Source organism: Streptomyces sp. NPDC005761 (assembly GCF_040630635.1).
Lineage (GTDB): Bacteria > Actinomycetota > Actinomycetes > Streptomycetales > Streptomycetaceae > Streptomyces.
On the sequence record NZ_JBEXXX010000005.1, the window covers coordinates 170904 to 227859 of the forward strand.

The following is a 56956-nucleotide window of genomic DNA, read 5'->3' on the forward strand; positions in this document are numbered from 1 at the left end:
CGACATCGAGGGCCGCTCGCGGCAGAGCGGCCGGCTGTTGCGGCCGCTGAAGCTCTTCCAGCCCGACGTCGTCCAGGCGCACACCCAGGGCGTGGTCAACGTCGACCTGGACCTGGGCTGCATGTACGAGCTGGCGGACGGCACCAAGGGCGTGGTGCAGCCGCTCGGCAATCTGATCGGTGATCTCAACGGGCCGCCGTACATCAGGCTCAGCGGCGACGACCGCTTCGGGGCCCCGTCGGGGGAGACCGTCTACGTCAACCTCGACCAGCGTGAACAGATCAAGCGGATGCTGTTCTTCGTCTACATCTACGACCAGACCCCGGCCTTCGACCGTACGCACGCGAAGGTGACGCTCTATCCGGGCAACGGACCGCGGATCGAGATCGAGCTGGACGAACGGGCCCCGGAAGCCCGCTCGTGCGCCGTGTTCACCGTGGAGAACACCAAGGGCGAACTGATCGTGCGGCGCGAGGTGAAGTTCGTGTACGGCTTCCAGTCGGAGCTGGACCGGTTGTACGGGTACGGCATGCAGTGGGGACGCGGTTACAAGACCCGGGCCTGAGGGCGGGACAGCCCTCAGGGCGGCAGGTCAGGGCCGTATGAACTGCGGCCCCTGCGGTGGCAGCACGAAATTCGGGTCGGGTGCGTACGCTGCCGCGGCCGCCGGCTGTGGATAGCCGTAGGCGGGCTGTGCGGACGCCGGCTGCGGGTAGCCGTACGAGGAGCCCGGGGCGGGCACCGGAGGAGCCGCAGCGGGCTGCGGGTAGCCGTACGTGGGCTGCTGGTGCTGGACCGTGGCCTGTGAGTCCGGGCCGGCCGGCGGCGCGGGCGGGAACGCGGGAGCGGGCGGCGGCGTCGGGCCGGGCTCGGCGACGGCCTCGGACTCGTCCACCGAGATGCCGAAGGCGGTCGCGAGGCCGATGAGACCGGTCGGGTACCCCTGCCCCACGGCCCGGAATTTCCAGCCATCGCCGCGCCGGTACAGCTCGCCGCAGATGATCGCGGTCTCCTCGCCCGTCTCCGGCCGCACGTCGAAGACGGCGAGGGGCTCGCCGCCCGACGCCGTGGCGTCGTAGAGCAGGATGCGCAGATCGCGCACGTGCTCGAAGGCGGCCCCGTCGGAGGACGCGGCGATGACTACCTGGTCGACCGAGGGGTCGAGCGCGTTCAGGTCGGCCTCGATGGTGTCCGTCAGGCCCTCGGGCAGGCTTCGCTTCGGCAGCCGTCGTACCAGGCCGGAGGGGTGACGGGGCTGGTTGTAGAAGACGAAGTCCTCGTCGGAGCGCACGCGGCCGCCCGAGCCCAGCAGCAGGGCCGAGGCGTCCACGTCGGGGACGCCGGTGCCCGGGGTCCAGCGCAGCACCGCCCGTACGGCCATGGCGTCGAGGGGGACGTTCGAGCCTTTCACCATCGCGTGCGTCATGCCGGTCATCCTGCCTGCTGGCTGCCCGTGCGGACAACGCGGGGGTCGCAAGCCGTGTCGCGCGGGAATGCCGGAACGTGCCCGTTCGCGCCCTTCGGAACCATCGCTAAATGGACGAGTTACCCGGAATTCATGTGTGCCGGGAACTGCTGACACCTGTCCGTACGTACTATTACCGGCCACACGTTGTCCGGCCGACCAGGTAGTACGGGGGGAATCACATGCGTCATTTCGGGCATATTGCACCGGCCGTGAAGGACGATCTGTTCTTCCGGGAGCCGTGCGACTTCGACGCCGGTTCACCGGCCCCCGTCCTCGCGGCGGCCCTGGGTGCCACGCTCTACAGCCCGGCCACCCGGCCCCGGCTTGCCGACGACGTCGTCAAGCAGGCCCGCCGCGGAGTCGTCTCCATGGTGCTGTGCCTGGAGGATTCGATCGACGACTCCGAGGTTCCGGACGCCGAGGAGAACCTCGTCAGGCAGTTCGCCGACCTCGCGGAACGGGGCGGCGAGCTGCCGCTGCTGTTCATTCGTGTCCGGGAACCACGCCAGATCACCGACCTCGTCCACCGGCTCGGCGAATCCGTCCAGTTGTTGTCCGGTTTTGTACTTCCCAAATTCACGCAAGAGCGTGGCGTGCCGTTCATGGAAGCGCTCACCAAGGCCGAGTCCGCCGCCGGTCGGCGGCTCTTCGCCATGCCCGTGCTCGAATCGCCCGAGCTCCTGCACCTGGAGACCCGCCAGGAGTCCCTCCAGAAGATCGCCCGCACCGTCGACACCTACCGTGACCGCGTGCTCGCGCTGCGGCTCGGGGTCACCGACTTCTGCTCGGCGTACGGACTGCGCCGCGCACCCGACATGACCGCGTACGACGTCAGGATCGTCGGCGATGTCATCGCCGACGTGGTCAACGTGCTGGGCCGTGCCGACGGGACGGGCTTCACCATCACCGGCCCCGTCTGGGAGTACTTCAGGCTCCAGGAGCGCATGTTCAAGCCACAGCTGCGCCGCAGCCCCTTCCTGGAGGGCAGGGCGGAGGAGCTCCGTACGACTCTGATCGAACACGACCTGGACGGCCTGCTGCGGGAGATCGAGCTCGACCGGGCCAACGGCCTCCTCGGCAAGACCTGCATCCACCCGTCGCACGTAGCCCCCGTGCACGCACTGTCCGTGGTCAGTCACGAGGAGTTCAGCGACGCGCGGGACATCCTGCGGCCCGATCGCGACGGCGGCGGGGTGCTGCGCTCGGCGTACACGAACAAGATGAACGAAGTGAAACCGCACCGGGCCTGGGCCGAACGCACTCTGCGGCGGGCCGAGGTCTTCGGTGTGGCGAACGCGGACGTCGGCTTCGTGGACCTGTTGGCGGCGAGCCTCGCGGAATGAGGGATGGCGGCGCGCGGGTTCACCCAAGGTGAGTACACGCGCGACGGACGGCGGGCCCGGTGGACGGGTGCGTGTGACGACGGCGGGCCCGGCGGACGGGTGCGTGTGACGACGGCGGGCCCGGTGGACGGGTGCGGGTGACGACGGCGGGCCCGGCGGACGGGTGCGCGTGACAGGCCAACGGAAGGAAACAGCGGACGTGGTGTGGTCGGGTAGCTGGGTCGCGGAGCGACTGGGCGTCGAGCTGGTGGGCGACGGGGACCTGCGTGAGCTGCTGGGCCTCGCCCTGCGGCGCAACCCCAAGCGGGCGCATCTGCTCGTGTCCAACGTGCTCGGCAAGCACGTGCCGCAGCGCCCCTCGGTCGTGTACGGCGCAGGCGTCGAGCTCGGCCGCCGGGTACGCGATCTGCTCGGCGAGGACGGGGCGCGGCACGCGGTCGTGCTGGGCTACGCGGAGACGGCCACCGGCCTCGGCCACGCAGTCGCCGACGGACTCGGAGCGGCGCCCTACCTCCACTCGACGCGACGCCCCGTCGAGGGCGTGGCACGGGCCGGCGGCTTCGAGGAGTCGCACTCGCACGCCACCTCGCACCTGCTGCTGCCGGAGGACCCGGGCCTGCTGGCGGGCGACGCGAGCGGCGAGGAAGGCGCCCCGGACGCGACCCTCGTGCTCGTGGACGACGAGTTCTCCACGGGCAACACCGTGCTCAACACCATCCGAGCCCTGCACGAGCGCTACCCCCGCAAGCGGTACGTCATCGTGGCCCTGGTCGACATGCGCTCCCCGGCCGACCGGGGCCGGCTCGCCGAGTTCGCCGAGGAGATCGGCGCCCGCGTCGACCTCGTGGCGAGGAACACGGGCACGGTCAACCTCCCGGACGGAGTCCTGGAGAAGGGGCAGGCCCTGGTCGCCGAACAGGAGGCGGAGCAGCGGGCTGCACAGCACCCGGCGGGGCGGCCCGGGGAAGCCGCCCAGCCCCTGCGCAACCTTCCCGGCCCCTGCACGCGGATCGACCTCCAATGGCCCGCCGGAGTGCCCGACGGCGGCCGGCACGGCTTCACCCCCGCACACCGCGCCCTCCTGGAACCCGCGCTCCCCGCCATGGCCGACCGCATCGCGCAGGCGCTGGGCGAGCAGCCGCGCCGCGTCCTGGTCCTCGGTTTCGAGGAGCTGATGTACGCGCCCCTGCGCCTGGGCACCGCCCTGGAGGAGCGCATCGGTGCGGAGGTCCGCTACTCCACCACGACCCGCTCCCCGGTCCTCGCCGTGGACGACCCGGGGTACGCGATACGCACCCGGCTGGTCTTCCCGGCGCACGACGCCCCGGCCGACGGCCCGGGCGACCGCTACGCGTACAACGTCGCGGGCGGCGGCTTCGACGCCGTGGTCCTCGTCGTCGACTCCACCGCCGACACCCTCGCGCTGCACGACCACCGCGGTCTGCTTCAGCAGCTCGCCCCGCACACCGCCCATGTCCTGCTGGCAGTCGTCCCCTCGTACGTACCGTCCGGGGCTCCCGCCGCCGGGCCGTCACCCTCGTACACCCCCCACCGGCAGGAAGACCACTCCATGCTGCCCGAGCCCCTCCGCGGCCCCGCCTTCTCCTCCTACGCGCCGGACGAGGTCGGCTGGCTGCTTCAGGACCTGTCGGACGCCGAGCTGGAGGCGCCCACCGAGGAGCGCGAGGAAGCGATACAGAGCGGTGGCGCGCACTACGCCGAGTCGCTGCCGGTCGAGTACCAGCCCTCCGAGCAGTACCAGGACCTGTTCAAGGCCGCCCTGGACCTGTCGGCCGCCCGCATCGCCCGCGCCGTCGGCACGGTCACCGAAACGGTCCTCGCCGAGCGCGGCCCCCGCCCCGTGCTCGTCTCGCTGGCCCGCGCCGGCACCCCCGTCGGCGTACTGATGCGCCGCTGGGCCCGCCTGCGGCACGGCGTCGACGTGCCGCACTACGCGGTCTCGATCGTGCGCGGCCGCGGCATCGACGCCAACGCCCTGCGCTGGCTGGCAGCCCACCACGACCCGGCCGACGTCGTCTTCGTCGACGGCTGGACCGGAAAGGGCGCCATCACCCGCGAACTGGCCGCGGCGATCGACGAGTTCGAGGAGTCCGACGGGACCGGAGGCTTCGATCCGGAGATCGCGGTCCTGGCCGATCCGGGCGGCTGCGTCCGCACGTACGGCACCCGCGAGGACTTCCTCATCCCGTCCGCCTGCCTCAACTCCACGGTGTCCGGACTGATTTCCCGTACCGTCCTGCGCTCCGACCTCGTCGGGCCCCACGACTTCCACGGCGCGAAGTTCTACCGGGAGCTCGCCGGATCCGATGTCTCCGGCCACTTCCTCGACACCGTCACCGATCGTTTCGCGGAGGTCGCCGACGCCGTCGACGCCGAGGTCAAGGAGTTGCTCACCGCGGACCGCGCACCCACCTGGGAGGGCTGGGCCGCGGTGGAGCGGATCAGCGAGGAGTACGGCATCCACGACGTGAACCTGGTGAAGCCGGGTGTCGGCGAGACCACCCGCGTCCTGCTGCGCCGCGTCCCGTGGAAGATCCTCGCCAAGCGCGGCGCGGGAGCGGACCTGGAACACATCAGGCTGCTGGCCCAGCAGCGCGGCGTCCCGGTAGAGGAGGTCGACGAACTCCCTTACACCTGCGTCGGCCTGATCCACCCGAAGTACACACGCGGGGCGACAGGGGCCGACGGCAAGGCGGTGGAGTCCAAGTGACCTCCCCCCTGACGCTGGTCGCCAGCGACCTCGACCGCACCCTCATCTATTCCGCGGCCGCCCTCCAGCTCCCGATGCCGGACGCCGAAGCGCCCCGCCTGCTCTGCGTCGAGGTGTACGACAGGAAGCCCCTCTCGTACGTCACGGAGGCGGCCGCGGCCCTGCTCGACGAACTGACCCGCTGCCCGTCCACGGTCTTCGTACCGACGACGACCCGCACCCGCGAGCAGTACCACCGCATCCATCTCCCGGGCCCCGCAGCCGAGTTCGCGATCTGCGCCAACGGCGGACACATCCTGGTGGACGGCGTCTCCGACCGCGACTGGCAGCGCACCGTGGCCGGCAGACTGGCCGAGGAATGCGCCTCGCTCGACGAGGTCCGCCGCCATCTCGTCTCCGCCGCCGACCCCGCCTGGCTACTCAAGGAACGGGTCGCCGAGGACCTCTTCGCCTACCTCGTCGTCGACCGGGCCCTGCTGCCCGCGGAGTGGACGAAGGAGCTCGCCGCGTGGGCGGAGCCGCGCGGCTGGACCGTCTCACTCCAGGGCCGCAAGATCTACGCCGTACCGCGCCCGCTCACCAAGAGCGCGGCGGTGCGCGAGGTCGTCCGCCGCACCGGCGCCACGCTCACCCTGGCCGCCGGTGACTCCCTGCTCGACGCCGACCTCCTGCTGGCCGCCGACCGGGGCTGGCGCCCCGGCCACGGCGAACTGGCCGACACCGGATGGAGCGCCCCGCACGTGGAGGTGACCCCCGAGAGCGGGGTGGCCGCGGGTGAGGAGATCCTCCGCCGCTTCCGCGACGCGTCGGGCCCGCGCCGCGCGGCCTGAGGCGGGGTCAACTTTCCGGCGCGCCAAGGAAATCTGCTCGAACCCCGGAGGTCCGACGACTAAAGTCACCGCGTTTCCGCCCGTCGGCGGAGCACTCGGCCGAGCGGGGAGTGGTGCGATGACCAAGGGAAACGAAACCAAGATCACGGACGAGCTGTACGCGTACATGCTCGCCCACAATCCGCCGCTGGACGCGGTGCAGCGCGAACTCGTGGAGACCACGTACGCCCGGCTGCCCGACCACGCGGGCATGCAGTCGGCCGAGGAACAGGGCCCGCTGCTCGCCTTCCTCGTCCGGCTGACCGGGGCCCGGCACATCGTCGAGGTCGGGACCTTCACCGGGTTCTCCGCCCTGGCGATGGCCCAGGCGCTGCCCGCCGGCGGCCGGCTGATCGCGTGCGACGTCTCGGAGGAGTGGACCGCCTACGGCCGTGACGCCTGGGCGAAGGCAGGCGTCGCCGACCGGATCGAACTGCGGATCGCCCCGGCCCTCGACACCCTGAGGGCCATGCCCGCAGAGCCGCACATCGACTTCGCCTACCTGGACGCGGACAAGGGGAACTACATCGCGTACTGGGAGGAACTGGTGCCCCGGATGCGCCGGGGCGGGGTCATCACCACGGACAACGTCCTCTTCCACGGCGGCGTGACGAACCCGCACGCGACCGGCGATACGGCGGCCATCCGGGAGTTCAACAACCACGTCTCCGCCGACCCGCGGATGGACAGCGTGATGCTCACGGTGTCGGACGGGCTGACGCTGTCACGCAAGCGGTAGCAGGGCCGGGGCGGGCCGGGGCGACGGAGCGCGGTCCGGCCGGCCGGGGGCGTTGCGGCTCAACCGCAGCAGCCACCACCGCAGCAGCCCCCGCCACCGCCACCGGCCGACGGCGCGGGCGCGGAACCGGAGGAACCGCCCACGGCGACGGCCGAGAGGAGCTTCACGGTGTCCTCGTGCCCCGCGGGGCACGAGGCGGGGGACGAGGACTCGGCCATCGGACGGCTGAGCTCGAAGGTGTCTCCGCAGGAGCGGCAGCGGTATTCGTAACGAGGCATGCCCCCAGGCTATCGGCCGGGCAGAGGTACGGACATCCCCCGCTCGCCTGGCAGAGGTACGGACATCCCCGCTCGCCGGCAGGAGTACGGACATCCCCCGCTGGCCGGGCTGGCGGACGGACATCCCCCGCTCGCCGCTACCGGTGGGGCCGGGAAGAGCGGCTGCACCCTGGTCGCGGCCATCTGCCGGGCCGGGGTCGGTGACGTCCCCCGGCGCGTTGCTGTCTGCCGGGCCGACAGGGTGCGTGGCGTCTCCCGGCGGGCGGCTGCCGGCCGGGGGGCGTGGCGTCTCCCCCGCGCGCAGCTATCCGCCGGGGCGGGCGACAGGCATCTCCTCGACGGCACGCCGCCGCGCGAGCCGCTGCTCTCGCTCGGCTTCCTCGGGATGGCGGGCCCGCCAGTAGGGGTTGTCATGGGGGAGCCCGCCGCTGACGCGTCCGTACATCCCGAACATCATCAGCATCAGCCCGACCACGAAGCTGAAGAGCACGTTCTGAATCTCGAAGGCGAGAAAGTTGAGCCCGGAGTCCAGCAAGGCAAGGTTCACGAAGCCGCTGAGGATGAAGGCGATGCCCAGCACCATGTTGAGCGTCGAGGCGAAGTTGCCGCCGATGACCATCCCGATGAACAGCATCAGCCCGACGCAGATCGACAGCACGCTGAGCGCACCGTTGGTGCTGAGGCCCGCGACGGTGTCACCGCCGGTGTCGAAGAACCCGATCTTGTCGATCAGCCCGAGAATGCCGAAGGCGAGCAGCACCAGCCCCATCAGCCCCGCGCCGACCCGGTAGACGCGGCTGAGCCGGTGATCCACCGGCAACTGCTCGTCGAGCCGGGTGGCCTTGCGATGGGCGGCGGGCCGCCGTGCGGGACGCAGTACATGCGTGGCCATGGGGCCTCCTTCACGTACTACCAGGATCCCGCGGGCCCCGGACCCCCGCACGTCAGGGCGGCCCCGAGCGCGGGAGGTGTGCGTGGAGGTGGCCCGCTCCGGCGGTCGGGCGTCGTCGACCGCTCCGGCAGTCGGGCGTCCTCGACCCGGCCCAGTCGTTCGGGATCGTCGGCCCGCTCCGTTCGTCGTGCGTCGTCGACCCGGCACGGCCGTCGTGCGTCCTCGGCCCGGCCGTCGTGCGTCCTCGGCCCGGCCCGGCCCGGCCGTCAGGCGCCGGCGCCTCGCTCCTCACGGATCTCGGAGACGACGCGCGCGGCGGTCTGCCGTACACCCTCCGTCACGGTCAGGAAGTGCCAGTAGTCGGGGTGACGCCCCTCAAGGGCTGTGACGGCCTGGTCGAGCCGGGCCACCGCGTCGTCGAGCGGCCGCGCGTGGCGTGGCTCGGGCGTGTGACGTCCGTCCATGGCGAGGCGCTGGGCGTCGCGGATCGCGAACCGGGTGCGCTGGATCTCCTGCTGCGGATCCTTGGCCACGGCGTCCAGCCGCTGCAACCGGTCACCGGCAGCGGACACCGCCTCGTCCGTGGCGTTGAGCAGGGCCCGTACCGTACTCAGCCTCGACGTGGCATCCGCCCAGCGCTGCTCGTCGCGCGCCTTCGCGGCCTCCTTGAGCTTCTCCTCGGCCTGGCGCACATTGACGGCCGCCTGCTCGGGAACCGGCTGGAGATCCTGCCAGCAGGCCGCCGAGAAGCGCCGCCGCAGTTCGCTGAGCACGGGCTCGACGGAGCCCGACCGGGTGGTCAGCGCCTGGGCCCGCGTACGCAGGGTGACCAGCCGCTTGTCGATCTCGGCGGCCCGCTCGGGCAGCTGCGCCGCCTCCGCGCGTACGGCTTCGGCGTCGCGCAGCACTTGATCGGCGCGCTGGAGGGTTTCGGGCACGCCGTGCCGGCCGGCGCCCTGGTTGAGCTTGGTCAGCTCGGGGGCGAGGGCCGCGAGGCGCGCGGCGAGATCGTCCGCCCGCAGTCCGGACGCCCGCACCGCGTCGAGAGCATTGCTCGCGGCCAGGAGCGCCTGTCGCGCCCGCTCCACGGCGGGGGCGAGCCGGGCGAGCTGCGTCTCGGCGGTTCCGAGCAGCGGACCGAGCCCGGCGGCGAACCGGTCCAGCTCGCCCTTGGTGCGTACGAGCTCGTCCTTGGCGGAGGTCAGCTCGGCCCGGGCACGGGAGGCGACGGAGGGCTCAAGATCGTCCCGGTCGAGATCGTGTGCGTCGACGGCCGTGATGTAGGCGTGGCTGGCCTCGTCGATGCGCCGTCCCAGAGCGGCGAAGCCGTCGACGGCGCTCCGGGCGGCCGGCGAACTGTCCACGGCCGTGATGGTCTCGATGGAGATCTGCAGATCGCGCTGGGCGGTGTCGAGCTCGTAGAAGGCCTCGGCGGCGGCATCCTTCGCGGCCTGCGCCTCGGCCCGCTGCCCCTCTCCACGCCCGCCGAACCATCGCCTCGTACCACCCCCGGCGAAGGCGGCAGGCACAGCCGCGGCGAGCAACGGCACGGGCAGCAGCATCAACACCAGGACGTCACGGACACCGCGACCGCGACCGCGTCCGTCCGGACCGACAGGGACATCACCGGCGGCGGAACTGACGGCGGAACTCCCCCCCGCTCTGGCCTGCGGCTTCGCGTGTGTCGCCGTCACATCCCTCTCCCGTGCTGTTTCGCCCTGCCCGGTACATTCTCCCACCAGGTAAGGACGAACACACGAGCCCGTTAGTTCGCAGTTCGCACCGTGACTTCGCCGTTGTCGCTGTGCGCCTTCACCGCGTGCGGGCTGTCGTCACTGCGGGGAACGGCCACGGAGACGTCCCCGTTGTCGGCCGACGCGGACACGGCGTACCGGTCCGCGCCGGCAGGCAGGTCGATGGTGATGCTCCCGTTGTCACTGACGGTGTCCACGAGATCGGGGACACGGCTGAAGTCGAGCCTCACCGCGCCGTTGTCCGAACGGGCCACCACAGAAGCCCCCGAAAGCCGCTCGCCACGCACGGAGCCGTTGTCGCTCTTCAGCTCCAGCGGCCCGGTGACGTCCCGGACGACGACTCCACCGTTGTCGGAGAAGAGCTTGAGCGGTGTACCGAACCCGGACGCGGTGACCTTCCCGTTGTCCGCGTCCACGGTCAGGGCGAGCCCGCGAGGCACCTTCACCTCATGGTGCGCGCCGCAGTCGCTGATGAGCGCGTCGCACTTCACCCGAAGCGTCAGCTTGTCGCCCTCCAGCTTCCACACGGGATCCGGCCCCGTCCCGAGCACGACCCACCCGTCGACCCTGCGCGTCACCTCGATCTGCTCCACATCGGCGGGCACCACATCGACGGTGGAGTTCTCCGCATCGATGGTCAGCGCCTTCCCGCTGTACGCGAACGACTTGTGCTCGGCGGGCGCGTCCTCCACGTCGGTGCTCCCACACCCACTGAGCACACCCACGAGGAGAACGGCACCCCCGGAGGCCACGAGGACGTTCGTACGGGCACGGGTGCGGCTACGGATGGTCATGGTGGTGAGTCCCCCTGGCTGGCTCTGCCGATGTGCCTCCACCGTACGGAGCGCCCGGGGCCGGGACGATCCGGCCGGCTACCGTCTCGGGGTGGGGATATCCCCCGTACGGATTTCCCCCGTACGGCCTCCGGGACGGGGGCCCGGGCGCGAGCAACCGATTGTCGACGGGTGCCGTGAGGCATGTAACCTGTTGCCTCATCCACGGGTGCGTAGCTCAGGGGTAGAGCGCTGCTCTTACAAAGCAGATGTCGGCGGTTCGAAACCGTCCGCGCCCACCAGTACGAAGGCCCCCAACCGATCATGGTTGGGGGCCTTTGACATCTACTTCTGACATCAACGGACGCAGTCATCCACGGTCTGGACGCTGCCGCTTAAGCATGCGGTCGAGGTGACTCACGGCCTCGCGCTGCGTGTCCTGGACGACGTGGGCGTAGATGTTCATCGTGACCGCGATCTGACTGTGGCCGAGGATCTCCATCACGACGCGGGGAGCGACGCCGGCGGCGGTGAGCAGGGTTGCGCAGCCATGCCGGGCATCGTGAAGCCGGATGACGCGGAGTCCGGCGGACGCGGCGACGCGGGTGAACGAGCGGTACAGGTTCCGGGGCTCGATCGGCCGGCCGGTCCGTGTGGTGAAGACGTAGCCGGTCTCCTCCCACTGATCACCGACAGCGTCCCGCAGAGCAGCTTGCCGCAGCCGTTCCCAACGGAGCGGAGCGACGCAGAGGGCGGGCAGGGGCAGCGTCTGCTTCCTGCGGCGCCCCTTGGGATCGTCCTCGTACGCCTCACCGCGAGTAACAGCCGCCAGGAGACCCCGTCAACGCCGCTCCACTCCGTGTCCGTAGCCGGAGTGGTAAGCACACGACGGCCCGAAGCTTGCCCACCACTGAGGGACTCTCAGAAAGCCCCAGCCCAGGAACGCTGGTCCCGCGCCACGGCATACACGGCTTCCACTTGCTCAGGCCGCAGAGCCCCGGCCAAGGGCGCCAAGGCAGCCAGGCCCCGTTCGTCGAGCGCCCGCACGTCGCGAAGCGAAGGCACCACAGTAAGGCCGGCCGGGTGGACGAAGACGAGCACTGGGCTCACCACAACAGGGAAGTCGCATCCTCGTTCGAGCACGTCCTTCACGATCGCAGCCTCGCGCCGACTGCTCCGGAGGTATGGGCGCCCCTCCCCATGGTTGATCCGGACAGCATGGTCACCGACCCAGACCGACTTGTTGCGATGGTTCTTCGTGTTGATCGAGAAGACACCGCCGAGCCCTATGAGCAGGTGGTCGATATCCCAGGTCGGGGAGAGCGGTACGGAGTGCAGCATGCGCCAGTTGCGCCGTGTCAGCCGTGCCAGTTCACGACTGACGACGCGTTCACCACGGAGTCCGGCTTTCCAGGAATCAGCCTCGGTGGGACGCCGCAGCATCCACGCGCGGCAGCGCTCCAGCAGGCCCGGGGAGACTTCTTTGATCTTGTCTCTCAGTGCGTCACCAGGACGTCGTAGAGCCAAGTCGTGTTCCGGTGGAGGGGGAAGTCGCGTCGGCGCGATCACAACGGGCGGAGTCACCGAACGGGTGATGTACGGGGCCAGGGCATCCAAGATCGGCTGACGTAAGGCCTCGTCCTTGACCTCGATATGCCCACTGTTCCGATCGAACCATGCCACTGCCGTGCCATCAGACGTGTTCACGTATAGCCGGTCCAGTCCATGGCGCTTCCACTTCGACACTCGTAACCCAGTCACGCCCGCCCCCAGCATTCCGCGTACCCGTACCACCATGGGATCAGGAGCGAACTCACTCCACAAGGTCGCCCCATGCCGCTGCTCCAGCGAGCTGTTACAGGTTTCTCTACCTCATCAAGGCACCCGGCTGCGCTCCGCTCCGCCGGGCGCGCTTCCCGGCTCTGGCTGCGCCCGCGCTCCTGCCTCCGGCCCGCTCGTCGCTGCCGCCGCCGACGCGCGCCCACAACTGGATAGGCCCGGGGGGCATGAGACGAGAACCAAGCCCGCGGCTTCAAGATGATGCCTCCGGCGGGGGCGCTCAGACTCCGGGATGGGAAGGGGCGCCGTTCGCGAGTGCCGGCCGGAGCGTGGCGAGCGTCGCGGGGCCCCCATCCCGTCCACCTTCGACCCAGGCAGAGCCGAGCAGTCGCGGCCCCGGGCGTCAAGGTCGTTCGTACAGTGGCGCGCTCCACCTTGACGCCCTGAACCACGCCCGCTCCACGATATGTGGGTCGAAGGCGGACGGGATGGGAGCTGGGTGCGTGGTGAGTAGGAAGGTCGTGCGGAAGTCCGCCTCCCCCGAGTAGAGGCTCACAGGGTCATTGCCAAGGGGAGAAAAAAAAAGTTGCCTCCTTGGTGCTACGAATGTGCCACTATGTGTCTTCATGGAAGGTGAAGCGTTGGAACGAGACTCGATACCCGTGGCGCGCTTGGTGCGGTTCTTTATTACCTTGCCTGAGCCCCTTGCGATTTCTGACGGGTACGAATGGCATAGGGAATTCGAGCATGATCCATCTGTTGGCACTATCCAGCAGTTTGTAAACCTGGTTTTCATGCAGTCTGACGGGATGTCTCGGCAGCAAGGGGCTCTCGCTGCGACTTTCGAAGCTCTCAGGCGCGCCAAGGGGGAACCGCAAGCGGACGGCATGCTTGACGCTTCCGCTATGACTGGTCAGTACACGACGGTCATGGCAACGACTGTCGACGACAGAACCCGCAATACGGAAGCCCAATGGAGTCGCGCACAAGATGTTCCGTCAGAGATCGACCCGTTCAATCGCTGCATCGAGGAGATCGCGCGATTCACCCGCTCGTACCGTGCGGCCCTTGAAGCCCCATGTCTAGTTCCCACTTACGAGAAGATTGGTCCCCTTATTCCCTACCAGATGGGTGACTTTACCCCTATGAAGTCCGAAGATGGCGAGGAAGCTGGGTTCAGGGTATCCGTTTGGGGGGAGGGAGGGGCGATGATGCTTGATCATGTCAACATGTCGGACTTCCCGGCTGGTGATCAGATGAAGCCTGAAGATGCGGGCCACATTGATTACTACATGGATATGCTAAATCAAGGAAACCCTCTATTTCTATGGAAAGAGAGGTTTGTCGAAGCTCGAACTGCACTGTTTCGGGAGGGGAGGTACGGTGCGGCGGTAACCTTGAGTAACACAGCAAGCGAGGTTTTGCTTGACGGTCTTTTGTCAGTCTTGTGCTGGGAGGTAGGGAAAAGGCCGGAGGAAGTGGCCGGCATATTTACTGAGGGGCGCCTAGCCCGTCGAGTCAAGTCGAATTTCTCTGAGCTGCTTGGCGGCAATTGGTCTCTCGATGGCACGGGTCCCGTCGCTAACTGGTTCCACAAGTGCTATCGCCTGCGACATCGAGTAGTTCACGGCGGATATATCCCAACACGCTTGGAAGCGCAGGCGGCGATAGACGCTACCCTTTCCCTTTCTAATTATTGCTGGGACCGCCTGGTTGCCAAAAAGAAGAAGTTCCCTCGTGTTGTTCTGATGGTCGTCGCAGAGGAAGGCTTGCGTAGGCGCGGTAAATGGTGTCACTTCATGCGTAACTTCGTGCGCGACGTCGCCCCCGTCGAACCCTCGTGGCTGGACGCATCTCATGCATGGCGGAGCGAGATGTATGACGCGCTGCTGTCGGGGGACTGATCCTCCAGGTGTCCAGCGTTTCTATCAGCTACCCGGCTACTGACATCTACGGCTGACATCAACGTCGCCGGACGAGCGGGCACACCAGCGCATCCGTCTGGCAGTCGCAGCCGGATGGCGGAAGGAGTCTGCGGGCTACCGGCCGAACTTACAAATCGGGTGTCTCCTGTGAGTGCCGCCCGCTCAGAACCCCGGGCCAGAGGCCGGCTGTCAGACCCCGGTGGGAGGGTGGAGCCATGCAGGACGCGCTCTTTGACTCGGCGGACGAGACTCCGGAACATGCCGTGATCGCTCGCTTCCATTTGGGCGGCGACGAGTTCGGTGAACCTGGACAGAGGTCCCTGGTCTTTGAAGCCGAGCGGTCCATCGGTGCCGCGGTCGCAGCCGCTGGTGTTGGTGAGGTCGACGGCAATGAGTTCGGCGGGGGAGAGGTTGTGATCTACGCCTATGGTCCTGATGCCGAAGCGTTGTTCCGGGTGATGGAGCCCGGGTTGCGCATGCTTCCGTTTCGGCCGGCGCACGTCGTGCTGCGCTATGGGGAGCCCGGTGACGACGTCGTGAGCGAGCGTGTTGAGTTCTAGGCGCGCGTGCCAGATGCGTGCCAGATCGAGCGGGCAGCCGCGGTCATTCGGGGAACGTCACGGCGTCAGCAACTGGTGATCGCCGTCGCAGCGCACAGACAGACTGAGCTGCGCTGATGAGCCAGAGGTCGATGCCAGGCTTACAAAGCAGATGTCGGCGGTTCTAAACCGTCCGCGCCGACCAGCAGGACATACGGAGAAGGCCCAGGTCACCGGCAGTACGCCGAGAGCCTGGGCCTTGTTCGTTCCACCGCGATTCGGTGCTGCCGTCGAAGTCGGCGGAGCGGATGGGGCGGACGTCGAGTCGTCGGCCGAAGGCGAAGGGGTGGGCGCGGCCGTGGAGGACAGGGCCGGGGCCTCCGCGGCGGCGGGATACGACCCGGATCATCGCGTCTGCGAGAAGGCCTGGGGTGGCCCTGGTCGGGGGGAGGGCGGCACCGCAGTCCGGGCCGTGCAGGGTGGATCAGGGCGGTCGTCGGGCGGCGGATGCTTGGCGGTTGAGGCCGCCCGGAGAGCCCACCCTGTGTCCGTGCTGCTCTCGCGGTCCCTGAGGGGATTCAAGGGAGCTTCGCCGTTGCAGTCGTTCCGTGGAGGTGCCGACCGCTGGCCTCATGGAGGATGAGGGGGGCGGGGATCTACGGCCTGCAACATAGTCCCGAGGTGGCTCCCGGGGACCTTTGTGCCCACCCCCCTTGACCGCGGACCTCGAAGGTTCTCTGACCGGTCTCCATCCACCAGCCAATCTAGCAAGTGGCACTGACAACGGCCCGGCCGCAGGAGGCGCGACGGTGGCTCGCTGTTGTACCGCAGCGGAGTGCCGCAATCAGAGCCCCCCGCGTCCGGCCGCTGGTGGCTTGCTGCGGTCTCGTAGCGGCCGGTCCGGTATGACCGTCACCGACCGAACCGGCTGGAGCTACGGATCAGAAGGTAGCCGTGCCGGGACAGTGCCACCAGGTGCGGTGAGAGAGCAGTCAGCGGGGACCGGCGTACGGCTGGTCCGGCGGGGTGCCAGCCATTGTTACCCCAGATCAGCGGCCCGTTGGGGGCTGGCTCACCAGCGATTCCCGAGCTGAGGGTCAGTCCACCGCAGCCAAGGGTCGCGTTGCTGGGATGTTGACCGATTCCGTACCCACCTGCCCCGGTGCGGCGGCCCGTTGAAGGCCGGGCGATGGCGCTTTGTCACCGCGAGGAGGACGACCGCCGAACCTGCCATGCGGTCTGGCGCCTCACCCGACTTGCGAAGTGGAAATCGGTACCTGGCGCGTGAGATCTTCCTAGGGTGACAGACGCACAGCTTCCCCCGGGGTGGACCCTTCAGCGGATCCGTGACGTATCCGGGGACCAAGAGGCCGTCGTCCTTGATGCGAACCGGTCGGTGAAATGGGTGGTAGGCACCTCCGCCGGAGTGGAGGAGCTCCTGCACCCGGAAATCGTTCTCGGGTTCCACGGCCTGTGCCTCGTGAAACCCCTCCACGATGACGACTGGTACATGGGCAGCCTGTACGACGACGGCAGCATCGGCTGTTGGGCAGTCTGCAACAGCTTCTACGACGGGCTACGCGGCCTGTAGTGACCCAGGATGCCTCTCCAATGACTGCTCCATGACTGAGGCGGAGGAGGGGCCCGCAGGGGACCGGCAAAGCTCATGGGCGTGGGATGAGTGCAGACCTCAGTCCCCCGGCATCATCAGACGCTGCGTCGTAGACGGCGCACCGCCCCCTTCGTGGCAAACGATCTTGGCCGTCCGGCGTCGGCCGTGTGCACCGGGCGCACCTGAGAGCCGTCGTCTGCGACGCCTTGTCGGGGACGGCGTCAGGTGCTGCTCGTCGCCACGCGCCTGTTGTCGAGGTGGAGGCGCATTGCGCCGTCGACCGGACACCGTAGGCCGACCGACAGGTGGCGGACCTGGCCGTTCGCGTCAAAGGCGTATGCGATCGCCGCCTCGAAAACGTCGTGTCCGGCCGGACACACGGGCGCAGTCGACGTGCCGAGGGCCGTTGACAGTTGGGGGCGTGGAGGAGCGGACGGTGCGAGCTCCCAGGTGGATCCGCCTTCGTGGACATCTCCGTCCGCTATGCCGACCGGCAGGCAGCAGCCCTCGCAGAAGCACTCGTCCGCAGCCACTTCGAATTGGTCCCAGTCGCACCACCGGCAGACGATGGGCGTGATCAGCACCCGCCCGAGCGGCGCCCGAAGTACGGTCCGGCCCAGCAGCGACACCAGGCAGTCGTCCTTCGCCGTCGCCTCACCTGCTGGTCCGGCGGCTGTCCACCCCGCCCTGTCTTCCATGGCAGGGATACTCGCACGGGCCGGACCGGGAAGGCTTCGCCGTCAGACCTCCCCGGTCCCGGACCGGGCCCTCACAGTGACTGTCCCGGACCGGATCCTGTCGGTGACTGTCCCGGACCGGGCCCTGTCGGTGACTGCTGACAGGATCCGAGGGTGCTGATCAAGGGATACGACAACGGCCCGTTGGTGGCCGGCGAGTCACTGCTGGCCCGTCCGGGCTTCTGGTCGAACCACCTCCTGGCCTTGTGCGGTGACGGGGCTTGTGCCGAGCGGCCGATCCCGGAGTGGTTCGGCGATGACGGCGCCGATGCCGACGCTCTGTCCGAGACCCTCTTCGATCCCGAGCATTGGCCGGTCTTCAGGGTGCCCGCCACGGACCGTCCCGGAGTCGTGGTGATCTACCGAAACCTGGTGGGTGACTACGGCACCGACTACCTCCTCATGCATCCGGAAGGGAGCAGCGCCCAGCAGAACGCCAGTGGGGAAGGGGTGTTCTCGGGGGCGGGGCTGACGTGGCACGAACTGGTTCGGATCGCTGACAACCCGCCCTCCAAGACGGAAGGGGTCCAGGACGCGGCCGCCCGACTTCTTCTGGTGCTCCCCCTCCTTGCCGACATGGACCTGCCGGGCTCGGCCTCGGCAAGGCTCACCGCCGCCCTGACCGTGGTGGGCGCGCCACATCGCTCTGCCTTCACCGCGGCGGAACACCTCCTCGCCCACCTCAGAGGACGATCCCGGCACGATCCCACGTGGGGGTCCCCGCTGAGCGGGAGCCAAGACCCCGGGCAACGCCTAGGTAAGGGCACATGGCCCGCCGCTGGTTGGGTGTGGCCGTGAGCCGGCATCGTCGGTGCGGATGGTCGTGCTGGGCGGGCGACCTGAGCGGTGAGCCTTGATCGGCGTCGGGCTTGCTGATTGGGTGGCCGGCATGACTGAGCTCGGACCCGTCGCCTGGCCGCCTGCCCCGATCAGGACCGAAAGGCTCTTGCTCCGTGGGGCCGAGGCCCGGGACCGTGCGGTGTTCGTCGAGCTGTTGGCGTCGCCGGAGGTGCACACCTACCTCGGTGGCCCTCGCCCCCGTGACGAGCTCGAACGTGAGATGCCCGAGGCGCCCGGGCGGTGGCCCGGGAGCTTCGTTGTCGACCTCGACGGGGTGATGGTCGGACAGATCCTGCTCAGGAGGGCAACGGAGCACCGTCGCCCGGCTGCTGTGGGGAAGGTGGACCTCGGCTATCTGTTCCTGCCGCGGGTGTGGGGATGCGGGTACGCCGCCGAGGCGTGCGCGGCCGTACTCGACTGGTTCGAAGGTGTCCTTCCCGGCGAGCCGGTGGTGCTCACCACCCAGACCGCCAACGTCGGCTCGATGCGCCTTGCCGCAAAACTGGGGTTCACTGAGGTGGAGCGGTTCCATGCCTGGGACGCCGAGCAATGGCTCGGCCGGCGGTCGCCGGGGACCAGCGGCGTCACCAACTCAGCGCCCAGGAAGGGCGCCTGACCATGGGGCCGTCAACAGGCGCCCAGGTGCGCTTCAGCGCGTAGTCAAGTCACCGCGCCCTTGGGTACGCAGCAGGCTGTCCGGATGCGACGAAGCGGCGGAACCGGCCGGATTCGAACCGGCGTCCTCGCGGTTTTGGAGACCGCGCGCGACGACCTCTGCGCTACGGTTCCGCCCCGCCCGCCATCCTAGAAGAGCGTGCGTCGAAGAGCGTGCGTCGGGCCCCGCATGTGCGGGGCGATCCCTGGCATGGCTGGCCCATCGGTTGCCGCGATCAGGCCGCGCAGGGGCTTCCGAAGGCGGAGCCCGAAGCCGCCTTGCACGCGCCGCGGAGTACGGCCGCCGCCGGTCCCGGGCAGGCTTCGTCCGGGTCTGCTGCTAACCTCCGGCCTCGTGAACGACAGCGTGTACGTGGGCAAGGCGGGCAAGGATGCGGCACTGGACCGGGGATGGCTCCTCGGGCATTTCAAGGACGTCGGCGACCCGCGTCACAGCGAGGATGTAGAGATCAAATGGGGTGTGCACCCTCCTGGGGACGAGCGCCTGCAATGGGTGAAGGGCGAACACCGTACGGCTCTCCTGGTCCTGATCAGCGGCCGCTTCCGTGTTGAACTCCCTGGCCGCAGCGTTCTTCTGGAAGAGCAGGGCGATTACGTCGTGTGGGGGCACGGGGTCGACCACTCGTGGTTCGCGGAGGAGGAGTCGGTGGTACTGACCGTTCGCTGGCCGTCCGTGCCCGGCTATGCCGTGGGGAAGTAGGTACGGGACCGATCTTGGCGAAGACGGCCGCTGTGATCGGCACACAGGGACGAGGGCGGTGGGCCGACCGGCACCGGAAGCAGCGCGACGCCCACCGCATCCGAGTCACCGAGGGCTCCATACGGGGAGTCAGCAACACCGCGTCCACAGGATGGAATTGAGTGAGGGCCCTCCCTTCCGCTCGCGCCGCGGGAGCGTGTCAGGGCTCCGAAACCGTGCGGGCGTCGCCCGTCTGATGCCGGCAGACACTCGGCGGACCCGGCTCCTGTTCGTACGGGAGGTGTCTGCCCAGGCGCGCCAGCGGGGAGAACGCCATGAACAGCGGGGACAGGGAGAGGGCGACGGCGGTGACCAGCAGACTCGTACGCAGTCCCCAGTGACCCGCCAGGAAGCCGCCCAGCAGGGAGCCGACCGGGGTGAGGCCCATGCCGGCGAAGTTGATCGTCGCCACGACCCGGCCCTGTATCCGCACGGGCGTGACGGCCTGCCGCACGGCCATCATCGTGACGTTGACCAGTTGGCCGAACGTGCCGAAGAGAAGGTTGACGCCGACGAGTACGGGCAGCGTGACGGCTGCCGAGCCCTGCAGCGCGGGTACGCACAGCATCACGCCGTCCGCGACGAACGCCGAGTACACCAGGACCCTGCCGTATCCGAACCGGCCCGGCAGCCCCGCAGCCAGCAGCGACCCCACGACCGCGCCCGGACCCATCGCGGCGAGCGCCAGTCCGATGGCCGTGCCCGACAGGTGCAGTCCGCGCGGGAGGTACAGCAGATAGACGGTCATCAGGGCGGCGAACCAGAACTGGAACAGGGCCGAGGCCGCACCCACCGCCCGCAGCGAGGAGTTGCCGGTCACGAAGCGCAGGCCCTCCTGGATCTGCCGTAGGACGCGGACCGGGCCGTCACCACGCTCCGGGAGCTGCTCAGGCCCGCGGATCCGCCAGATCGACACGGACGACAGAGCGAAGAAGAACGCGCCGGTGACGACGGCCACCGGGCCCGAGAACAGCGACACCAGCGCGCCACCGAGCGCCGGGCCACCGATCTGCGCCGCCGATCTGCTGCCCTCCAGCGCACTGTTGCCCTGCAGCAACCGCTCGCGGTCCACCAGCCGTACGAGCGAGGCCTGGTACGCCACGTCGAAGAACACGCTCAGCACGCCCACGAGCAGCGCGACCACCAGCAGGACCGGCAGCCCGAGGAGGCCGAACAGGTACGCCGCAGGGATCGCCCCGAGCGCGAGTGCCCGTCCGCAGTCCGCCAGCACCATCACCGAACGCGCGCGGCGACGGTCCACCCATGCGCCCGCGAAGAGCGAGAGCAGCAGGATCGGCGCCTGCTCCACCGCCCGCAGGGCGCCGAGCCGGCCGGAACCTGCGTCGAGCGACACCACGGCGATCAGCGGCAGGATCACCTGTGTGGCCTGCGCCCCGAACTGGGACGCGGTCTGGCCCACCCACAGTCTGCGGAAGTCCGTGTCCCGCCACAGACCGGGTGCGGAGCCGGCCCGGTTGCTGTCGGCCGCCTTCATCGCGCGCCCCGTTCGGACGCTTCAGGCCTGGCCGGGCCGGGAGTTGGCGTGGGCGTGGTTCGGGTGTGCGGTACCGGTTGCACGGAGACCCCTTGAGCTGCGGAGGACAGAGCTCGCCGGCCGGGGCACGGGAACGTGCGCCGGCGGTTCGGGCGAGAAGGGCTCGCTGCGCCGCAGAGCAAGGGCGGCACGCGATGACGGGTCGATCACGACCTGCGACGTCAGCGCGTGCCCGGGCGACCGGGCATTCCCAACTCCTGCCTCGGGGGGATCACGTGGTGGATCGAAGAGTAGCCGTCGGGGTCCCGGAGGGGGAGCGAGTTCTTCACCCCGCAATCGGCTCGCGGCGGGCCCGGGCAGCAGGCGATGGTTGACGGGAATGCGTCACCGGCCGGGGGAGGCGGGGTGACGCGTGGTGGCGAGACAGCAGGGGCGCAGGGTGAGCAGAAGGCGTTACGTGGCCAGGGGTGTCCCGGGCGGCTACCGGATCTGGGACAACCGGGGGCGTAAGTGGTGGGGGGACCACTATGAGCTCTGCCCGGACGACCTCCTGCGCGAGCTGAACGGCGAAGCGAACCGGGACGCGATCACCGCCCTCATGAAGCGGTACAGGGCGCTCAAGCGGTAGGGGGGGGCAGGGGCCGGCCGCGGGGGCGACGAGGTCGCGCTATCCGCAGGAGCAGGACGACGCGTAGTACCCGAAGAACATCGCGACCGTGGCCGTGCACGCTGCCACTGCCGCCAGGCGGCCCCTGCGCGAGGTGCCGGCCGGGCGACGCAGTTCCCACGTGCCGTAACAGAGGAACACGGTGAGGAGCGCGGCCAGGCCACCGGTGAGCAGCGGGCTCTGCTGCCACCCCCACACGGCCGAAATGAACAAGCCTGCCAGGACGAGGCAGGCTGCCGCGCTCAGAAGGATCTCGCCCACGGTCTCGACGACGAATTCGACGACGAATTCGCGCACGCCCCGGCCCGCCTCGCGCGTCCGCCGCCATGGGCGTTCGCGCACCTTGTCCGCTGCCATCCGCCGGCCCACCCGCCCCCTCGCCGACCGTGCGTCCGGTCGACCGTGCCCGAACGATACGCGGTGCCACGGGCCGGAGGGAGAGAGTCCGGCCCTCCGCTAAAGGAGCGTGTGGACACGTCCTGCCGCGCCCACCCCGTTCACCCGTTCGGCCGCGTCGGGTAGCCGCTCCCGGACGCGCCGAGCAGGGTCGGGTCCGACGCTCAGTTCCACCGGCCGAGGAGTCCTCATGGCACAGACCGCGCCCGCACCGGGCAATTCTTCCCAGCCTCCGTCCCATCCCGGGGGCATCAACTCCTGGGCGGCGGGCGGGATCATGTTCGCCGGCGTTCTGCTGATGGTCGACGGGGTGCTGGGTGCGATCAAGGGCATCGCCGGCATCGCGTCGAACGACGTCTACGCACGGATCGACGACTACGTGTTCAAGTTCAACACGACCGCCTGGGGATGGATCCACCTCGTCCTCGGCATCATCATCGCCGTCGTCGGCTGGGGCATCCTCAAAGGGGCGAAATGGGCGCGCGGAGTCGGTGTCGGGCTCGCGGCGCTCAACATGATCGCCAACTTCATGTGGCTGCCCTACCAGCCCGTCTGGGCCGTCGTCTCCCTCGCCATCGACACCTTCGTGATCTGGGCGCTGTGTACGGACCGCTCCAAGGCGGTCATCTGACCGGTACGGACGACGGTCCCGGCCCCGTGGCGGCAGCTGCTGCCGCCGGGCCGGGACCGTTCCCGTCTTCCCGGTGCCGGGGGCGACGCCCTCCCGCCGGCGGGGGCGGGACGTTGTCAGTGGCGCGGTCCACACTGGAGACATGTGCCGAAGCATCAAGACCCTTCGCCCTCCGGCCCTCCCCGAAGAGGCCACCGAGGAGGACATCCGCGCCGCCGCTCTGCAGTTCGTCCGCAAGGTGTCCGGCTTCCGCGCCCCGGCCGCGCACAACAGGGAAGTCTTCGACCGGGCCGTCGACGAGATCACCGAGGCGACCGCCCGGCTGCTGGACGGCCTGGAAGTGCGGGGTGGTGTCAGGACGCCGTAGGGACCGAGACGGGGGAGGCGGAAGCGGCGGCGGCCGCGGCAGCGGCGGGGCGCTTCATCAGGAGTGCGGCGAACGCCCCCGCGACGAACAGGGCCAGGACCGAGAGGGCCGTGCCCAGCCAGCTCGCGCCGAGCCAGTGTGCGCCGAAGTAGCCGAGGCCCACGCTGTAGCCCGCCCAGGCCACCCCCGCCACGGCGGACCACGGCAGGAATTCCTTCACGTCGCGGTGCGAGGCGCCCGCGCCCAGCGAGACGACGGACCGGCCGGCCGGTGCGAAGCGTGCGATGACGACGAGGACTCCGCCGCCGCGGCTCAGCGCGGCGCCGAGACGTTCCTGCGCCGAGGTGAGACGGCGGGAGCGGGCGATGGCCCGGTCCAGGCGCTCGCCGCCGCGCCAGGCCAGCCGGTACGCGACGAGGTCGCCGAGGACCGAGGCGGTGGCCGCGCAGAGGATCAGGGCCAGGACCGAGGGGACCTCGGTCACGTGACGGGCCGCGCCCGCGGCGTCGGCGGCCACGGAGGTGGTGCCTGCGGCAGCGGCCGTGGCCGCCGTGATCACGAGGACACCGCTCGGCAGTACGGGGAGGAAGACGTCCAGCAGTACGGAGAGGGCGACCACGGCGTAGATCCATGGGCTGCCGGTCAGCGCACCCACATGCTCGAGCACCTTCTACTCCCCGATCAGTGACAACGCCGCGACGTCGCAGGGGAGCGGCAGGAGCGGCAGGTTCAGCTGTACAGCGTACGCCTGCCGTTCACCTGGAGATCCATATATATGCGCGATGTTGGGCATCTCACGTGTGCCGCAGACGTACCGCGCGCACCCGCACTGCCCCTGCCGGCATGCCTCGGGCCCGCCGGGGAGCGGTTCCCGGCGGGCCCGAGGTCGTGCGGTCTGCCCAGTCGGCCCGGTCGGCGCGGGTCGGTGCGGTGGGTGGGAGCGGTCAGGCGGCGACCGGGGTGCTCACCTCCGGTGCGCGGTCCTGGTCGTCCTTCACGGTGGTGCGGGACGTAAACAGCCGGTCCAGGGCCAGGGCGCCGGGGCCGGTGAAGACGAGCAGCAGGAAGGCCCAGCAGTAGACGGCCGAGGGCTCGCCGCCGTTCTCCAGCGGGAAGAGCGCTTCGGGCTGGTGGACCTTGAAGTACGCGTACGCCATCGAGCCGGATGCGACGAGGGCGGCGATACGGGTGCCGAGGCCCAGCACCACGAAGCCGCCGCCGACGAGCTGGATGACCGCCGCGTACCAGCCGGGCCAGGTGCCGGCGGGTATGGACCCGCCGCCCATGGCGCCGCCGAGTACGCCGAAGAGTGACGCGGCACCGTGGCAGGCGAAGAGCAGGCCTACGACGATGCGGAAGAGCGCCAGGGCATAGGGCTGTGCCTGATTCAGGCGTGTGTACATGTGGGGAGAGCTCCTTCGGTCTGGTGGGGACGTGAACCGACTGAGCGCCACAGATTAGGTAGGCCTCACCAATACTTGCAAGTTCAACGTTTTGTCGACTGGCCGAAACTCGGCGGGGTCTCATCGGTCAGTGGATGATCGAAGGCCAGCTCCAGTACGGTCCCCGTTTTCGTCGACTTGGCCTGAACCAATGACAGCGCGGCTTTCCGGCCACGCAAAGTGAGCGTCATCAACTGATTGCCGAACCACGGCCCGCCCGTCCTGTGCCACCGCATCGACGGCGGGCCGGTGCGCCCGTGCCGCGCCAGCAGCCGGCCGAGCAGTCGTCCCGCGCCGCTCCAGGCGAAACGGAATCCGGCCTTGAGCGGTGCGGGAATGGAGTTGTGGACGGGAGAGCAGGTCAGCTGCAGGACACGGGCGGCCGGTGTGTCACGGGGGGCAAAGGCGGACGCGTGGGGCTCCGCGATGTACGCATGGTGCACATCGCCCGACAGCACGCATACCGTCGCCGGAGCCTCCGGCCCCTCGGCCACCTCCCGGATCAGGTCCGTCAGCCGCCCGAACGACTCGGGGAAGGCCGCCCAATGTTCCAGGTCGGAGCGCTGTCTCAGGGACTCGCCGACCCGCGCCCAGCGGCCGTCGGGGCCGCCCCGCTCGCCCCGGCACAGCGCGGCGCTCCACTGCTCGGCGTCGTGGACCAGAGGCGGCAGCAGCCACGGCAGCGAGGTGCCGATCAGGAGGTGGTCGCAGGAACCGGGGTCGGCCAGTGCCGCGTCGCGCAGCCACTCCTCCTCCTGGGCCGGGAGCATCGAGCGCTGCTGTTCGTCGAGCACCCGGGCCGCGCGGCTGTCCACCATGAGCAGCCGTACTCGGCCGAAAATGCGTCGGTAGCTCCAGCGGGTGCGGGTGGGGTCGGCGGCTGCCCCGGCCGCGAAGCGGCGCACCGCCTCGGTACCGTCCGCGGTGGCGTGGACGGCCGTGTGGAGGGGGTCCGCGGCCAGTTCGGCGGGGGAGAGGTTGCCCAGGTGCTGATACACCCAGTACGACATCAGCCCGCTGACGATCCGCTCGTGCCACCAGGACGTGGCGCGGATGCCGGCCAGCCAGGCGGCGCTGGTGTTCCAGTCGTCGATGACGTCGTGATCGTCGAAGATCATGCAGCTGGGGATCGTCGAGAGCAGCCACCGCACCTCGGGGTCGCGCCATGACTCGTCGTACAGGAGGGTGTATTCGTCGTAGTCCGCCACCTCGGCCCCCGGCGGCTCGTTCAGATCGCGCCGGGCCGCCAGCTTGCGGCGGGTCGCCTGCGAGGTCTCGTCCGCGTACACCTGGTCGCCCAGGAGCAGCAGCACGTCCGGTCGCACGGCGTCGGGATCGGTGGCGAGCCGGGTGGCGAGGGTGTCCAGGGCGTCCGGCCCGACGGGGTCGCTCCGGCTCGGCCGATGGCCTTCGGCGGGTGGCGCCGCCCATCGGCAGGAGCCGAACGCGACCCGGACCGTCGCGGGCTCGGCCTTCTCACCTCCGTCCCCGTCCCCGGGTATCGGTGGGGTGGTGATCGTGCTCGCCGGGAACCGGTACTCCTCGGGCGGCCACACCTTGCGGTCGTCGAGCAGCACCTCGTACGCGGTCGTGGAGCCGGGTGTCAGGCCGGTCACCACCACCAGCGCGTAATGGTGACCGGCGACCGCGAAGGTGCGGCATGAGCCCGACGCCCCGTCCGCGCAACGGACTTCGGCCGTGCACGGCCTGTCGGCCTCGACCCAGACGGTCGCGGTGGAGGCGGTCTCCCAGTCGACGTACCGCAGCAGTGGTCCCAGGCGCAGCCCGGTCATGTGGTGCTCCTCGCGTCGTTCCGTACGGGACGGTGCCGTACGGCGTGTGTGTACGGCGGGTTCGTACCGTACGGAACGACGGGTGGTTCCGGAGGCCGGCCGACCGCCTCCGCTTCTTCTGCCCGGTTTCAGCAGCCGTTGAGCACGGACTGCAGGGCGCTCTTCTCGGCGGTGTCGACACTCAGGCCGTAGTAGTGCTTCACGTGCACCCAGGCGCGTACGTACGTGCACTTGTACGCGGTGCGGGACGGGAGCCAGGTCGCGGGGTCCTGGTCGCCCTTGGACTGGTTGACGTTGTCGGTGACCGCGATGAGCTGCGGACGCGTCAGATCGTTGGCGTACGACTGCCGTTGGGCCGTGGTCCAGCCGGAAGCGCCTGAGCGCCAGGCCTCGGCGAGCGGCACCATGTGGTCGATGTCCAGATCGGATGCGGCGGTCCAGGTGGCGCCGTCGTACTGCGAGTACCAACTGCCGCTGACGGCGGCGCAGCCGGAGTCCTGCGAGACGTTCGTGCCGTCGCGCTTGAGGACGACCTCGCGGGTGTTGCAGGCGCCCGACTGGGTGATCCAGTGCGGGAACTTGTCCCTGCTGTAACCGGTGGACGAGCCTTCCGCCTTCACGGTCAGCTCGCCCAGATACGTACGGGCGGTGGACGCCGAGACCGGAGTGGGCATGGCTGCCTGGGCGCTGGGGGCCGTGAGCAGTCCGGTCGTTGCGGCGAGGGCGGCGGATGCGGCGAGGACGGCTATGCGACGCGCGTAGACACCTGACATGCGAACTCCCTTGATGTGGGGGGTGACTGGACGGGTCCGTACGGAACGGCCCGGCCATCGTGGCGGCGCAGGGTTTCCGTGGGGTGGGCGCCAGGTAACAGAGTGGCGACATGGGCACGTCACATCAAGAGGTCTGACGAAGAGGCTCGGATCACGGGGGCGTACGCGAGTGAGTGCGCGGGCGTACGGAACTGAGGGGGCGGCAGTTCCGCGGAGTGGGGTGCGGGGGCGGGGGCGGCCTCGATACGGCCGCGGTGGGCCCCTTCGTGGCAGGCGGGCCCGGGGAAATCCGGTTCGTGGCGAGGGGCGGGGCTCGGGCGGTCCTAGGGTTGCGGCGTGCTGCTTCCGGTCAACATCACGCTCGGCGTCGTCCTGGCCCTGCTGCTCGCGGCCGCCGCGGCTGTCGCCTCGTTCGCCTCCCTCGGCCGCTCGCGCGAGATCGTCGTGGCCGGGCTGCGGGCCGCGGTGCAGCTCGCCGCGGTCTCCTCGCTCATCGGCTGGGTGGTCCACGCCCTCGCGCCGATGTTCGCGTTCATCGCGCTGATGTATGCCGTGGCCGTATGGACAGCGGGCCGCCGGATCACGGGAAACCGCACGTGGTGGTGGGTGGCCGTGCCTATCGCGGCGGGGGTCGCGCCGGTCGTCGCCGTGCTGCTGCTCACCGGCCTCGTGCCGGTCCGGGGCATCGCGCTGATCCCGGTGACGGGGATCCTCATCGGGGGAGCGCTGACCGCGACGGTGCTCGGCGGCCGTCGCGCGCTCGACGAACTGTCCACCCGGCGGGGGGAGGTGGAGGCGGCGATGGCCCTCGGATTCCTGGACCGTGACGCACGGCTGGAGGTCGCCCGGCCGGCGGCGTCGGACGCACTGCTGCCGGGGCTCGACCAGACGCGCACGGTGGGACTCGTCACGCTGCCCGGAGCCTTCGTGGGCATGCTGCTGGGCGGCGCGTCACCGGTCCAGGCGGGCGCCGTACAGCTGTTCGTGCTGGTGGCCCTGATGGCAGTCCAGGCCGCGGCCGTCGCCACCGTGCTGGAACTGGTGGCGCGGGGCCGGCTGCACCGCGACCCGGCGGAGGGGGCCGACGTGGAGCGCTGAGACCGTTCGGGCGGGCCGGGGCTTTCGTCCTGATCGGGCCTGCTCGGGCCGGATCGGGGTGCCGTCCTGCGCGCCAGGAAGTGCGGGACAGCCCTTAGCCGATGTGCAGCACGATCGAGCCGTCCGCCGCCGCTTCCACGCGGATCTGCGTCAGGTCGTCCACGTGCGCGTCGGGGGAGAGCGCCGCCGCGCGCGGGCCGACGCCCACGACGCGCATGCCCGCCGCCCGGCCCGCCGCGATACCCGCCTCGGAGTCCTCGAAGACGATGCAGTCCGCCGGTGCGAAGCCGAGTCCGGCCGCGCCCTTGAGGAAGCCTTCGGGGTCCGGCTTGCTGGCGCCGACGCTCTCGGCGGTGACGCGCAGTTCCGGCATCCGCAGCCCGGCCGCGGTCATCCGGGCCCGGGCCAGCGCCAGGTCGGCCGAGGTGACCAGGGCGTGCGGGAGCGGGGTGATCGCGTCCATGAACGCGGCCGCGCCGCCGACCGGGACGACGCCTTCGGTGTCGGCGGTCTCCTCGGCGAGCATCAGCCGGTTGTCCGCGTAGTTCTCCTCCATCGGGCGGTCCGGGAGGAGCACCGCCATGGTGGCGTACCCCTGCCGGCCGTGGACCACCTTGAGGGCCGCCTCCGGGTCCAGGCCCTGCCGCAGCGCCCAGCGCCGCCAGCAGCGCTCCACGACGGCGTCGGAGTTCACCAGCGTGCCGTCCATGTCGAGGAGGAGTGCGTGGGCGGTGAGGGCGGTGGCCGGCATGGGCGGGCTCCAGAGCGGGGGAAGACGAACGCCGCGTGGGGGTGTGCGGCGCGGGAAAGAGAACAAGTGGCCCCCGCTCGCCGGTCAGGGTGTGCGCGCGGAGGCCACTTTGTTTCTCCACGATACAAAAAGGGGCCCCGGAAAGCGAATCCCGGCCCCGGGGTGCCCGCCCCACCGGTCAGTGGCGCCCCCGGCCCGTCGTCGTGCCTTCCAGAGCGGTCCGGGTGTTCGGGCCGTAGACCCCCTCGGGGTCGCCCTGGATGCCCCACCAGATCTGGAAGTCGCGCACGGCCTTCTCGACCTGCATCGTGTAGTCGTCGCCGAGGGGGCCGTCCCTCAGTACCCAGGCCTCCTGGAGCCTGCGCTGCAACTCGGCCACCTCCGGGCCCTGATCCCCCAACTGCAGCGTCGGGCCGCTCTCCGGCTGGGCTGGCGGCGCCACCGCTGCGGGGCTGCTGCTCCCCGCCGTGGCCGCCGGCGACGACGCGGCGGCCGACGGCGAGGCCGAGGCCGACGCGGAACGGGATGCCGAGGCGGACGCGGACGGTGACGCGGAGGCGGACGCGGACCCCGATGCCGACGCGGAGGGTGAGCCGGACGTCGATCGTGAGGGTGACGGGGACGCGGACGCCGGCTCGGAGGCCGACGGGTCGACGCCCTCCTCGGGGAGGCTGGTCACCGTGGAGGGCAGCGCCTGATCCAGGCCCGCCTCCCGGTCCCGGTCCCCGTTGAAGAGCCCGCCGACGAAGGCGGCCGTGCCGACCACCGTGACCACGGCCGCTCCCGCGACCAGCGCCGCGAAGGGCCGCCGGCGGCGTGGCTGCACGGGGTCCGGGCCGGTCATGGCGAGTGCGGTGTCAGCAGGGTCCGCCGCTCGGCCCGGGGGCATCGCGCCCGGTCCCGCCGGATCCAGGAACATCGGCATCGTCGTGGCGGCGTCCCCCGGCTGCCCGCCCGGCGAGTGCCCCTGCGGCGGACCGGCGGGTGCCGCCGTGTCCTCGCCGCCGAGCGTCACGTACGGCCGGATGCGCAGCGGGTCGAAGTCCTCCGCCGCCGCCATGTCGGCCGACCGCTCGGCGTGGTGCTGATCCGCGATGCGCTGCTGCTCGGCGGCCCGCTCCTCGTCGCTGAGGTGGTGCGGCCCGGCCGCCTGCGGCGCGGTGTCGGCGCCGCAGGCGGCCGGGCGCGCCGCGCAGCCGCAGTCCGCGCCGGTGCCCGGTCTGTTGTCCGTACCGCACTCCGGGCATATATGTCCGGTCATTGTGGGTCCCCTCCCCTTGAACTGCCTGCGATTATGCAGCCCACCGCCGGGAAGCCCAATCAGTGAGCGCCTCGGCAGGCCATAACGGTGCAGAACAGACAGGATGGGGGTGTAGCGGATCCGAGGAGATGTTCTATGGCCCAGCAGTTGAGCCCTCCGGCCCCCGCCCCCGGCGCCGAACGCTCCACGCGGTCGGTTCTGGTGGCCATCGGCGCACTGCTCCTCGGCATGCTTCTCGCCGCACTCGACCAGACCATCGTCTCCACCGCACTGCCGACGATCGTCAGCGACCTCGGCGGTCTGGAGCACCTGTCGTGGGTGGTCACGGCCTATCTGCTCGCGTCGACCGCCGCGACCCCGCTGTGGGGCAAGCTCGGCGACCAGTACGGGCGCAAGAAGCTCTTCCAGACCGCCATCATCATCTTCCTGATCGGCTCGGTACTCTGCGGTGTCGCCCAGAACATGCCGCAGCTGATCGGCTTCCGCGCCCTCCAGGGGCTCGGCGGCGGCGGTCTGATGGTGCTGTCGATGGCCATCGTCGGAGACCTCGTCCCCCCGCGTGAACGCGGCAAGTACCAGGGCCTGTTCGGGGCGGTGTTCGGGGCGACGAGCGTCCTCGGGCCGCTCCTCGGCGGCTTCTTCACCGAGCACCTGAGCTGGCGCTGGGTCTTCTACATCAACCTCCCCATCGGTGTCGTGGCCCTCGGCGTGATCGCCGCCGTGCTGCACATCCCGGTCCGCCGGACCAAGCACACCATCGACTACCTCGGCACCTTCCTCATCGCCTCCGTCGCCACCTGCCTGGTCCTCGTGGCCTCACTCGGCGGTACCACCTGGGCCTGGGGCTCGGCGCAGATCATCGGCCTCGCCGTCCTCAGCGTGGTGCTGCTGATCGCCTTCGTGTACGTGGAGCGGCGGGCGGCCGAACCCGTCCTGCCGCTGAAACTGTTCCGGATCAGGACCTTCAGCCTCGTCGCCGTGATCAGCTTCGTCGTCGGATTCGCGATGTTCGGCGCGATGACCTACCTGCCGACGTTCCTCCAGGTGGTGCACGACATCACGCCGACGATGTCCGGCGTCCACATGCTCCCCATGGTGTTCGGTCTGCTCATCACCTCGACCCTCTCCGGACAGATCGTCAGCCGTACGGGCCGCTGGAAGGTCTTCCCGATCGTCGGCACCGGCCTCACCGCGATCGGCCTGCTGCTCCTGCACCGGCTCTCGGAGACCAGCCCCACCTGGGAGATGAGCATCTACTTCTTCGTCTTCGGTGCGGGACTCGGCCTGGTGATGCAGGTCCTGGTCCTGGTCGTGCAGAACGCCGTCTCGTACCAGGACCTCGGCGTGGCCACCTCGGGCGCGACTTTCTTCCGTTCCATCGGTGCCTCGTTCGGCGTCGCGATCTTCGGCACCATCTTCACCAACCGGCTCACCGACAAGCTCGGCTCCGCGCTCGCCGACCGGCCGCTGCCGCCCGGAGTCAGCGCCGAGGGACTGGCCGCCGACCCGCGCGCCATCGGGCAGCTGCCGCCTGCGCTCCAGCAGCCCGTCCTCAACGCGTACTCGACGTCGATCACCGATGTGTTCCTGTACGCCGCCCCCGTCGTCCTGATCGCCTTCCTCTTCGCCTGGCTGCTCAAGGAGGACACGCTGCGCGGGTCGGTGACCGCGCCCGACACCACCGAGACCCTGGCGTCGAACCCGGTCGAGCGTTCCTCGTACGACGAGTGCGTCCGCGCACTTTCCGTCCTCGCCACCCGGGAGGGCCGTCGCGAGGTCTACGTGAAGATCACCGAGAGGGCCGGCTACGACCTGCTGCCGGCCGCCAGCTGGATGCTGCTGCGCATCAAACGGCACGGCACCGTCGAACCCGCCCGCCTCGCCGAGGTGGCCCCCGTCCCGCTGAGGGTGGTCAGCGACGCCGCCCGGCAGCTGGAGGAGCGCGGCCTGGCCCGCCGGGTGGGGGTGCAGATGGTGCTCACCGAACCGGGCGCCGAGGCCGTGGTGAAGCTCGCGCACGCCCGTGAGGAATCCCTTGCCGAGCTGCTGGGCGACTGGTGGGGCCCGGACCGGCCCACCGACCTGGTCGCCCTGGTGTCGGAACTGACCGAGGAGACGACCGGGTCGCGCAGGGAGCGCCCCCACAGCCCGGAGCCCAAGCGGGACCATGCGGCCGGTCACCCGCACCACCGCCCGCCCGCCTGAGGGGCCCGCCGCGCCCGTCGATGCGGCGTACCCGTGACGGCCCCTCACAGCTCCTTGGCGAACCAGTGCTCCGCGTACTGATTGCGGTGGTGGAAGGCCGGGACCTCGCGGTAGCCGTGCTTGGCGTACAGTCCGCGTGCCTCGACGAGGTCGTTACGGGTGTCGAGGCGGATCTGCCGCACGCCGAAGTCCCGCGCCAGACTCTCGACGGCCGCGAGCAGCAGCCCGCCGCCGCCCGTGCCGCGCACCTGCGGACGTACATAGACCCGGGTCAGCTCCGCGGTCTCCGCGTCCGTCAGGATCAGTCCGGCACAGGCCGCCGCGCCGCCCCCGAAGCGGCCCACGACGAACTCGCCCGTGGGTGGGACGAGCCGCTCCGCGCCGTCGTCGGTGAGCCCCTCGTCGATCTCCGCCGTCGTCGCCGGGCGCCCCCAGTAGCGGCTGGCCACCTCGTCGTAGTAGTCCCGGCGCAGCAGGGCGGCATCGGGGGAGTCGACGTGTTCGGGGGTCATGGTCCAGGTCATCGGGTCATTCTGGCGTGCGCCCGACCGTAGGAAAAAACGATTTGGTGCACAGAGGCGTCGCGAGGACCGCCGTCCCACGATTCACCAGGGGTACACACGTCCGCACCGCGCACCCCCCGGTCCCGCTCTCACCTCAGCGGCGGTGGCACGGTGACCGGCGGCGGCGGGGTAACCGGACGCCGCCGCCGGGCCCGGAGCGCCAGGAACAGGGCCGCGGCCACCGCCAGCGCACCGCCGAGCAGCGTCAGCACCCAGGCCGGTGCGCCGCCCAGGGTCAGCAGCTCGTCCCGGTAGTACGTGGTCCGGTAGGCGGTGTCCGCCGGGGCCGCCCGCAGTTCGTGGTCACCGTCGATCAGCTCCGGCCGCGGGAACGCCTGGTCGATCGCCGTGACGAACACCGGCTTGCCGCCCGTCAGCGCACCCAGCGCCGGGTAGGCGTCCCGCTCATGCCCGGTGTCGACCCGCCCCGCGTACGTCACCTCGGGCTGCCGCCCGCCGATCGCGCCGCGCGGCTCCATGCGGTGAGCCGCGAGCACGTACAGCCCCAGGGACTGCGGCGTCGCGGCCAGCCGGGACAGACGCATCGGGTAGACCAGCCGGTCGCTGGCGAAGCGCAGCCGCAGAGGGTCGAGCGTGCCGCTCAGCGTGCCGCCGGACTCCTCGGGAGCCAGGCGCACGGCCACGTACTCCCACTTCTGCGCGACATAGGGGCGCAGCGCCGTCGCGAGGCGGTCGGGCAGCTCGAAACCGTTCTCCTTCAGCCAGCCCTCCAGCGCGGCGGGGTCGGTCGCGGTCAGCCGGGCCACGTCGAACGGCCCGAGCCGCTCCCGGCCGACGACCTCGACCGGCTGGGCGCCCGGGGCGGCGGCGCCGTCACCGGACCGGTGGCCCGAGCCGCCGAACGGCCAGTCCTTCGCCCGTGGCCAGAAGTAGTGCCGGGTGGCGCTCACCGGAGCCGTGAGGGTTTGGAGCTCCGAGAAGAGCGAGGCGTCGCCCAGCTCGACCGTGGCACGGTGCGGTACGGGCATGATCCAGGCAGCTTCGGGGGCGTCACCGCGCACGGTGAGCCGCATGACGATCTGCTCGGTGCTGCCGTCCCAGCCGACGACGGACGTCTCGCGGTCGACCGATACCTGGGCGGTGCGGTCCACGACCATCGCCCCGCAGCCGCATGCGTACGCCGGCGCGATCAGCGACCCCAGCTGAGCCGCGAACACCAGCATGACCAGGGACAGCGCGCGGAGCGCCCACCCGCCCGGCCGTATCCGCACCTCGGTACTTCTCCCCGCACACCGCATGGTCCGTGTTCCTCCCCGTGGTCTCCGATCAGGGGCTCAGACGTGCGGGCGGCCCCACCGGTTCCGGTCGTTCCGGCCCGTCCGCAAGGCCCGGCCGGGCATTCTTTCGGACAAAAGCGGGATGACAGTCAGGTGAAGAGGGGGTGATTGTGTCTACCTCATAGGGCAATGCGAAGGTTTCACAGCATGCCGGGCAGAGAATCGGCACCAAACGTTGGGAGGGTCGGCGCAACGTGGCGAACGCGGAGCACAGTGTGCGCACAGACGCGGCGACGGGAGCGAGGACCGGGGCTGCCCGTGCCGTGCTCTGGCTGGTTGTGGCCGTATTGGCCGTGCGACAGATGGCGGTGGTGCTGCGGCAGCCGCCCGGCGAACGCCTCACCGACCTGGAGACGTGGATCGGTGAGAACGGTGTGCTCCATGTGACGGGTTCGCTGTACGACACCGACCGGTTCACCGGCACCCCCTTCGCCGGCCTGGTGCTCAAGCCACTGACCCGCACGGCCGAACAGAGCCTCGGCGTCGCCTGGACCTTCGGGTCGCTGCTGCTCGTCGCCGCCCTCGGCATCATCGCCGCGCGCGCCCTGCCCGCCCCCGTCAGCCGCCGCACGGCCCTGCTCGCCGCCCCCGTGGCCATCAGCCTGCTGATGCTCTCGTTGCCGGTGCGCAACGCCCTCCACCTGGGCCAGACCAGCATCCTGCCGGTCCTCCTGGTGCTCGTCGGCTGCTTCGTGGTCCGCGGCGAACGGGCCTCCGGCGTACTGATCGGGATCGCGGCCGCTCTCCAGCCGACCGTGCTGCTCTTCGCCGTACTCCTCTGGCTGACCGGAAGACGCGGAGCCGCGCTGACGGGCGGGGCGGCCTTCGCCGTCTGCACGGCGCTGGCCTGGGCCGCGATGCCGCACGACTCGTGGACGTACTGGGTGCACCACGTCGCGGGCGCCGGGCTCGGCGACCAGGCCGACAGCCTCGCCAACCAGTCGCTGCACGGCGCACTGCTCCGCCTGGGCCTGGAGGGCCCGTTGGAGATCGCCCTCTTCGTGGTCCTCGCCGCGGCCGTCTGCTTCCTCGGACTGCGCCGCGCCGCACGGTACGCGCGCGACGGCCAGCTGCTGCTGGCCGTGGCCGTGACCGGCTGCGTCTGTGTCGCCGTGGCGCCCACCGCCTGGCAGCACCAGCTGCTGTGGGTGCTGCTCGCCGTGGTCGGCCGGATCGGTAAGCGGGCCTCCGACCGGCTGGTGTGGCCGGCCGTCGTGGTCCTGGTCGTCACGCTGCCGGGCAAGATGCTGCTGCCGAACATCGAGGCGGTGTTCCCGGTCCGCGACAACGTGCTGCTGATCGCCGCGCTCGCGGCCGCCTGCGCCGCCCCGTTCCTGCCGCGCACCTCTCCGTACTGGCAGCAGCCGGTCCCCACCGCTCACGCGGCCCCGGTCGCCGCCCGCTGGAGCCGGGTGCCGCTGCTGCCGTTCTGGCGACGGGTGCTCAGCCGGCCGAACCTGCTGCTGGAACTCCTGCTTATCAGGGTCGTCTACTCCGCGTACCAGCAGGTCAGGCTCGCCGCGACGGCCGGCCGTGCCACCGCTGAGCACCACGGCCGGCAGATTCACTCGATCGAACAGTGGCTGCACATCGACATCGAGCACTGGGTCAACCACTCGGTCGTCGAGGTCGGCTGGCTGCGGGACTTCTTCGACTACTACTACTCGACGTTCCACTTCATCGTGCCGCTGACCATCCTCGGGGTGCTGTACGTACGCCGCCCCGCGGACTACCGCTGGGTCCGCAGCTCCATCGGCTTCGCCACGCTGCTCGCGCTGGTCGGTTTCTGGCTCTACCCGCTGGCCCCGCCGCGGCTGATGCCGGGGCTCGGCTTCATCGACACGGTCCACGGGGTCCAGGACTTCGCGAAGCCCGACTACGGAACGCTGACCGGGGTGACCAACCAGTACGCGGCGATGCCCTCCCTGCACTTCGGCTGGTCCCTGTGGTGCGGTGTGGTGATCGTGATGCTCGCCCCGAAGATCTGGATGAAGGCGCTGGGGGTGCTCCACCCGCTGTTCACGGTCTCGACGATCGTCGCGACCGGCAACCACTGGGTGCTCGACGCGGTGGGCGGGGCAGCGGTGGTGGCTCTCGGCTTCGGCCTCACGTACGCGCTCTGCGGCCCGCGCAGGCTGCGGGAACCGGGTGACGGGGCGGCGAAGGACGGAACGGGCGACTCGGCGTCGTCGAAACCCGTCGGACGCGTCACCGAGAGAGCCTGACCACGGGCGAGGCCGAAGGGGTGCCGGACGCGCAGATGCGCCCGGCACCCCTTCGGCCTGTGGATCGTCGCCCCCCAAGCATCCGCCCGTCGGGCGGGCCCCGCCACTCCAACAGCTCAGCGGGACGGCCCCAGCGCCCAGGCGGCCAGGGACAGCGTGACCATCGACACCACCGTGGAGGCCACCACGCTGTTGCGGGCGAGGCCGGTGTCCAGGCCGTACTCACGGGCGTAGAGGTACGCGTTCTGGGCCGTCGGCAGCGCGGAGCAGAGCACCACGGCCAACACCTGGTGGTCCGGCAGGTGCAGGAGCGGACCGGCGACGAGGAAGGCGATCAGGGGCTGGACCAGAGTCTTGAGCGCGACCGCGACACCGACCTCCCTACGTTCCGTGACCCGGCCCGTTCCGTCGTCCGCGATCCGGCGCCCCGGCCCGCCGTACAGCGACAGGCCCAGCGTGATCAGAGCCGTCGGCACGGCCGCTGCCCCGAGCACGTCGCACGAGTGGGTGACGGCCGTCGGCAGGCGCCACCCGGCCGCCGAGACGGCGACCCCGACAAGCGAGGCCATGATGACGGGGTTGCGCACGGGCATGGTGAGCATCCGGCGCAGCCCGCCGGCGGCGGACCCACCGCCCTGGGTGCCGGAGTCCAGGAGGGTCAGGATCACGGGCGAGACCAGCAGCACCTGGAACAGGATGACCTGGGCGACGAACGACGCGTCGCCGAGCACGTGCACCGCCACCGGGATGCCGAGATTGGCGGAGTTGACGTAGCCGGACGCCATGCCGCTGACCGCCGCCTCGGCCCTCTTGCGGCCGAAGAAGCGCCGGCCCACCGCGTATCCCAGTGCCGACACCGACGCCGTGCCCGCGGCGAACGCCACCATCGACGGATGGGCGAAGGCGGCCGGCCGTGACCCGGACACCATGGTGAACAGCGCGGCGGGCATGGCCACATGGAAGACGAAGCGGCCGAGCACCGACTCCGCCTGCTCCCCGAGGAGTCCGCCGCGGCCGGCCGCGTAGCCGATGCCGGTCAGGATCCAGATGGGGGCGAAACCGGAGAGCAGCGCATGCATGGCAGTCATGATCCCCGTACCCCTGTCCGACATGCGGACGGGGGTACGGGGACGCCGTGCTCAGGCTTTGGCGGTGCTCACCTGGAGTTGCTTGATGCCGTTGAGCCATGCCGACCGCAGCCGTCGCGGGTCGCCGGTCATCCGCAGGTCCGGCAGTACGTCCGCGATCGCGTTGAAGATCAGGTTGATCTCCATCACGGCCAGGGACTTGCCCAGGCAGAAGTGCGGACCGCCGCCACCGAAGCCGAGGTGCGGGTTCGGGTCGCGGGAGATGTCGAAGCGCTCCGGGTTCTCGAAGACCTCGGGGTCGTTGTTGGCCGAGGAGTAGAAGAGGCCGACCCGGTCGCCCTTCCTGATCTGCTGCCCGCCCAGTTCGAGGTCCTGGGTGGCGGTCCGCTGGAAGGAGACCACGGGCGTCGCCCAGCGGACGATCTCCTCGGCGGTGGTCTCCGGCCGCTCGCGCTTGTAGAGCTCCCACTGCTCGGGGTGGGTCAAGAAGGCGTGCATGCCGTGGCTGATGGCGTTGCGCGTGGTCTCGTTTCCGGCCACGGCGAGCAGGATCACGAAGAAGCCGAACTCGTCGGACGAGAGGTTGCCCTCGCCCTCGGCGGCGACCAGCTGCGAGACGATGTCCTTGGCCGGGCACTCCTTGCGCGCCGCCGCGAGGTTCATCGAGTAGGAGACGATCTCCATGGCCGCCTCGGCGCCGATCTCCTCGGTGATCGCGTACTCCGGATCGTCGTACGCGGCCATCTTGTTCGACCAGTCGAAGATCCGGGCCCGGTCCTCCTGCGGTACGCCGATGAGCTCGGCGATCGCCTGGAGCGGCAGCTCCACGGCGATGTTGGTCACGAAGTCGAACGAGCCGTCGTCGTCCGCCCCGGCCAGTGCCGTCTCGACGATGGAGCGCGCCCGGTTGCGCAGGGTCTCCTCCAGGGACCGGATGGCCCGGGGGGTGAAGCCACGCTGGACGATCTGGCGGACCCGGGTGTGCTCGGGCGGGTCCATGTTCAGCATGATCAGCTTCTGGACGTCGATCTGGTCCCGGCTGATCGACTCGTTGAAGCGGATCACCGCGGTGTTGGTGTTCGACGAGAACAGTTCGGGATGCGTCGAGACGTACTTGACGTCCGCGTGGCGGGTGACGACCCAGTAACCCGCGTCGTCGAAGCCGGAGATGCCGGTGGGCTGGGTGCACCACCAGACCGGCGCCGTCTCCCGCATGAGAGCGAACTCCGGGTGCGGGACCCGGGCGTGGAGCAGGTCGGGATCGGTGAAGTCGAACCCTTCGGGCAGATGGGGGCAGGGCATCGGCAGCTCCAGGTCAAGGACTCCAGGTCGGTCCGAGAGCCGTCGGAGCATTGCCTGACGACCCATCAGAAGTTGCCCGCAAGGTAGTAACGAGTTCTACAACTGACAAGGGGCATGGCCGGATCTGTTGCGTGAAGCATCGGTGAACCGGGCCGGTTTGCGATGGGTGCCGGTCGTGAAGGCTGGGCAAGGTGCGTGCACGACCCTTGCGTACCGGGGGTAAGCCTCATAAGACTGCTTGCAGAACTAGAACGCGTACTAGTTCCTTCCGTGGGCGCCGGGACGCCTCTGCGGAAGTGCGAGGAGAGGACGAGCTCATGGCCGCGGAACCCGTCATCGTCGAAGCCGTACGCACCCCCATCGGCAAGCGCGGAGGCGCGCTCGCCAATCTCCACCCGGCCTATCTGCTGGGTGAGACCTACCGTGAACTTCTCGGCCGGACCGGCATCCACGCCGACTGCGTCGAACAGATCGTCGGCGGCACCGTCACCCACGCCGGCGAACAGTCCATGAACCCCGCGCGCAACGCCTGGCTCACCGTGGGACTTCCGTACGAGACCGCCGCGACGACCGTGGACTGCCAGTGCGGCTCCTCGCAGCAGGCCTCCCACATGGTCGCGAACATGGTCGCGGCCGGAGTGATCGACGTCGGCATCAGCTGCGGGGTCGAGGCGATGTCGCGCGTACCGCTGGGCAGCGGCTCCAAGCACGGTCCGGGCAAGCCGTGGCCCGACGAGTGGAACGTCGACCTGCCCAACCAGTTCGAGGCCGCCGAGCGCATCGCCCGCAAGCGCGGACTCACCCGGGAGAACGTCGACTCGCTCGGCCTCCTCTCGCAGGAGCGGGCGGCCGTCGCCTGGTCCGAGGAGCGCTACAAACGGGAGACGTACGCGGTCCAGGTGCCCACCACCGAGGCCGAACAGGCCGCCGGTCAGGGCATGTGGCGGCTCGTCGACCACGACGAGGGGCTGCGCGACACCACCATGGAGGGCCTCGCCCGGCTCAAACCCGTGATGCCCACCGCCATCCACACCGCGGGCAACTCCTCGCAGATATCGGACGGCGCCTGCGCGATCATGTGGGCGTCCAAGCGGATGGCGCGGGCCCTCAAGCTCAAGCCGCGGGCCCGGATCGTCGCCCAGGCACTGGTCGGCTCCGACCCGCACTTCCACCTCGACGGCCCCGTGGACGCGACCCGCGCGGTGCTCGGCAAGGCCGGGATGTCACTCAAGGACATCGACATCGTCGAGATCAACGAGGCCTTCGCGTCCGTGGTGCTGAGCTGGGCGCAGGTCTTCGACCAGGACCTGTCGAAGGTCAACGTCAACGGCGGGGCGATCGCCCTCGGTCACCCCGTGGGTGCCACCGGGGCCCGGCTGATCACCACGGCCCTGCACGAACTTGAGCGCAGCGACAAGGAGTTCGCCCTGATCACCATGTGTGCGGGGGGCGCGCTGGCGACCGGCACGATCATCCAGCGGCTGTAGAGGCCCGTCCGTGGGGTGGGGGCTGCGACGGCAGCCCCCACCACCGGGTCAGCCCGTCAGCGACCAGCCGCTGAAGTCGGCCCGGCCGCGCCGTCCGGACCCGCCGTTCGCCGCCGTCATGAAGAACCCGACGTCCTGGACGGCCGCGGCACCCGGCACCGTCACCGCGCCCAGGGCCCGCCAGGTGGTTCCGCCGTCCGTCGAGCAGGAGCCCGTGTACGCGGCTCCGGCCCGCGTCAGCCGCAGCAGCACCGGCCCGGTGAAGCCCGGCACCGAATCCCGCTTCTCCAGGGTGCCGTCACCGTTGGCGTCGTACGAGAGCACGACCCCGTTGGTCGGGGTCAGGGCCAGGTTCAGGAAACCCCTGGAGCCGGTCGTAGCCATCGCGTTGCGGACGACGATTCCCGCTCGCGCCCAGTTGCCGGTGTTGTCCTGGGAGTCCACGCGTACGGTGGCGCACCCGCCGTCCCCGAAGGCCGCCGCCCGGTACACCGTGCCGAACTCGGCCGTCGAGCCCCACAGATCGCGCCCCGCCCCGTCGATGGCGAAGCGCCCGGCGACCTGGCCGAACGACGCGTCGTTCGCGTTGTGCGTCAGCCAGCCCGCGTCGAGCGGCCCCGCCACGTAGATGCGCCCCTGCACCACCGCCGTGACCGGCCGCTCCCCGCGGGGCCCGTACTCCGTCCGCAGCTCGAACGGATGCGGCTCCAGCGGCTCCTGCGGAGCGGCCGGCGGAGCGGTGACCCGCCAGCTCGCCCGGGCGCTGCCGCCCGCCTCCACACCGGCCAGGTCGACCGGTCCCTGCGCCTCGCTCTCCAGGCCGGGAAGACCGAGGGAGAAGCGGACGGGCCCGGTCGCCCGCAGCCCGTTGACGTTGCGGAATCCGGCCTCGACGACCGTCGAGCCGCCCGGCGGCACGGTGGTCCGGTCGGCCCCGACGGTGACCGTGCCCTGGTAGGGGGCGGTGGAGAGCGTCTCGTACACCCGGCGCGCGGTCCGGTGCACGGCGGCCGCGCTCAGCTCCCGCAGCGGGTACGCCTTGCGCTCGTGCGTCCACGGCTCCTCGACGGCGTACCAGTCGAAGGCCGCCGGGGCCCGGTCGTGGGCGAGCGCGTCCGCCATCTCGTCCAGATAGCTCTGCCACTGCGGCAGATGGAAGTCGCCGGTCAGCCCCTGCCAGTCACGGTTGGCGTAGTTGGCCAGCTTGCCCGGGTCGGCGGCCGGGCGGTCCGCCCAGGTGGTGATGAGCGCACGGGCACTGTGTTCCAGCTGGGCGGCCTCGGCGGGTGAGGAGGCGTACCGCCGCGCCTCGTCCAGCCAGGGGCCGAGCATGAACGCCCGGTGCCCGCCCGTCATTTCCTCGCTCAGGCGCATCAGTTTCAGCCACAGTGCCGACAACGTGTCGAACGTACTCCGGTCCTTGCGGTCGTAGGCGGCGCGCAGCTGCGGGAGCAACTGCCGGGAGCGGTTGGCGAGTGCCTGGCGGGCGAAGTCGGTCAGGTCGAAGCGGTACGCCTCCGACCGGCGCAGCGGCTCCCGCATCCCGAGCAGGCCGGCGAAGGCGAGGTCGAAGCCCGCCGAGTCGAAGGACAGCTGGGTGGTGCCCCAGTACGTGGCGTTGACCGCCGCGAGGTCGGGACGGGCCGCGAACAGGGAGTCGTGCGGGCGGCCGTCGATGCTCTGCACGTCGTACGCGGTGTCGCGCAGCGCGGCGAAGGCGGCCGTGGCCTGCCGGTCCCGGCCGCCGTAGCGGAACTGCGCGTACCGCGCGAACCAGGCCGCCCGGTCGACGGTCTCCTCGCGCCAGGCCAGCTCGGTGAACAGCTCGAAGGCGGCCGGATCGCGGTCCGTGGACTCCGGCAGGTAGGCGGTGCCGGTCAGGGCGCTGCCGGCCTTGTCGCGCCAGGCCGGAAACTTCTGCGTCCAGGACGGAGCCATCGCGCCCAGCGTGGTCCGGCCGCCGAAGTTCGGGATCGCGCCGAAGGCGTAAGGGGTGTTGACCCACTCCTTCTCGCGGTCCGTGGACTCGTCCAGCTCGGAGCGGCCGTCCACGATCAGGACGTGCGTCTTGTCCAGTGCGGCCAGCAGCTCGGGGCGAGGATTGCCGGTCCAGCCCATGATCACCCAGGTGGCGCCGGGGCGGGCGGTCTGCAGTGCGCGCTCGATGCCGCGCGCCGCCTCGGGGATGTCCACCCCGCCCGCACTGCCGCCCTCGTGGAGGATGTCCATCTTGTACGAGGGCACGTCACCGAACAGCACCCGCTGGTGCCGGTAGAAGGACTCGGCGACCCGGGCGAAGGTGTCGGTGCGGGGGTCCAGCCAGTCCGGGCGCCGGAATCCGGACCAGAGGCCCTGCGGGACGACGAAGGCGCCGGGGTTGCGGTCGGCGAATTCGCCCGGGACCGTACCGAAGTATCCGGGCAGGACCGGGGACATCCCGAGCTCGCGCATCCGGTCCGCGGCCCGGCGGCCGAGTCCGGCCCGCCGGGCGACGAGCTCCGGGCTGACCGGGCCCCCGTACCCGCTCATGTTCTGCAGCAGCCACCACGGCTGGTGGGTCGGCGCCGGGATCCAGGCCCTGGCCTCCGCGTCGCTGTAGCCGAACTCCTGCAGCATCCGGTGGTACACGGCCTCCTGCCCCACGGTCAGGAAGATCTCGTTGCACCCGTGCAGCGCCAGCACGTCGAGCGTGCGCTCCCAGCGGGCCCAGTCGGCGTACGGGGCGGTGTACCCGTCGTACGTGTCGTTGAAGGCGAACCGGTGCGGGACCGTCGCCCCGCGCTCCAGCGGCTGCCGGGGTGCGGGCAGCACGGCAGGCAGGTCCAGCTGGCTGCCGGCCCAGGAGATCACCGCGTCGCACTCGTACTTCAGGTACCAGTGCACACCGGTCAGGATCACCGCCGGGCTGGTCCCGGCGACCTCGATGTGTCCGCGCGAACCGCCGACCCGGAAGCGCTCGCCGCCGTCCGCCGGATCGAGGAGGGTGAGCCGGAACTGGTCGGCGTGACCGCCCAGCAGCCGCCCCAGCGCCGCGCGGGCGGCCGTGGTTCCCGCCGCCGTCCGGGCCGGGCCGGCCACCGCCGGGATCTGCGTGGCGAGGGCGGCGGACACGCCCACCGCTCCGGCCGAGGTCAGTAGCGTACGTCTCGACAGCTGCGTCACGAGCACTCCTTGGTCGTAGCCACGGATGGTGCGTCAGATGTGAACTGGATTCTGCGGGGCGCACGTTAATGGGGGGACGCAGGCGCGACAACGGACCCCCAACATCTTTCGGACAGGCCACCGGATGGCGCAGCGGCCGGTCACGCCCGGGAGGGGTGGCCCCCGGACCGGGAGTGCTCTCAAGTGCACCTCCGGCCGGGGGCTCACGCCGATGGTGGAGCCCCACGCCCCCGCATAGCGTCCTCATCATGCAGACCAACGCGAGCAACTCCCGCCGGACGACCCGTACACGACGCCTTCCGGCGGCCGCCACCGTGGTGGTCCTCGCCGCGCTGAGCACGGTGCCGGCCGCGGCGGACGCCCGGCGGGACCCCGCGCCCCCGGCCTCCGTGCATCAGCAGACCGGGAAGGCCGCAGGCCGCGGCACCCTCGTCGCGGTCACGCCCGTCGCCACCGTGGACCGGTCCGGGGTCATGGACTTCCTCGCCGCGGGGGGCATGGACACGGCCACCGTCCGGCACGGCGTCCGGGCCTACCGCCTCACCTACCGCACCGTCACGCCGCAGGGCGCGCCCACCATCGCCACCGGCCTCTTCGTGCTCCCGGTGGGCGGCGCCCACCGGCTGGACCTGGTCTCCGACACCCACGGCACGATGGTGCACCGGGACTACGCGCCCTCCGTCGGCGAGGACTTCGGCCGCTATGCCCCGTACCTGCACGCCTCGGCCGGGCGGGCCGTCGCCGCCCCGGACTACCTGGGTCTGGGCAAGGGGCCCGGCTTCCACCCGTACATGGACACCGCGTCGTCCGTCAGCGCCTCGCTCGACATGCTCCGTGCCTCCCGGACCGCCGCACAGCGGCTGGGCCGCCCGCTGACCGGCGACGTGTACGCGAGCGGCTTCTCGCAGGGCGGCCAGGTCGCCATGGCGCTGGGCAAGGCACTGGAGAACGGGGCCGACCGGCGCTTCACCCTGCGGGCGCTGGCTCCCGCATCCGGTCCGTACGACATCGAGCACGCCGAGATACCCGGACTGTTCGACGGCCGGGTCAACGACACCAGCAGCATCTTCTACATGACGTACTTCCTCACCGCGCAGAACCGGATCCACCCGCTCTACAAGGACCCCTCCGAGGCGTTCCGGCAGCCGTACGCGGACGTCGTCGAGGAGCTCTTCGACACGAACCACTCCGAGGAGGAGATCTTCTCGGTCCTGCCCGCCACGCTGAAGGAGCTGCTCACCGACGCGTACTACGAGAAGGTCCAGCACCCGACCGGCGCCCTGCTGGCCGCGGTCCGCGCACAGGACGGCACCTGTGCCTGGAAGCCGGACGTGCCGGTGCGCCTCTACTCCGCGGCGGGCGACACCGACGTTCCCATGGCCAACGCCCGCAACTGTGCGGCCGATCTGGCCCGGCACGGTGCGAGTGCGACGGTGGTCGACCAGGGCGCGGCCGACCACAACGGGACCTACCTCAGATCCGGTCCGCAGATCGTGCGCTGGTTCGACGGGCTGGCCGCGCGCGGCTGAGGGAAACGCCGAGGGCCCCCCACCGCACACACGCGGTGGAGGGCCCTCGGCGTCACTGGCTTCGGTCCGGGTGGACTCAGTACCAGCTGTTGGCCTGCCAGAACGACCAGGCGCCACAGGGGCTGCCGTAGCGGGAGTTCATGTAGTCCATGCCCCACTTGATCTGGGTGGTGGGGTTGGTCTGCCAGTCGGAGCCGGCGGAGGCCATCTTCGAGCCGGGCAGCGCCTGGACCAGGCCGTAGGCACCGGAGGAGGCGTTGGTCGCGCTCGGGTTCCAGCCGCTCTCGTGGCTGACGATGTTGCTGAAGCACTGGAACTGCGCGTCGTCACCGATCATCTGCTTCGCCGTGTCCTGAGCACTCGCGGCAGCGGACGTCGGCGCGGCGGAGGTGGCCGCCATGGCCGGGGAGACGCCCAGGGCCACGCCGGAGGCACCCAGCAGCACGGCTGCACCGGCGACGGCGGACTTGCGACGGGCGAGGATGTTACGGGCGAACGACACAGGGAACCTAACGTCGGGTACGGGGGAGTCGCGTGCTCCGGTCCGAATCCTGCGTGGACCGTTGCGCGTTGACCGCTGTCCGATCCGGTGGACCCTGCGGTGCTCGGCGACGTCTCAAGTGTTAGCCGCGCCGTTCAGCCACCGCAACGACCCCTGGTACGACCCCGCCTCGCACCCAGGGCCGAAGGTCCCGAACCGCCTCAAACCACTTCGTAGCAGGTCGGAGGGGGTGAAACGGGGTCCGGCGAGGTCTCGCCGCGGCTCCTACGCCGCTTCGTACAGGACCAAGGTCCTGTGGGTGCCCTCACTCGCCGGGAGCCCCGAATGTGACCTGGGCCTCGAAGGCGGCGCGGCGCGTGGCCCGGCGCAGCGCCTTCAGCAGCGCGGTTCCGACGGTCAGCGTCAGCACGACGGTGAGCACGGCCCGGCCCAGGTCCCAGCCGAGCGAGGTGGCCGTGCAGTACGCGAGGAACCGCACCAGGTTGTCGCCGAGCGCGTCACCGGGCCGGAAGGAGATGCCCGAGCCGAGGCCCGGCACGATCGTCCACCCGTAGAGATTCATGACCGTCCCGTACGCGAACGAGGCCACCGCCCCGTACAGGGCGAGCATCAGCAGCTCGGCGCGCCCGCGCAGCCGGTCCGGACCCGGCAGCAGCCCGGCGCCCATCGCGAACCAGCCCATCGACAGCATCTGGAACGGCATCCACGGGCCCACCCCGCCGGTCAGCAACGCGGAGGCGAACATCGTCACCGAGCCCAGCACGAAACCGAAGCCCGGTCCGAGCACCCGCCCGCTCAGCACCATCAGGAAGAACATCGGCTCCAGACCGGCCGTACCCGCCCCCAGCGGGCGCAGCGCGGCCCCGACCGCGGCCAGTACCCCCAGCATCGCGACCGCCTTCGCGTCGAGCCCGGAGTCCGCGATCATCGCGACCACCACCCCGACCAGCAGCGGAAGCAGCGCGGCGAACAGCCACGGCGCGTCCTTCGAGTGCGCGAGCCCGGAGTCCGGCCCGGCCAGCAGCGGCCAGCCGAAGGCGGCCACCCCGATCGCGCTGATCAGCACCAGCGCGATCACGGCCCGTGGACCGAGCCGCACCGGCCGCGCCCTCCGCTCCCTCGTTCCCCTCACTCGGTACCTCCCAGCGCTTCTCGCACCTGTGACACGGTGAGCCACTCCTGCGGTGCGAGGACCTTCGCGATCTGCGGGGCGAACGCGGGCGAGGACACCACGACCTGCGGGGTCGGCCCGTCCGCGACGACCTCCCCGTCGGCGAGGATCACCACCCGGTGGGCCAGCTCGGCGGCCAGCTCCACATCATGGGTGGCCAGCACGATCGCATGGCCCTCGGCCGCCAGCGTGCGCAGCACCCCGACGAGCCGGGCCTTCGCCGCGTAGTCCAGACCGCGGGTCGGCTCGTCCAGGAGCAGCAGCGGGGGCCGGGCGGTCAGCACGAGCGCGAGCGCCAGGGCGAGCCGCTGGCCCTCGGAGAGATCACGGGGATGGGTGGCGTCCGCGACTCCGGGCAGCAGCTCGGAGACCAGCGCCCGGCAGCTGCCCGGCGCGGCGCCCGCATCGGCGTCGGCCGCCGCGCACTCGGCCGCGACGGTGTCCGCGTACAGCAGATCGCGCGGCTCCTGCGGTACGAGCCCGACGCGGCGCACCATCTCGCGCGGCGCCGTCCGGTGCGGGGTGCGGCCGCCGACGAGCACGCTGCCGGAGGTCGGCTCGACCATGCCGACGAGGGCCGAGAGCAGGGTGGACTTGCCCGCGCCGTTGCGTCCCATCAGGGCGACGGTCTCGCCGGGGGCGACGGTGAGCGTGACCCGGCGCAGCGCCTCGACGCGTCCGCGCCGCACCGCGAGCCGTTCCACGCGGGTGGTGGCGTCGGTGACGGGGTCGGCGGCGGTCTCCTGCGGTCCGCGGGCGAGCAGCCGGGCCAGGGCGGACCGCCGTGGCGACGGGCGGGAGGGCGGCGGCGGTGGGAACCCGCGGTTCTCGCCGTCGCCGACCGGCCCGGGCGCCACGCCCGCCAGCCGCTCCCGCATCCCGGACGCCCGCCGCCGGGCATCGCGGACCGACAGGGGCAGCGGCTCCCAGCCGGCCAGCCGGCCCAGCGCCACCACCGGCGGATGCACCGCGGAGAGGGCCATCACATCGGCGGGCGCGCCCATCACCGGGGCGGCGCCCGGCGACGGCAGCAGGACGACCTGGTCCGCGTACTGCACCACGCGCTCCAGCCGGTGCTCCGCCATCAGGACGGTCGTCCCCAGGTCGTGGACGAGGCGCTGCAGCACCGCGAGGACCTCTTCGGCCGCCGCCGGGTCCAGCGCGGACGTCGGCTCGTCCAGCACCAGGACCCGGGGGTGCGGGGTCAGGACCGAACCGATCGCGACCCGTTGCTGCTGGCCCCCGGACAGGGTGGCGATCGGCCGGTCGCGCAGCCCGGCGAGGCCCAGCAGGTCGAGGGTCTCCTCGACCCGCCGCCGCATCACGTCCGGAGCCAGGCCCAGCGACTCCATGCCGTAGGCCAGCTCGTCCTCGACCGTGTCCGTCACGAAGTGGGAGAGCGGGTCCTGGCCCACGGTGCCGACCAGATCGGCGAGCTCACGGGGCTTGTGGGTGCGGGTGTCGCGCCCGTCGACGGTGACGCGCCCGGTCAGCCGGCCGCCGGTGAAGTGCGGCACGAGCCCCGACACGGCACCCAGCAAGGTCGACTTGCCGACCCCGGACGGCCCGACGAGGAGCACCAGCTCACCCTCGGGAACGGTCAGGTCGACGCCCGACAGGGTGGCGCGGTCCACCCCCTCGTACTGCACCGAAACGTCGTCGAACCGGATCACACCTGCTCCTCGAAGCCTGTGGGGGAGGGCGGGACGGGCGCGACCACCGCCGGAAGCAGCCCGATCAGCACCGCGGCCGCCGGCCACAGCGGCAGCACGGGTGCGGTCAGCGGTACGACACCGGGGTGCAGTGCCGCAGGATCCGCACCGCCCGCCCAGATCATCGCCACCGCGACCGCCGCGCCGGATGCCGCGACCAGCCAGGCGCGCGCGCCCCACCGGTCGGGCCGGTAGCGGGTCCGTACCGAACGCGCCCCGCCGAGCCGCAGCCCGGCCATCGCCGCGACGAGCCCGATGACCAGCAGCGGCAGCCCGTACACCGCGCCCTGGGCGGCGAGCAGCCCGTACGTACCGGCGCAGACGCCCAGGAGTCCGCCGAGCGTGAGGACGTTCGTGGTGTGCCGGACGGCGGCCGGGACCTGCGCGGTGCGGCCGTAGCCCCGCGCGTCCATCGAGGCCGCCACCGCGACCGACCGCTCCAGCGCGCCCTCCAGCACCGGCAGCCCGATCTGCAGGACGGCCCGCACCCCGCCGGTCGGGCGTCCGCGCAACCGCCGGGCCGTGCGCAGGCGCATCACATCGGCGACCATGTTCGGCGCGAACGTCATCGCGACGACGACGGCCACCCCGGCCTCGTACAGCGCACCGGGCAGTGACTTCAGCAGCCGGGCAGGGTTGGCGAGGGAGTTGGCCGCGCCGACACAGATCAGCAGCGCGGCCAGCTTCGCCCCGTCGTACAGCGCGAAGAGCAGCTGCTCGGCGGTGACCCGGCCTCCGATCCGGACCCCCTTCGCCCAGTCGGGCAGCGGCACCTCGGGCAGCGTGAACACGACATGCGTTCCGGGAATCGGGGAACCGAGGAAGGCGGCGAAGAGCAGCCTCACACCGATGACGAACAGCCCGATCCTGATGAACGCCCCGTAGGACCTGGCCCACGGCGCATCCGTGCGGCGCGCGGCCACGACGTACCCCGCCACGCCGACCAGCAGGCCGAGCAGCAGCGGGTTGGTGGTCCGGGACGCGGCGGTGGCGAGCCCGAGCGCCCACAGCCACCAGGCACCGGCGGGCAGCGCGTTGCTCCGGGTGGCGGCGGGGGCGCGCCAGGCACGGATCCGGTCCACCGGGGCGTCCGTACGGCCGGTCGTTGTACTGGTCATCCGCGGCGGCGGCGGGCCTGCGCGACTGCGGCGATACCGAGGAGCAGGACGGCTCCGATCCCGACGAGGACCCCGGCGGACGGCCCGCCACCGTCCGAACCGTCGTCACCTGCGGCGACACCCGCCGACGTGGGCACGGAGGCATCGGCCGTGGCGGTCCTGCTGCCACCCGTGTCCACCTGCTCACCGCAGCCGGAGGCCGGATAGCCGGAGATCGCGCAGAGCAGCGCGTCACTCCCGTAACGCAGCGGCTTCGCCACCTTGGCGAGGGCCTCGGCACTGCTCGCGTCCTCGGGGACCTGCGCGCACGCCGTACGCAGCGCGGGCGGCGTCCGGCCGTCCGGGGCGTCGTCGGCGGTACCGGGATCGATGACGAGGGCGACCCGCTTGGTGCCGCCCTCGGCGGGTGTGTCCGCGCAGATCGTCGCGAAATCGGGGGAGCGGCGCGGCTTGGCCGCGTCCTGCGAGTCCGCACTCACGGCGAACCGGAAGCCCTGCACCGAGCCGTCGTCCGGGCGGACCAGCGACGGCCCCTGGGTGGCATACGCCCACCCGCTGCCGGAGCCCTCCCAGAACGACCAGTAGCGGTAACCCGCCGCCTGGGCCGTGCCCGTACCGAGCACGGCCAGAACGGCGCCCAGGACGACCAGCAGCGCGGTGGCCCGACCGGCGCGCCTCAGGGGCCGGCGGGCGGACGCGCTCCGGCGGGCCCTCACAGCTGCTGGTTCTTGCGGCGGCCGCTGATCAGGAACCCGGCGCCGGCGCCGACGGCCAGTCCGATTCCGACGAACCACCAGACACCGCCGATGCCGTCCCCGTCACCGCTGTCCTTCTTCTCCTCCTCGGTGGCGCTCGCCGTCGGCTTCTTGACGGCGGCGGGCGCGGGGCCCGTGGCGTTCAGCTGGGCGACGAGGTCGGCGCCGCCGAAGTCGTGGACGTCGGCGCCGGTGGAGTGGGCGGCCATGACGAGCTGTGCGTAGGCGGCGGGGCCGTTCTCCTTCGCCCAGTCCGCGGAGTTCTCCGCCAGCCACTTCACGGAGGCGGCGGCCTTGTCCTTGTGACCGGACGCGGACAGGGCGACGACCGCGTCGGCGGTGTTGCCGAAGTCGGGCTGCGGGGTGGTGTCCTCGGCACCGGGCATCGGCGGCGAGTCGAGATGACCGGTCCCGGCGAGGGCCCCGGCCAGGTAGTAGGCACCGTTCTGCGCGGCCTGCTCGGGCTTGAGGGCGTCACCCTCGGTGCAGGTCGGGTCCTTCACCGCGGCGTTGTTGCCGACGACGAGTCCCTTGCCGAGCGAGCCGAGCACGGCGGCCGCGGTGGCATCGCCGTTGGCGGCGAGCTTGCCGGCCTTGTCGGGCTGGTACGCGAACGCGCCGCCGCCCTTGCCGCCGCAGGGGATCGCGAAGGTGAGCAGGGCGTCGTACGGGGTCTTGCCGCCGTCGTTCGTCACGTCCCCGAGCTTCTCCCCGGCCCGGGCGAGGGCGCCGATCACGATCGAGGTGGAGTTCGCGTCACTCGGACTGCCCGCGGTGTAGCCCCAGCCGCCGTCCTTGTTCTGTACGGACTTCAGCCAGGCGACCCCGTTGTGCACGATTTCCTCGTGCCCGCGCACCTCGTGCAGTGCCTGCACGGCGGCGGCCGTCGCATTGGTGTCGATCATGGTCTTGGCGTCGCAGGGCACGGAGGCGTCCGGCCGGTACGCGGGGAACGCGCCGCTGTCGCACTGCTGGCCGATCAGCCAGTCGACGGCCTTTACGGCGGGGGAGACGCCCACGGCCCGCTGCGAGACGAAGGCCAGCGACTGCCGCCACACTCCGTCGTACGTCGGGTCCTTCGTGCCGTACAGCCCCGAGGGCAGTGCCACGGACGGCGAGGGGGAGGGGGACGGCGCGGCGACTGCGGCCGGGGCTGCGGCCGCACAGAGCACGGTGGCGGTGGCGGCGAGCGCAGCTGCGCTGCGGCGTACGGTCATGGCGGGCGGGGCCTCTCCTGGGGGAACCGGGCGCAGGCACACACAGGCACCAGGCTCCGGCTCCGTGTACCTCGACGGTGCCGGCCACCGGGGACCCGGCGGCACGAGCCGGTCACGACACGGACAGGGCATTCCGACTCCCGCCCGGACGGGCGGTCACGGGATGGGGCCTCCCCGGCTCGAGTGAAGTCGAGAGAGAGGGGAAGCGTCAGCGCCGGATTCGCACCGGCTTCCCCCTGAACGGGCATGATGACGACGCGCCCACTCTACCGGGCGGGTTCGGAGGGGCTTCGGCATGGTCGGCTCCGGACCCGGTGGCCGGACCGCCCCCGGTGCCAGAATGTGCCCCATGGCTGGTCGCGCACAGAGCTTCGGAACGATGGCGGAAGCGTACGAACGGTTCAGGCCGGGATATCCCGTCGAGCTCTTCGACAGGGTGACGGCGTACATGGGCTCGCGGCCCCGGACCGCCCTGGAGATCGGTGCCGGGACGGGCAAGGCGACCCGGCTGTTCGCCCGGCGGGGAGTCGTGGTCACCGCGACCGAGCCCGACGCCGCCATGCGCGCCGAGTTGCGCAAGCACGTGCCGCCGGGGGTCAGGACGCTGCGGGCCGCGTTCGAGGACGTGCGGCCCGGCGAGACGTACGGACTGGTCTATGCCGCGGCGGCGCTGCACTGGACGGACCCGGAGGGCCGGTGGTCCCGGATGGCCGCGTTGCTGGAGCCGGGCGGAGTGTTCGCCTGCTTCGGCGGGTCGGTCCGGCTGGCCGACCCGGCTGTCGACGAGGCGGTTCGTGCGGCGCGGGCACGGTTCCTGGAGACCGACGAGGTCCCGTCCCCGGACGGGACGCCCCCGGAGGACGAGATGCAGTGGCCGGGGACGGAGCTCGGGCGGTCCGAGTGGTTCACCGATGTCCGACAGTCCGTGATCCGGCGGCGTCTGACGATGAGTGACGCCGACTACGCCGGCCACCTCTCGACCGTCTCGGCCTACCTCGTCCTGCCGCCCCCGGAGCGGGAGCAGGTATTCGGCCGGATCAGGCAGGTGCTGCCCAGGACGGTCGAGATCGTCGCCGACATCACCGTCCACCTTGCGCGTCGATGCCACGAGCGGTAGTCGCAAGGCTCTGAGGGGCCTCAGTCCTCTCCCGCCGGGTTCGATCGCGAAGCGTCCCGGCCGTCCCGCCCGCGGTCGCGCCCCTCCGCTCGCCGCGCCGGCCCGGGCACGAAAAAGGGGATGAGGGAGGAACCCGGCCGGTGCTTACATGAGCCGCATGGTGTCTGCCGATCGCTTGCTCGCCTTCGCGGCTATGTCGTTCCTGTTGATCGTGATCCCGGGGCCCAGTGTGCTGTTCGTCATCGGGCGGGCGCTGGCCCAGGGCCGACGCGCGGCGCTGACCACCGTCGTGGGCAACACGGTGGGCGCCTGCCTGCTCGTCGTGGCCGTGGCCCTCGGGGTGGGGTCGGTCGTGGAGCGTTCCGTTCCGGTCTTCACGGTGCTGAAGCTGGCCGGTGCCGCGTACCTGATGTACCTGGGGGTCAGGGCGTGGCGGCAACGCGGCTCGCTCCAGGCCGCCTTCACCGGTGAACGGACCGAGCACGGCGGTCTGCGCACGGCCTGGGAGGGGTTCGCCGTCGGTGTGGCCAACCCCAAGACCATGGTGTTCTTCGCTGCTGTACTGCCGCAGTTCGTCGACCGCGCCCAGGGACACGTCATGCTGCAGATGCTGCTGCTCGGGCTGGTCTTCAACGTCATCGCACTGGCCTCGGACAGCCTGTGGGGACTGCTCGCGGCAACCGGCCGGGACTGGTTCGCCCGCTCGCCCCAGCGGCTCTCCCTGGTCGGAGGAGTCGGCGGGGTCACGATGATCGGCCTCGGTGTGACCATTGCCGTGACGGGACGCAAGGACTGATCCGGCCCGCCGGTCACGGCGCCGCCTCTCACCCCTTGCGGGGAGAGGCCCGCCGGTCACGGCGCCGCCTCTCACCCCTTCCGGGGAGCCTCGCCCGGTCAGCCACGCCGTCGGAGATCCAGCATGCAGAAGACCTTGTCGAAACGGGCCACTCCCACCGCGACGAAGTCGGGCAGCCGTCCGTACTCCGTGAAGCCCAGCGACCGGTACAGCTGCAGGGCAGGGGCGTTGTCGCCGCGGGCGTCCAGGGTGAGGACCTCGATGCCCCGCTCCCGGGCGTCGGCGATCAGGGCGGCGGTCAGCGCCCGGCCGGCCCCCCTGCCGTGGGTGGCGGCATCCACCGCGACCTTCTCCAGGTCCGCGTGCGGCCGATGGGTCGGCCGGGCGTACCGGCGCCAGTACCCGAACCCGCAGAGCTCGCCGCCGACGTAGGCCGCACGCAGCGACGCGTCCCCGGCTCCCACCGCGGAGAGGACGTCGTCGAGGAGAGCCGCCACCTCGTCCCGCGAGGGCGGTTCGACCCAGCCGAGCGCCGCCCCCGCGGCGACGAGGTCCGCCAGGATCCGGTGGGCCGACTCCGGGAACCCGGCCTCCAGCCGCGGATCGGCCGCCAGTTCCGATGCGTTGAGGACGGTGAGGTCGTCGCGATGTTGCGTGGTCACCGGGAGCACCTCCTGCTGCGTGGCCGGATCAGCACGGGGACGGCTTCGGCGCCGGGGTCCGCTGGGCCGGCGGGACGATGGCCGGACCTTGCTCCTCGCCGAGGAAGACGCGGCGCACGACGCGCTCGGCGGCGTTCCCGTCGTCGTACGGGCAGAAGCGCTCACGGAAGGCGGCCCTCAGCGCGGTGGCCTCCGGGCCGCACCAGCGGCCGCTGCGGAAGGCGTCGATGAGCTCGTCCTCCGTGGTCACGACGGTACCGGGGGTGTCGCCCGGCCGGCCGGACACCAGGTCGAACGTGACGCCGCGGACCGCCGTGTAGATCTTCCAGTCGGCGGCGTCGATGACGATGGGGCGGTCGAGGTTGGCGTAGTCGAAGGTGAGGGACGAATAGTCCGAGATGAGTGCGTCCGCTGCCAGGCAGAGGTCCTCGACGGACGGGTGACCGGACACATCGATGACGCCGCCCTGTTCGGCGAGGTCGCGCAGCTGCGGGTCGCGGCGGTCGAGGTGGTGGGTGCGGACCAGCAGGACGAAGTCGTCGCCGAGGGCCTCGGCCACGCGAGCCAGGTCGAAGGTGGGCGTCCAGTCCTTGCGGTAGTCGCGGTGCGTCGGGGCGTACAGCAGGGCGGTCCGGCCCGGGGCGATGCCGAGCCGGTCGCGGAGGGCGGCGACGTCCTCCGCTCCTGCGGCGTAGAAGCGGTCATTGCGTGGGTAGCCCGCGTCGAGCGACTCGAAGGTGCCGGGGTAGACGCGTTCCCACTGCTCCGTGGAGTGCTGGTTGGAGGAGATGCTGAGATCCCAGCGGTTCACATGGTCCAGCAGGCGCTCGAAGTCCATGCCCTGGGCGGCGGCGGGATACGCCTGCTGGTCCATGCCCATCCGCTTGAGCGGGGTGCCGTGGTGCGTCTGCAGATGGATCTGGCCCGGGCGCTTGGCGATGTCGTCCGGGAACCCGGCGTTGCTCACGAAGTACGTGGCGCGGGCCGTCACCTCCGCGTAGCGGCGCGAACCGGGGACGACGCGATCGATGCCGGCGGGCACCTGGTCGGCGAGTTCCTGACGCACCACCCAGACGCCGCGCACGTGCGGTGCCAACTCCTTCGCCTTCTCGAACACGGCGGCCGGATTGCAGGACGGCAGCAGGTCCCCGTACGAGGTGTACACGGCGAGATGCGGATCCAGGGAGCGCCGGCGCTGCAAGCTGGACAGGCTCGTGGCCGCGTGCTTGCCCACCTTGCTCGTGGCCCCGAGGACCTTCCTCGGTCCGGCCCTCTTGACCCGAACGGCGAATTCGGCCGCCTGGTAGGCGCGGAAGGACCTTTTGGCCAGGAGCCGCATGTGTACCCCGAGCGATCCGCCGGGCGGCGTGAAACCGGCCGGGAGGTGCGCGGCGTAGAAGTCGGCGGTGCGCCCGAAGTAGTCCTTGCGGTCGGAGGGCCTGACCCGCTCGGAGCGTTTGAGTGAGAACAGCATGTGGTGCACGGCGCGCTCGAACAACAGGGCTTTGGACCAGTCGAGTTCGGCGCGTGCGTCGAGGAAGGCGAACAAGCCCTCGTACTGTTCGAAGATGTCGAAGTGCTTGCGGCCCGGCGTCTTCGTGATCGCGCCGTGGCGGCGCTGGCGGTATTCGATGCCGACCCTGTTCAGACAGCCGATGCGCTCGGCCGTGACCATCGCCATCTGGGTGACGGGAGCGTCCTCGTACAGGCCGGGTGCGTACTGGAAGCCCTGCTCCAGGAAGAACGCGCGCCGGAACGCCTTGTTCCAGGCCACCAGGAAGAGGTGGATGTACTCGGGCCGGTCCTGGAGGCGGAAGACGTCCGTGCCCGCGCGTTCGAACAGGTCCGCGGTCTGGCTGGGGCCGCCCTTGCCGTGCCAGTAGGTGCGGATGTGGTCGAAGACGAGGATGTCCAGGTCCCCGACCAGGTCGAGCCGGTCGGCCAGCGCCTGGAGCAGACCGGGGGTGTAGCTGTCGTCACTGTCGAGAAACAGGACGTAGTCGCCCGTCGCGCGCTGGAGTCCGGCGTTGCGCGCCCGGCCCAGCCCCACGTTCTGGGGCAGGTGCACGGCCTGGACGCGCGCGTCGCGGGCGGCGTAGCCGTCGATGATCTCGCCGCAGGAGTCCGGTGAGCAGTCGTCGACGGCGATCACCTCGATGTCCCGGAACGACTGCCCGAGGACGGAGTCCAGACACTCGTTGAGGTATCCCTGCACCTTGAACACCGGGACGACAACACTGAAACGAGGCATGGGGGGACTCCAGATGACGTACAGGTTATCGGGGTTGAAGACGAAGACTACCGAGACCGGTGCAGCGTTGTACGGGCGTTCTTCCTGTCGGCCGGAGGGGGCCGGATCAAGAACGCCGCGGCGCGCACGGCGTGCCGGAGTCGCGTGCGGGTGTCTAATCATTCCGGTTTGTCCTGGGAGTCCGGTAGCTATAGATTCCCGCCGTGCCGTCCGTTGACTGTTGGCTCCCGGTTCGCAGTTGAGCGACGACGTGACCCGTCATCATCGGCTGGGAGGGCCCCGCCCACATGTCCGGAACTGATCGCCGGTGGACCATCGCGCTGCGCGGAGCCTGGCGCGACGGCACGCTGTGGCCGTGGTGCCTGGCGGCTGTCGCGGCCGCCTGCGGCTACGGCGTGGCCACCGTCTTCCACCCCGGCTACCTCAGCG

Annotated in this window: 50 protein-coding genes, 2 tRNA genes and 1 pseudogene (2 of these 53 only partly in view); 23 read left to right on the forward strand and 30 right to left on the reverse strand. The window is 70.9% G+C overall.

Annotated elements, in window-relative coordinates; all coding sequences use genetic code 11:
* Positions 1-565: the 3' portion of a Tellurium resistance gene (locus ABZ434_RS07330; protein ID WP_359132795.1), read on the forward strand. 170 nt of this gene lie to the left of the window's left edge; only the last 565 of its 735 coding nucleotides appear in the window; the start codon falls outside the window, past its left edge; its stop codon occupies positions 563-565.
* A 27-nt stretch (positions 566-592) separates the two neighbouring features.
* On the opposite strand, the gene ABZ434_RS07335 is transcribed toward ABZ434_RS07330, so the two are convergent.
* Positions 593-1426 carry a TerD family protein gene (locus ABZ434_RS07335; protein WP_359132796.1) on the reverse strand — a complete coding sequence of 278 codons (834 nt, stop codon included), beginning with the start codon at positions 1424-1426 and terminating at the stop codon, positions 593-595.
* 221 nt (positions 1427-1647) lie between these two features.
* Here ABZ434_RS07335 and ABZ434_RS07340 point away from each other — a divergent pair, with 221 nt between their 5' ends.
* From ABZ434_RS07340 to ABZ434_RS07355, 4 genes are all read left to right on the forward strand, one after another.
* Positions 1648-2811 (forward strand): HpcH/HpaI aldolase/citrate lyase family protein, encoded by a 1164-nt coding sequence (locus ABZ434_RS07340; protein ID WP_359132797.1) that lies wholly within the window; start codon positions 1648-1650, stop codon positions 2809-2811.
* 169 nt (positions 2812-2980) lie between these two features.
* Positions 2981-5542 (forward strand): phosphoribosyltransferase, encoded by a 2562-nt coding sequence (locus ABZ434_RS07345; RefSeq protein ID WP_359132798.1) that lies wholly within the window; start codon positions 2981-2983, stop codon positions 5540-5542.
* Positions 5539-6372 carry an HAD family hydrolase gene (locus ABZ434_RS07350; protein ID WP_359132799.1) on the forward strand — a complete coding sequence of 278 codons (834 nt, stop codon included), beginning with the start codon at positions 5539-5541 and terminating at the stop codon, positions 6370-6372. Before ABZ434_RS07345 ends, ABZ434_RS07350 begins: the two co-directional genes overlap by 4 nt.
* Before the next feature lie 118 nt (positions 6373-6490).
* On the forward strand, positions 6491-7150 hold the full coding sequence (locus ABZ434_RS07355) for a class I SAM-dependent methyltransferase (protein ID WP_359132800.1): 660 nt from the start codon (positions 6491-6493) through the stop codon (positions 7148-7150).
* Between the two features lie 59 nt (positions 7151-7209).
* On the opposite strand, the gene ABZ434_RS07360 is transcribed toward ABZ434_RS07355, so the two are convergent.
* The 4 genes from ABZ434_RS07360 to ABZ434_RS07375 all read right to left on the reverse strand — a co-directional run bounded on the left by ABZ434_RS07360 (position 7210) and on the right by ABZ434_RS07375 (position 10868).
* The gene (locus ABZ434_RS07360) at positions 7210-7428 is read right to left on the reverse strand and encodes a zinc ribbon domain-containing protein (RefSeq protein ID WP_359132801.1); all 219 of its coding nucleotides are present in this window, start codon (positions 7426-7428) and stop codon (positions 7210-7212) included.
* A 304-nt stretch (positions 7429-7732) separates the two neighbouring features.
* Positions 7733-8320, reverse strand: coding sequence for a DUF4383 domain-containing protein (locus tag ABZ434_RS07365; protein WP_359132802.1), 588 nt, complete (start codon positions 8318-8320; stop codon positions 7733-7735).
* Between the two features lie 266 nt (positions 8321-8586).
* On the reverse strand, positions 8587-10014 hold the full coding sequence (locus ABZ434_RS07370) for a hypothetical protein (protein WP_359132803.1): 1428 nt from the start codon (positions 10012-10014) through the stop codon (positions 8587-8589).
* A 71-nt stretch (positions 10015-10085) separates the two neighbouring features.
* Positions 10086-10868, reverse strand: coding sequence for a DUF4097 family beta strand repeat-containing protein (locus ABZ434_RS07375; protein ID WP_359132805.1), 783 nt, complete (start codon positions 10866-10868; stop codon positions 10086-10088).
* Positions 10869-11074: 206 nt separating this feature from the next.
* On the opposite strand from ABZ434_RS07375, the gene ABZ434_RS07380 reads away from it, so the two are divergent.
* Positions 11075-11149 (forward strand) — tRNA-Val (locus ABZ434_RS07380).
* 68 nt (positions 11150-11217) lie between these two features.
* Here the strand turns inward: ABZ434_RS07380 and ABZ434_RS07385 are convergent.
* Both ABZ434_RS07385 and ABZ434_RS07390 read right to left on the reverse strand, forming a co-directional pair.
* Positions 11218-11664: pseudogene (locus ABZ434_RS07385) on the reverse strand (tyrosine-type recombinase/integrase); the annotation flags it as partial.
* Positions 11665-11768: 104 nt separating this feature from the next.
* On the reverse strand, positions 11769-12554 hold the full coding sequence (locus ABZ434_RS07390) for a nuclease-related domain-containing protein (protein WP_359132806.1): 786 nt from the start codon (positions 12552-12554) through the stop codon (positions 11769-11771).
* 698 nt (positions 12555-13252) lie between these two features.
* Here ABZ434_RS07390 and ABZ434_RS07395 point away from each other — a divergent pair.
* From ABZ434_RS07395 to ABZ434_RS07405, 3 genes are all read left to right on the forward strand, one after another.
* Positions 13253-14530 (forward strand): hypothetical protein, encoded by a 1278-nt coding sequence (locus ABZ434_RS07395; RefSeq protein WP_359132807.1) that lies wholly within the window; start codon positions 13253-13255, stop codon positions 14528-14530.
* 236 nt (positions 14531-14766) lie between these two features.
* On the forward strand, positions 14767-15111 hold the full coding sequence (locus tag ABZ434_RS07400) for a hypothetical protein (protein ID WP_359132809.1): 345 nt from the start codon (positions 14767-14769) through the stop codon (positions 15109-15111).
* A gap of 1375 nt (positions 15112-16486) precedes the next feature.
* Positions 16487-16681: a hypothetical protein gene (locus ABZ434_RS07405; protein WP_359132810.1), complete on the forward strand. Its 195-nt coding sequence runs from the start codon at positions 16487-16489 to the stop codon at positions 16679-16681.
* A 242-nt stretch (positions 16682-16923) separates the two neighbouring features.
* On the opposite strand, the gene ABZ434_RS07410 is transcribed toward ABZ434_RS07405, so the two are convergent.
* Positions 16924-17331, reverse strand: a complete 408-nt coding sequence (locus ABZ434_RS07410; RefSeq protein ID WP_359132811.1) for a hypothetical protein — start codon at positions 17329-17331, stop codon at positions 16924-16926.
* 222 nt (positions 17332-17553) lie between these two features.
* On the opposite strand from ABZ434_RS07410, the gene ABZ434_RS07415 reads away from it, so the two are divergent.
* Together ABZ434_RS07415 and ABZ434_RS07420 are read left to right on the forward strand one after the other, a co-directional pair.
* Positions 17554-18237: a hypothetical protein gene (locus ABZ434_RS07415; protein WP_359132812.1), complete on the forward strand. Its 684-nt coding sequence runs from the start codon at positions 17554-17556 to the stop codon at positions 18235-18237.
* Positions 18238-18328: 91 nt separating this feature from the next.
* On the forward strand, positions 18329-18895 hold the full coding sequence (locus ABZ434_RS07420) for a GNAT family N-acetyltransferase (RefSeq protein ID WP_359132813.1): 567 nt from the start codon (positions 18329-18331) through the stop codon (positions 18893-18895).
* Positions 18896-18993: 98 nt separating this feature from the next.
* Here ABZ434_RS07420 and ABZ434_RS07425 read toward each other — a convergent pair.
* Positions 18994-19068: transfer RNA gene (locus ABZ434_RS07425), tRNA-Trp, on the reverse strand.
* Positions 19069-19288: 220 nt separating this feature from the next.
* On the opposite strand from ABZ434_RS07425, the gene ABZ434_RS07430 reads away from it, so the two are divergent.
* Positions 19289-19654, forward strand: a complete 366-nt coding sequence (locus ABZ434_RS07430) for a signal peptidase I (protein ID WP_359132814.1) — start codon at positions 19289-19291, stop codon at positions 19652-19654.
* 199 nt (positions 19655-19853) lie between these two features.
* Here ABZ434_RS07430 and ABZ434_RS07435 read toward each other — a convergent pair whose 3' ends face one another.
* Positions 19854-21188: an MFS transporter gene (locus ABZ434_RS07435; protein ID WP_359132815.1), complete on the reverse strand. Its 1335-nt coding sequence runs from the start codon at positions 21186-21188 to the stop codon at positions 19854-19856.
* 439 nt (positions 21189-21627) lie between these two features.
* On the opposite strand from ABZ434_RS07435, the gene ABZ434_RS07440 reads away from it, so the two are divergent.
* Entirely contained in the window at positions 21628-21816 is a 189-nt protein-coding gene (locus tag ABZ434_RS07440) for a hypothetical protein (RefSeq protein WP_359132816.1), read from the forward strand.
* 39 nt (positions 21817-21855) lie between these two features.
* On the opposite strand, the gene ABZ434_RS07445 is transcribed toward ABZ434_RS07440, so the two are convergent.
* Complete coding sequence (locus ABZ434_RS07445) at positions 21856-22212, reverse strand: lysine transporter LysE (protein ID WP_359132817.1); 357 nt, start codon at positions 22210-22212, stop codon at positions 21856-21858.
* A gap of 229 nt (positions 22213-22441) precedes the next feature.
* On the opposite strand from ABZ434_RS07445, the gene ABZ434_RS07450 reads away from it, so the two are divergent.
* Complete coding sequence (locus ABZ434_RS07450) at positions 22442-22882, forward strand: hypothetical protein (protein WP_359132819.1); 441 nt, start codon at positions 22442-22444, stop codon at positions 22880-22882.
* Between the two features lie 142 nt (positions 22883-23024).
* Positions 23025-23249, forward strand: coding sequence for a DUF2277 domain-containing protein (locus tag ABZ434_RS07455; RefSeq protein ID WP_359132820.1), 225 nt, complete (start codon positions 23025-23027; stop codon positions 23247-23249).
* Here ABZ434_RS07455 and ABZ434_RS07460 read toward each other — a convergent pair.
* From ABZ434_RS07460 to ABZ434_RS07475, 4 genes are all read right to left on the reverse strand, one after another.
* A complete protein-coding gene (locus ABZ434_RS07460; RefSeq protein WP_359132821.1) occupies positions 23236-23916 on the reverse strand; it encodes a VTT domain-containing protein in 681 nt (226 codons plus the stop codon). The two genes, ABZ434_RS07455 and ABZ434_RS07460, sit on opposite strands and share 14 nt — an antisense overlap.
* A gap of 277 nt (positions 23917-24193) precedes the next feature.
* Positions 24194-24652, reverse strand: a complete 459-nt coding sequence (locus ABZ434_RS07465; RefSeq protein ID WP_359132822.1) for a DoxX family protein — start codon at positions 24650-24652, stop codon at positions 24194-24196.
* Positions 24653-24735: 83 nt separating this feature from the next.
* On the reverse strand, positions 24736-26484 hold the full coding sequence (locus tag ABZ434_RS07470) for an alkaline phosphatase D family protein (protein WP_359132823.1): 1749 nt from the start codon (positions 26482-26484) through the stop codon (positions 24736-24738).
* A gap of 128 nt (positions 26485-26612) precedes the next feature.
* Complete coding sequence (locus tag ABZ434_RS07475; protein ID WP_359132824.1) at positions 26613-27257, reverse strand: HNH endonuclease family protein; 645 nt, start codon at positions 27255-27257, stop codon at positions 26613-26615.
* A 336-nt stretch (positions 27258-27593) separates the two neighbouring features.
* Between ABZ434_RS07475 and ABZ434_RS07480 the strand changes: the two genes are divergently transcribed.
* The gene (locus ABZ434_RS07480; protein WP_359132825.1) at positions 27594-28355 is read left to right on the forward strand and encodes an ABC transporter permease; all 762 of its coding nucleotides are present in this window, start codon (positions 27594-27596) and stop codon (positions 28353-28355) included.
* 94 nt (positions 28356-28449) lie between these two features.
* Here the strand turns inward: ABZ434_RS07480 and ABZ434_RS07485 are convergent, their stop codons facing one another.
* Positions 28450-29106, reverse strand: a complete 657-nt coding sequence (locus tag ABZ434_RS07485) for an HAD-IA family hydrolase (protein ID WP_359132826.1) — start codon at positions 29104-29106, stop codon at positions 28450-28452.
* A gap of 178 nt (positions 29107-29284) precedes the next feature.
* Entirely contained in the window at positions 29285-30367 is a 1083-nt protein-coding gene (locus ABZ434_RS07490) for a peptidoglycan-binding protein (protein ID WP_359132827.1), read from the reverse strand.
* Positions 30368-30502: 135 nt separating this feature from the next.
* On the opposite strand from ABZ434_RS07490, the gene ABZ434_RS07495 reads away from it, so the two are divergent.
* Positions 30503-32572: an MDR family MFS transporter gene (locus tag ABZ434_RS07495; RefSeq protein WP_359132829.1), complete on the forward strand. Its 2070-nt coding sequence runs from the start codon at positions 30503-30505 to the stop codon at positions 32570-32572.
* 44 nt (positions 32573-32616) lie between these two features.
* Here ABZ434_RS07495 and ABZ434_RS07500 read toward each other — a convergent pair whose 3' ends face one another.
* Together ABZ434_RS07500 and ABZ434_RS07505 are read right to left on the reverse strand one after the other, a co-directional pair.
* On the reverse strand, positions 32617-33096 hold the full coding sequence (locus tag ABZ434_RS07500) for a GNAT family N-acetyltransferase (RefSeq protein WP_359132831.1): 480 nt from the start codon (positions 33094-33096) through the stop codon (positions 32617-32619).
* 128 nt (positions 33097-33224) lie between these two features.
* Positions 33225-34319: a DUF2330 domain-containing protein gene (locus ABZ434_RS07505; RefSeq protein WP_359132910.1), complete on the reverse strand. Its 1095-nt coding sequence runs from the start codon at positions 34317-34319 to the stop codon at positions 33225-33227.
* Positions 34320-34648: 329 nt separating this feature from the next.
* Here ABZ434_RS07505 and ABZ434_RS07510 point away from each other — a divergent pair, with 329 nt between their 5' ends.
* Positions 34649-36658, forward strand: coding sequence for a bifunctional glycosyltransferase 87/phosphatase PAP2 family protein (locus tag ABZ434_RS07510; RefSeq protein ID WP_359132833.1), 2010 nt, complete (start codon positions 34649-34651; stop codon positions 36656-36658).
* Between the two features lie 116 nt (positions 36659-36774).
* Here the strand turns inward: ABZ434_RS07510 and ABZ434_RS07515 are convergent, their stop codons facing one another.
* Positions 36775-37746 carry an AEC family transporter gene (locus tag ABZ434_RS07515; RefSeq protein WP_359132835.1) on the reverse strand — a complete coding sequence of 324 codons (972 nt, stop codon included), beginning with the start codon at positions 37744-37746 and terminating at the stop codon, positions 36775-36777.
* A gap of 51 nt (positions 37747-37797) precedes the next feature.
* On the reverse strand, positions 37798-39048 hold the full coding sequence (locus ABZ434_RS07520; RefSeq protein WP_359132836.1) for a cytochrome P450: 1251 nt from the start codon (positions 39046-39048) through the stop codon (positions 37798-37800).
* A 317-nt stretch (positions 39049-39365) separates the two neighbouring features.
* On the opposite strand from ABZ434_RS07520, the gene ABZ434_RS07525 reads away from it, so the two are divergent.
* Positions 39366-40535, forward strand: a complete 1170-nt coding sequence (locus tag ABZ434_RS07525) for a steroid 3-ketoacyl-CoA thiolase (protein WP_359132837.1) — start codon at positions 39366-39368, stop codon at positions 40533-40535.
* Positions 40536-40583: 48 nt separating this feature from the next.
* Here the strand turns inward: ABZ434_RS07525 and ABZ434_RS07530 are convergent, their stop codons facing one another.
* On the reverse strand, positions 40584-43697 hold the full coding sequence (locus ABZ434_RS07530) for an alpha-N-acetylglucosaminidase (RefSeq protein WP_359132838.1): 3114 nt from the start codon (positions 43695-43697) through the stop codon (positions 40584-40586).
* Positions 43698-43945: 248 nt separating this feature from the next.
* Here ABZ434_RS07530 and ABZ434_RS07535 point away from each other — a divergent pair, with 248 nt between their 5' ends.
* Complete coding sequence (locus ABZ434_RS07535; protein ID WP_359132840.1) at positions 43946-45226, forward strand: alpha/beta hydrolase; 1281 nt, start codon at positions 43946-43948, stop codon at positions 45224-45226.
* A gap of 76 nt (positions 45227-45302) precedes the next feature.
* Here ABZ434_RS07535 and ABZ434_RS07540 read toward each other — a convergent pair whose 3' ends face one another.
* From ABZ434_RS07540 to ABZ434_RS07565, 6 genes are all read right to left on the reverse strand, one after another.
* Positions 45303-45728, reverse strand: coding sequence for a transglycosylase SLT domain-containing protein (locus ABZ434_RS07540; RefSeq protein ID WP_326735951.1), 426 nt, complete (start codon positions 45726-45728; stop codon positions 45303-45305).
* Between the two features lie 304 nt (positions 45729-46032).
* Positions 46033-46860 carry an ECF transporter S component gene (locus ABZ434_RS07545; RefSeq protein WP_359132841.1) on the reverse strand — a complete coding sequence of 276 codons (828 nt, stop codon included), beginning with the start codon at positions 46858-46860 and terminating at the stop codon, positions 46033-46035.
* Positions 46857-48572 (reverse strand): ATP-binding cassette domain-containing protein, encoded by a 1716-nt coding sequence (locus ABZ434_RS07550; protein ID WP_359132842.1) that lies wholly within the window; start codon positions 48570-48572, stop codon positions 46857-46859. Before ABZ434_RS07550 ends, ABZ434_RS07545 begins: the two co-directional genes overlap by 4 nt.
* A complete protein-coding gene (locus ABZ434_RS07555) occupies positions 48569-49729 on the reverse strand; it encodes an energy-coupling factor transporter transmembrane protein EcfT (protein ID WP_359132843.1) in 1161 nt (386 codons plus the stop codon). The genes ABZ434_RS07550 and ABZ434_RS07555 overlap by 4 nt, the downstream gene beginning before the upstream one ends.
* Positions 49726-50409, reverse strand: a complete 684-nt coding sequence (locus tag ABZ434_RS07560; protein ID WP_359132911.1) for an SCO2322 family protein — start codon at positions 50407-50409, stop codon at positions 49726-49728. Before ABZ434_RS07560 ends, ABZ434_RS07555 begins: the two co-directional genes overlap by 4 nt.
* A gap of 32 nt (positions 50410-50441) precedes the next feature.
* The gene (locus tag ABZ434_RS07565; protein WP_359132844.1) at positions 50442-51701 is read right to left on the reverse strand and encodes a prenyltransferase/squalene oxidase repeat-containing protein; all 1260 of its coding nucleotides are present in this window, start codon (positions 51699-51701) and stop codon (positions 50442-50444) included.
* 349 nt (positions 51702-52050) lie between these two features.
* Between ABZ434_RS07565 and ABZ434_RS07570 the strand changes: the two genes are divergently transcribed.
* Positions 52051-52818: a class I SAM-dependent methyltransferase gene (locus ABZ434_RS07570; protein ID WP_359132845.1), complete on the forward strand. Its 768-nt coding sequence runs from the start codon at positions 52051-52053 to the stop codon at positions 52816-52818.
* A gap of 157 nt (positions 52819-52975) precedes the next feature.
* On the forward strand, positions 52976-53614 hold the full coding sequence (locus ABZ434_RS07575; protein WP_359132847.1) for a LysE family translocator: 639 nt from the start codon (positions 52976-52978) through the stop codon (positions 53612-53614).
* A 98-nt stretch (positions 53615-53712) separates the two neighbouring features.
* On the opposite strand, the gene ABZ434_RS07580 is transcribed toward ABZ434_RS07575, so the two are convergent.
* Positions 53713-54276, reverse strand: coding sequence for an N-acetyltransferase (locus ABZ434_RS07580; protein ID WP_359132848.1), 564 nt, complete (start codon positions 54274-54276; stop codon positions 53713-53715).
* A gap of 28 nt (positions 54277-54304) precedes the next feature.
* Positions 54305-56527, reverse strand: coding sequence for a bifunctional glycosyltransferase family 2 protein/CDP-glycerol:glycerophosphate glycerophosphotransferase (locus ABZ434_RS07585; RefSeq protein ID WP_359132849.1), 2223 nt, complete (start codon positions 56525-56527; stop codon positions 54305-54307).
* A 287-nt stretch (positions 56528-56814) separates the two neighbouring features.
* Between ABZ434_RS07585 and ABZ434_RS07590 the strand changes: the two genes are divergently transcribed.
* Positions 56815-56956, forward strand: partial view of a hypothetical protein gene (locus ABZ434_RS07590; RefSeq protein WP_359132850.1) — the 5' end (the start) only. Its footprint extends 1367 nt past the window's final position; 142 of the gene's 1509 nt are visible here — the first part of the coding sequence; it begins with the start codon at positions 56815-56817; the stop codon falls past the right edge of the window.

Excerpts from the sequence above, each read along its gene's own strand:
- ABZ434_RS07395 (WP_359132807.1), top strand. The coding sequence starts at position 13,253 with ATGGAAGGTGAAGCGTTGGAACGAGACTCGATACCCGTGGCGCGCTTG.
- ABZ434_RS07490 (WP_359132827.1), bottom strand. The coding sequence starts at position 30,367 with ATGACCGGACATATATGCCCGGAGTGCGGTACGGACAACAGACCGGGC.
- ABZ434_RS07355 (WP_359132800.1), top strand. The coding sequence starts at position 6,491 with ATGACCAAGGGAAACGAAACCAAGATCACGGACGAGCTGTACGCGTAC.
- ABZ434_RS07400 (WP_359132809.1), top strand. The coding sequence starts at position 14,767 with ATGCAGGACGCGCTCTTTGACTCGGCGGACGAGACTCCGGAACATGCC.
- ABZ434_RS07515 (WP_359132835.1), bottom strand. The coding sequence starts at position 37,746 with ATGACTGCCATGCATGCGCTGCTCTCCGGTTTCGCCCCCATCTGGATC.
- ABZ434_RS07565 (WP_359132844.1), bottom strand. The coding sequence starts at position 51,701 with ATGACCGTACGCCGCAGCGCAGCTGCGCTCGCCGCCACCGCCACCGTG.
- ABZ434_RS07535 (WP_359132840.1), top strand. The coding sequence starts at position 43,946 with ATGCAGACCAACGCGAGCAACTCCCGCCGGACGACCCGTACACGACGC.
- ABZ434_RS07335 (WP_359132796.1), bottom strand. The coding sequence starts at position 1,426 with ATGACGCACGCGATGGTGAAAGGCTCGAACGTCCCCCTCGACGCCATG.
- ABZ434_RS07340 (WP_359132797.1), top strand. The coding sequence starts at position 1,648 with ATGCGTCATTTCGGGCATATTGCACCGGCCGTGAAGGACGATCTGTTC.
- ABZ434_RS07455 (WP_359132820.1), top strand. The coding sequence starts at position 23,025 with ATGTGCCGAAGCATCAAGACCCTTCGCCCTCCGGCCCTCCCCGAAGAG.
- ABZ434_RS07420 (WP_359132813.1), top strand. The coding sequence starts at position 18,329 with ATGACTGAGCTCGGACCCGTCGCCTGGCCGCCTGCCCCGATCAGGACC.
- ABZ434_RS07450 (WP_359132819.1), top strand. The coding sequence starts at position 22,442 with ATGGCACAGACCGCGCCCGCACCGGGCAATTCTTCCCAGCCTCCGTCC.
- ABZ434_RS07375 (WP_359132805.1), bottom strand. The coding sequence starts at position 10,868 with ATGACCATCCGTAGCCGCACCCGTGCCCGTACGAACGTCCTCGTGGCC.
- ABZ434_RS07365 (WP_359132802.1), bottom strand. The coding sequence starts at position 8,320 with ATGGCCACGCATGTACTGCGTCCCGCACGGCGGCCCGCCGCCCATCGC.
- ABZ434_RS07465 (WP_359132822.1), bottom strand. The coding sequence starts at position 24,652 with ATGTACACACGCCTGAATCAGGCACAGCCCTATGCCCTGGCGCTCTTC.
- ABZ434_RS07360 (WP_359132801.1), bottom strand. The coding sequence starts at position 7,428 with ATGCCTCGTTACGAATACCGCTGCCGCTCCTGCGGAGACACCTTCGAG.
- ABZ434_RS07495 (WP_359132829.1), top strand. The coding sequence starts at position 30,503 with ATGGCCCAGCAGTTGAGCCCTCCGGCCCCCGCCCCCGGCGCCGAACGC.
- ABZ434_RS07445 (WP_359132817.1), bottom strand. The coding sequence starts at position 22,212 with ATGGCAGCGGACAAGGTGCGCGAACGCCCATGGCGGCGGACGCGCGAG.
- ABZ434_RS07470 (WP_359132823.1), bottom strand. The coding sequence starts at position 26,484 with ATGACCGGGCTGCGCCTGGGACCACTGCTGCGGTACGTCGACTGGGAG.
- ABZ434_RS07435 (WP_359132815.1), bottom strand. The coding sequence starts at position 21,188 with ATGAAGGCGGCCGACAGCAACCGGGCCGGCTCCGCACCCGGTCTGTGG.
- ABZ434_RS07555 (WP_359132843.1), bottom strand. The coding sequence starts at position 49,729 with ATGACCAGTACAACGACCGGCCGTACGGACGCCCCGGTGGACCGGATC.
- ABZ434_RS07485 (WP_359132826.1), bottom strand. The coding sequence starts at position 29,106 with ATGCCGGCCACCGCCCTCACCGCCCACGCACTCCTCCTCGACATGGAC.
- ABZ434_RS07570 (WP_359132845.1), top strand. The coding sequence starts at position 52,051 with ATGGCTGGTCGCGCACAGAGCTTCGGAACGATGGCGGAAGCGTACGAA.
- ABZ434_RS07585 (WP_359132849.1), bottom strand. The coding sequence starts at position 56,527 with ATGCCTCGTTTCAGTGTTGTCGTCCCGGTGTTCAAGGTGCAGGGATAC.
- ABZ434_RS07575 (WP_359132847.1), top strand. The coding sequence starts at position 52,976 with ATGGTGTCTGCCGATCGCTTGCTCGCCTTCGCGGCTATGTCGTTCCTG.
- ABZ434_RS07505 (WP_359132910.1), bottom strand. The coding sequence starts at position 34,319 with ATGCTGGTGTTCGCGGCTCAGCTGGGGTCGCTGATCGCGCCGGCGTAC.
- ABZ434_RS07475 (WP_359132824.1), bottom strand. The coding sequence starts at position 27,257 with ATGTCAGGTGTCTACGCGCGTCGCATAGCCGTCCTCGCCGCATCCGCC.
- ABZ434_RS07520 (WP_359132836.1), bottom strand. The coding sequence starts at position 39,048 with ATGCCCTGCCCCCATCTGCCCGAAGGGTTCGACTTCACCGATCCCGAC.
- ABZ434_RS07525 (WP_359132837.1), top strand. The coding sequence starts at position 39,366 with ATGGCCGCGGAACCCGTCATCGTCGAAGCCGTACGCACCCCCATCGGC.
- ABZ434_RS07500 (WP_359132831.1), bottom strand. The coding sequence starts at position 33,096 with ATGACCTGGACCATGACCCCCGAACACGTCGACTCCCCCGATGCCGCC.